The sequence below is a fragment of the Blautia luti genome, from assembly GCF_013304735.1.
Taxonomy (GTDB): Bacteria; Bacillota; Clostridia; order Lachnospirales; family Lachnospiraceae; genus Blautia_A.
Window position 1 is genome coordinate 1 of record NZ_JAAITI010000031.1, and the last position, 40423, is coordinate 40423.

Annotated in this window: 28 protein-coding genes, 1 tRNA gene and 1 pseudogene; 3 read left to right on the forward strand and 27 right to left on the reverse strand. The window is 45.5% G+C overall.

Translation table 11 applies throughout. The features are described from left to right. Positions 1-245: 245 nt before the first annotated feature. The 14 genes and pseudogenes from G5B06_RS14145 to purF all read right to left on the reverse strand — a co-directional run bounded on the left by G5B06_RS14145 (position 246) and on the right by purF (position 19156). Positions 246-330: transfer RNA gene (locus G5B06_RS14145), tRNA-Leu, on the reverse strand. Between the two features lie 272 nt (positions 331-602). After that, positions 603-929, reverse strand: coding sequence for a cupin domain-containing protein (locus G5B06_RS14150; protein ID WP_015525755.1), 327 nt, complete (start codon positions 927-929; stop codon positions 603-605). 209 nt (positions 930-1138) lie between these two features. Next, positions 1139-2362, reverse strand: a complete 1224-nt coding sequence (locus G5B06_RS14155; RefSeq protein WP_173772327.1) for an LL-diaminopimelate aminotransferase — start codon at positions 2360-2362, stop codon at positions 1139-1141. 6 nt (positions 2363-2368) lie between these two features. Continuing rightward, on the reverse strand, positions 2369-3808 hold the full coding sequence (gatB, locus tag G5B06_RS14160; RefSeq protein WP_092069315.1) for an Asp-tRNA(Asn)/Glu-tRNA(Gln) amidotransferase subunit GatB: 1440 nt from the start codon (positions 3806-3808) through the stop codon (positions 2369-2371). Further along, a complete protein-coding gene (gatA, locus tag G5B06_RS14165) occupies positions 3805-5277 on the reverse strand; it encodes an Asp-tRNA(Asn)/Glu-tRNA(Gln) amidotransferase subunit GatA (protein ID WP_173772329.1) in 1473 nt (490 codons plus the stop codon). The genes gatB and gatA overlap by 4 nt, the downstream gene beginning before the upstream one ends. A 15-nt stretch (positions 5278-5292) precedes the next feature. Continuing rightward, positions 5293-5586 (reverse strand): Asp-tRNA(Asn)/Glu-tRNA(Gln) amidotransferase subunit GatC, encoded by a 294-nt coding sequence (gene gatC, locus G5B06_RS14170; protein WP_021977857.1) that lies wholly within the window; start codon positions 5584-5586, stop codon positions 5293-5295. 14 nt (positions 5587-5600) lie between these two features. Next, positions 5601-6932, reverse strand: coding sequence for an aspartate--tRNA(Asn) ligase (gene aspS / locus G5B06_RS14175; protein WP_021977858.1), 1332 nt, complete (start codon positions 6930-6932; stop codon positions 5601-5603). Positions 6933-7100: 168 nt separating this feature from the next. After that, positions 7101-7654 (reverse strand): annotated as a pseudogene (locus G5B06_RS19650) (ANTAR domain-containing response regulator). 38 nt (positions 7655-7692) lie between these two features. Next, positions 7693-9015: a type I glutamate--ammonia ligase gene (gene glnA / locus G5B06_RS14185; RefSeq protein ID WP_118062616.1), complete on the reverse strand. Its 1323-nt coding sequence runs from the start codon at positions 9013-9015 to the stop codon at positions 7693-7695. 200 nt (positions 9016-9215) lie between these two features. Next, positions 9216-10703, reverse strand: coding sequence for a glutamate synthase subunit beta (locus G5B06_RS14190; protein ID WP_118062617.1), 1488 nt, complete (start codon positions 10701-10703; stop codon positions 9216-9218). Between the two features lie 13 nt (positions 10704-10716). After that, complete coding sequence (gene gltB / locus G5B06_RS14195) at positions 10717-15270, reverse strand: glutamate synthase large subunit (RefSeq protein WP_148447567.1); 4554 nt, start codon at positions 15268-15270, stop codon at positions 10717-10719. Continuing rightward, positions 15267-16895 (reverse strand): CTP synthase, encoded by a 1629-nt coding sequence (locus G5B06_RS14200; protein WP_021977863.1) that lies wholly within the window; start codon positions 16893-16895, stop codon positions 15267-15269. The genes gltB and G5B06_RS14200 overlap by 4 nt, the downstream gene beginning before the upstream one ends. 359 nt (positions 16896-17254) lie before the next feature. Further along, the gene (locus G5B06_RS14205) at positions 17255-17479 is read right to left on the reverse strand and encodes an HPr family phosphocarrier protein (protein WP_118071129.1); all 225 of its coding nucleotides are present in this window, start codon (positions 17477-17479) and stop codon (positions 17255-17257) included. Between the two features lie 282 nt (positions 17480-17761). Continuing rightward, on the reverse strand, positions 17762-19156 hold the full coding sequence (gene purF / locus G5B06_RS14210) for an amidophosphoribosyltransferase (RefSeq protein ID WP_148447565.1): 1395 nt from the start codon (positions 19154-19156) through the stop codon (positions 17762-17764). Between the two features lie 330 nt (positions 19157-19486). Here purF and G5B06_RS14215 point away from each other — a divergent pair, with 330 nt between their 5' ends. Both G5B06_RS14215 and G5B06_RS14220 read left to right on the forward strand, forming a co-directional pair. Continuing rightward, positions 19487-21589, forward strand: a complete 2103-nt coding sequence (locus tag G5B06_RS14215; protein ID WP_173772332.1) for a glutamine synthetase III — start codon at positions 19487-19489, stop codon at positions 21587-21589. 297 nt (positions 21590-21886) lie between these two features. Beyond that, entirely contained in the window at positions 21887-23611 is a 1725-nt protein-coding gene (locus tag G5B06_RS14220; protein ID WP_173772334.1) for an ammonium transporter, read from the forward strand. A gap of 117 nt (positions 23612-23728) precedes the next feature. Here the strand turns inward: G5B06_RS14220 and G5B06_RS14225 are convergent, their stop codons facing one another. The 11 genes from G5B06_RS14225 to G5B06_RS14275 all read right to left on the reverse strand — a co-directional run bounded on the left by G5B06_RS14225 (position 23729) and on the right by G5B06_RS14275 (position 36876). After that, positions 23729-24379 (reverse strand): trimeric intracellular cation channel family protein, encoded by a 651-nt coding sequence (locus G5B06_RS14225; RefSeq protein WP_173772336.1) that lies wholly within the window; start codon positions 24377-24379, stop codon positions 23729-23731. 200 nt (positions 24380-24579) lie between these two features. Next, a complete protein-coding gene (locus tag G5B06_RS14230) occupies positions 24580-25092 on the reverse strand; it encodes a transcription repressor NadR (RefSeq protein ID WP_118062624.1) in 513 nt (170 codons plus the stop codon). Positions 25093-25286: 194 nt separating this feature from the next. Continuing rightward, the gene (gene nadC, locus G5B06_RS14235; protein WP_021976263.1) at positions 25287-26141 is read right to left on the reverse strand and encodes a carboxylating nicotinate-nucleotide diphosphorylase; all 855 of its coding nucleotides are present in this window, start codon (positions 26139-26141) and stop codon (positions 25287-25289) included. 22 nt (positions 26142-26163) lie between these two features. Further along, complete coding sequence (locus G5B06_RS14240; RefSeq protein ID WP_173762589.1) at positions 26164-27423, reverse strand: FAD-binding protein; 1260 nt, start codon at positions 27421-27423, stop codon at positions 26164-26166. Positions 27424-27442: 19 nt separating this feature from the next. Beyond that, positions 27443-28348, reverse strand: a complete 906-nt coding sequence (nadA, locus tag G5B06_RS14245) for a quinolinate synthase NadA (RefSeq protein ID WP_021976265.1) — start codon at positions 28346-28348, stop codon at positions 27443-27445. Between the two features lie 416 nt (positions 28349-28764). Then, entirely contained in the window at positions 28765-29940 is a 1176-nt protein-coding gene (locus tag G5B06_RS14250; protein WP_173762588.1) for a MalY/PatB family protein, read from the reverse strand. 31 nt (positions 29941-29971) lie between these two features. Beyond that, entirely contained in the window at positions 29972-30871 is a 900-nt protein-coding gene (locus G5B06_RS14255) for a DUF3737 family protein (protein WP_173762587.1), read from the reverse strand. A 602-nt stretch (positions 30872-31473) separates the two neighbouring features. Continuing rightward, the gene (locus tag G5B06_RS14260) at positions 31474-32391 is read right to left on the reverse strand and encodes a sugar phosphate isomerase/epimerase family protein (RefSeq protein ID WP_021976268.1); all 918 of its coding nucleotides are present in this window, start codon (positions 32389-32391) and stop codon (positions 31474-31476) included. Next, positions 32388-34493 carry a cytidylate kinase family protein gene (locus G5B06_RS14265; protein ID WP_173762586.1) on the reverse strand — a complete coding sequence of 702 codons (2106 nt, stop codon included), beginning with the start codon at positions 34491-34493 and terminating at the stop codon, positions 32388-32390. Before G5B06_RS14265 ends, G5B06_RS14260 begins: the two co-directional genes overlap by 4 nt. 45 nt (positions 34494-34538) lie before the next feature. Further along, entirely contained in the window at positions 34539-35372 is an 834-nt protein-coding gene (locus G5B06_RS14270) for a sugar phosphate isomerase/epimerase family protein (RefSeq protein ID WP_118062631.1), read from the reverse strand. A 499-nt stretch (positions 35373-35871) separates the two neighbouring features. Continuing rightward, complete coding sequence (locus tag G5B06_RS14275; RefSeq protein ID WP_021976271.1) at positions 35872-36876, reverse strand: Gfo/Idh/MocA family protein; 1005 nt, start codon at positions 36874-36876, stop codon at positions 35872-35874. Between the two features lie 524 nt (positions 36877-37400). Here G5B06_RS14275 and G5B06_RS14280 point away from each other — a divergent pair. Further along, positions 37401-38684 carry an O-acetylhomoserine aminocarboxypropyltransferase/cysteine synthase family protein gene (locus G5B06_RS14280; RefSeq protein ID WP_173772338.1) on the forward strand — a complete coding sequence of 428 codons (1284 nt, stop codon included), beginning with the start codon at positions 37401-37403 and terminating at the stop codon, positions 38682-38684. A 173-nt stretch (positions 38685-38857) separates the two neighbouring features. Here the strand turns inward: G5B06_RS14280 and G5B06_RS14285 are convergent, their stop codons facing one another. Together G5B06_RS14285 and G5B06_RS14290 are read right to left on the reverse strand one after the other, a co-directional pair. Continuing rightward, complete coding sequence (locus tag G5B06_RS14285) at positions 38858-39622, reverse strand: N-acetylmuramoyl-L-alanine amidase (RefSeq protein ID WP_173772340.1); 765 nt, start codon at positions 39620-39622, stop codon at positions 38858-38860. Between the two features lie 41 nt (positions 39623-39663). After that, positions 39664-39957, reverse strand: a complete 294-nt coding sequence (locus G5B06_RS14290; protein WP_021976274.1) for a phage holin family protein — start codon at positions 39955-39957, stop codon at positions 39664-39666. Positions 39958-40423: the final 466 nt, after the last annotated feature.

Genomic DNA, 40423 nt, shown 5'->3' on the forward strand with positions numbered 1-40423 from the left:
CAATGCTCACAAGATCCTTAGTCTTGCTCGTCTGCCAGTTCCGACACTTCCGCATGACCGCATTTCCTTGGGATTTTTTATTTTCTCCCTCGCGACAAGTGATAGTATAACAAAGTGTTCCCTGTATGTCAACACTTTTTTTCAAAAGTTTTTTCTTTTTTTCGTCAGCGAAATCTGACTGATTTTCGCTTATAAAACCGCACAAAAAAAGCGGAACTGCAATTCACAGCTCCGCCTTACAGTCATGCGGAAGATGGGACTTGAACCCACACGAGCGCAATGCTCACAAGATCCTTAGTCTTGCTCGTCTGCCAGTTCCGACACTTCCGCATATCGCATTTCTCCGGGATTCTTTATCTTCTCCCTCGCGACAAGTGATAGTATAGCAAAGAGGTGTTTATATGTCAACACTTTTTTCTAAAAAAATCAAAAAATATTTTTTATTTATACAATTGGCACATTTTATTCAATAAAGGTCTGTAACAGGCATCCTCCCGCTCTATCATCTGCATTCCAACATATGTGTTATACTTCTGCCAAAAAAGAGCAGCCTTTCCAAAAAAGACTGCCCTTCATCTCTATTCTGTTTTCTTCTATATGGATCAGTCAAAAATGATCAGCGCCATAAATACAAGATCTGTATCTCCTGTATTTGTAAGGCCATGTCCTTTTCCATCTGGTGTGATGGTGATATCACCGGCTTTTACCGGACGTTTTACACCGTTATCATCGTACTCGCCTTCACCACTTAAGATATAGTAGGTTTCTGTCTCGCCATGATGCTCATGGTATCCAAGAGAACAGCCTTTCTCAATAGTAACCTGTGCGTAAAGTCCGCATTTTCCTTTCAGCTCATCTCCCTCAAGAATGTCTTTGATGATCACATGACCTTTACCGCCGCACATATTTTCTACTCTTCTGATGCCCATGATAAATTCCCCTTTCGTGATTGCGTAAATTTATGAATTTTTATGAAACCAGGCTCTCTGTGGTCTGCGCTTCACTTCCTGTACAATTATAAACGATATGATGAATTTTCGCAATCCTCATTATTATTTTCCTAAATTTACTTAAAAAATTCTTCCTTAGCAGAAAAGAAATCGGAACAGATCCCTGAAGACCCGCTCCGCCCTTTTTATTACAGATTTTTAATTCTCTCAATCGCTTCCAGTGTATTCTCATAGCTTCCGAATGCAGTCAGACGGAAGTATCCCTCACCGTGTGCACCAAAGCCTGAACCTGGGGTTCCTACGATATGTGCTTTCTCAAGGAGATAGTCGAAGAACTCCCAGGAAGTCATCTGATCCGGTGTTTTCAGCCAGATGTATGGCGCATTTTTTCCACCGGATACGGAAAATCCTGCTGCGGAAAGTCCGTCGAGGATTGTCTTTGCATTACGCATGTAGTAAGCGATCTGTTCTTTCAGCTGTGCTTTTCCCTCCGGAGAGTAAACAGCCTCGCCTGCTCTCTGCACGATATACGGAGCACCATTGAACTTGGTTCCGTGACGTCTTGCCCAGAGGCTGTGAAGCTCTACGCCGTCACGTACCAGTTCCTTCGGAACTACAGTAAAACCAAGACGAACGCCTGTGAAACCTGCATTCTTGGAAAAGCTTCGAAGCTCGATAGCACAGGTTCTCGCACCCTCACACTCATAAATGCTGTGCGGAACATCTTCCTCGGAAATATATGCCTCATATGCTGCGTCATAGATGATCACGCAACCGTTTTTGTTTGCGTAATCAACCCACTCCTGAAGAGCAGCCTTTGTGATGGCACCACCGGTCGGGTTGTTCGGGAAGCAGAGATAAATAAGATCCGGTACTTCATCTGCCGGGATCTCCGGAAGGAAACCGTTATCCTCTTTACATGGCATGTAGATCACACCGTCAAAGTTCTCACGCTCTTTGTTATAAAGACCTGTACGTCCGGCCATAACGTTGGTATCTACGTATACAGGATAAACCGGGTCACAAACTGCAACCTTGTTATCCAGTCCGAAGATCTCCTGGATGTTTCCGGAATCACTTTTTGCTCCATCGGAAACAAAGATCTCGTCTGCGCTGATGTCGCAGCCTCTGGACTGATAATCATTTTTTGCAATGGCACTTCTTAAGAATTCATATCCGAGATCCGGAGCATATCCGTGGAAGGTTTCTGCGTGTGCCATCTCGTCTACGGATTTATGAAGGGCATCGATGATCGCCGGTGCAAGAGGCTGTGTCACATCACCGATTCCAAGACTGATCACAGAATCCTTAAATTCCGGATTGGCCTCCTTATATGCGCTTACCTTCTTTGCGATATTGGAAAACAGATAGCTTCCCGGAAGTTTTAAATAATTCTGATTTACTGTCACCATAATATTTTATCTCCTTCTCTCAATTTCCTCTGCCAGTGCTTTTCTGACGCTGTCAGGATTTGCCTTGCCTTTCAGTTCTCTCATCAGCTGTCCTACAAAAAATCCCATAACCTTATCCTTGCCGCCCAGAAGCTCTGCCAGCGGTCCGGGGTTTGCATCTACGATCTTTTTCACAGTTTCGGTGAGAAGGCCTGTATCTTCTACGATCTTAAGGCCATTCTCTTCTATATATACAACCGGATCAATATCCTCGTCAAACACTTTTTCAAATACTTTCTTGGCATTCTGTGCGCTGACCTCTTTTTTCTCCACCATGGAAAGAAGGTCTGCCAGATGCTTCGGGGTAAAGCTTACCCTTTCCGGATCAAGGCCCTTGTCCTTTGTCAGGCGGAGAACCTCCACCATAAACCAGTTTGCCACCTTTTTCGGGTTTCCGAGAAGAACTGCTGTCTCCTCAAAAAGTCCTGCCAGATGTCTGGATTCGGTCAGGATCCCTGCATCATAAGCCGGAAGCTCATACTCCTTCTGATAACGCTCCATCTTGGCTTCACGAAGCTCCGGAATGGAAGTACGCAGCTCTTCGATCCATGCATCGGAAATGTGGATCGGCGGAAGATCCGGATCCGGGAAGTAACGGTAATCCTTTGCATCCTCCTTGGAACGCATAGCATGGGAAGACTCTTTGTTATCGTCCCATCTTCTTGTCTCCTGTACAACGGCTCTTCCTTCTTCCAGAAGCTCGATCTGACGTTCTCTCTCTCCTTCGATTGCTCTCGCAATGGCCTTGAAGGAGTTCAGGTTCTTCATCTCGGTTCTTGTTCCGAAGGTCTCGCTTCCCACCTCACGGACAGAAAGGTTGACGTCGGCACGCATGGAACCTTCCTGAAGTTTGCAGTCAGAAACTCCAAGATACTGCATGGTGCAGCGGAGCTTTTCCAGATATGCGATAACCTCCTCGGAGCTTCTCATATCCGGCTCGGATACGATCTCGATAAGTGGCACGCCACTTCGGTTGTAGTCAACCAGGGAGCAGTCTTCCCACTCATCATGGATCAGCTTACCGGCATCTTCCTCCATGTGCATCTCGTGGATACGTACGGTCTTTTTGCCTGCGGAAGTCTCGATCTCAACGGCTCCGTCGTAGCAGATTGGCAGATACAGCTGAGAGATCTGGTAGTTCTGGGGATTATCCGGGTAAAAATAGTTCTTACGGTCAAACTTGCAGTACTGATGGATATGGCAGTTTGCCGCAAGACCTGCCTTGATGGCAAACTCTACCACTTTTTTATTGAGGACCGGAAGAGATCCCGGCATACCGGTGCAGACCGGGCAGGTATGTGTATTTGGTGCACCTCCGAATTCTGTGGAGCATCCGCAGAAGATCTTTGTTTTTGTGGCAAGCTCCACGTGCACCTCAAGTCCTATGACTGTCTCATACTGTTTCATGCCTTTTCTCCCCCTTCCATTGCTGTTCCGAAATCACCGCGTTTTTTCTCATATGCGTGTGCCGCGCGGAACAGATTATTTTCTTTGAAGCAGTCACCAATCATCTGGATTCCGATCGGAAGTCCTGCTGCGTCTTTTCCACACGGAACTGTGATTCCGGGAAGTCCGCACAGGTTTACTGCTACCGTATAAATATCGCCAAGATACATGGCAAGCGGGTCTTTCAGGCTCTCTCCCAGCTTCGGTGCGGTAAACGGAGATGCCGGAGCAAGAAGGACATCATATTTGGAAAAGGCCTCGTCGAATTCTTTTTTGATGAGGGCTTTTGTGCGAAGTGCTTTCAGGTAGTAAGCATCGTAGTAACCGGAGCTTAATACGAAAGATCCCAGCATGATACGACGTTTTACTTCCTCGCCGAAACCTTCGGTTCTTGTCTTTTTGTACATATCATGAAGTCCCTCGTACTCTTTTGCACGGAAACCGTACTTCACGCCGTCAAAACGCTCCAGGTTGGAGCTGGCCTCTGCGCTGGCGATGATGTAGTAGGCAGGGATCATATATTCTGTTGTCTTCATGGAGAAAAATTCTACCACTGCACCCATCTCGGTAAGGCTTTTCAGTGTATTCATAAATGCCTCTTTTACCTCAGGGTTCAGGCCTTCGGAAAGATATTCCTTGGGCACACCGAATTTCATTCCCACGATCTTATCTGTCATGGAAGAGGAGAAATCAAGATCCTCTCTCTTCATGGAAGTGCTGTCTTTTGCATCGTGTCCGGCAATGATCTCAAGAAGTGCCGCACAGTCCGCAACGTCTTTTCCAACCGGTCCAATCTGGTCCAGAGAGGATGCATAGGCAACCAGTCCGTAACGAGATACGGTACCGTAGGTTGGCTTGATTCCGGTAACACCACAGTAGGAACTTGGCTGACGGATAGAACCGCCGGTATCAGAACCAAGTGCCAGGTAAGTTTCCCCTGCTGCCACTGCCGCACAGGAACCACCGGAAGATCCTCCCGGAACGTGTTCCAGATCCCACGGGTTTCTGGTCACGCCATAGGCAGAAGTCTCTGTAGTACTTCCCATGGCAAACTCATCCATATTTGTTTTTCCGATAATTACAAGTCCTGCTTCTTCCAGACGGTCAATGACTTCTGCATTGTACTGTGGAACGAAGTTTTCAAGGATCTTTGATGCACAGGTGGTTGTTTTTCCCTTGATGCAGATATTATCCTTGATAGCGATGGGTACACCGGCAAGAGGTCCGGTATAAGTTCCGTCCTCAATGCCTTTCTGTACTTCTTTTGCTCTTGCATAGGCTTCTTTTTTATAGGTATCAAGATAAGCGTGGACTTTGTCCTCTTTTGCCTCGATCTGATCAAATACGTATTTCACACCGTCCAGGACGCTTATCTGATGCTGTTTGATCTTTTCCGCAAGCTGTAATGCGGTTAATTTTCCCAAATCCATGTCCTGTCTCCTGTCTTATCCAATTGTTTTCGGAACCTGATACTGATCTTCTTTCTGCTTCGGCGCGTTGGCAAGCATTGCCTCATGGTTGTCGCCGTTTGTCACAACGTCTTCACGGAATACGTTTTCGTCCTCAAAAATATGGGACATAGGCTCTACGGAAGAAGTGTCAAGCTCGTCTAACTTATCTACATAGTCCAGCATCTTCTGCATATCCTCTTTTGCCTTTTCCTTCTCGTCCTCTGTCAGAGAAAGCTTCGCCAGGATGCAGACATTTTCCATTGTTTCATCATCGATTATCTTTGCCATCTTTTTTCTCCTTATTACGGCTCAAGTCTGTTCATATCACGTGGGAACAGGCAGGTCTCACGAACATTTTCCTCTCCCAGGATCTGCATGGTAAGACGTTCCAGTCCGATTCCAAGTCCTCCGTGAGGCGGCATTCCATGTTTGAACGTATCCAGGTACTGTTCCATACCTTCCTCGTCCATGCCACGGGCTGCGATCTTGTCTTTCAGCATCTGATAATCATGGATACGCTGTCCGCCTGTGGTGACCTCAAGTCCTTTGAACAGAAGGTCAAAGCTTAATGTAAATTTCTCATCTGCCGGATCATCCATTGCGTAGAACGGACGTTTCTTGGACGGATAATGTGTGACAAAAACAAAATCCGCATCGTATTCTTCTTTAAAATATCTTCCGATCAGCGCCTCTTCTTCCGGCTCCAGATCGTACGGGTTGCGGATCTTACGTTTATATTTCTCAGCCACCAGCTCTTTTGCTTTGTCAAAACGTACAGCCGGGATCTTGTCTACTTTCGGAAGTTCCACTTTCAGAATGGAAAGTTCATGAGCGTAGTCTTTCTTCAGAAGCTCCACCGCATACTGAAGGAATCCGGTTTCCATCTCCATGATATCCTCAAATCCGTTGATGTAGCCCATCTCAAAGTCAAGGCTTGTATATTCATTCAGATGACGTTTGGTGTTGTGTTTCTCTGCACGGAATACAGGGCCGGTCTCAAATACACGGTCAAAAACGCCTACCATCATCTGTTTGTAAAACTGCGGGCTCTGTGCCAGGACAGCCGGTTTGTGGAAGTAGCTCAGTTTGAACAGGTTTGCGCCACCCTCTGCGCCTCTGGCTCCGATCTTCGGTGTGTGGATCTCGGTAAATCCTTTTTCGTAGAGATAATCACGGAATGCACGCACCAGAGCTTCCTGGATCTTGAATTTTGCACGCTCCTGCACGTTACGCAGGGCGATAGGACGATAGTTCAGTTTTGCCTCCAGGGAAGTGTTCAGTTTCCATTTGTCGATTGCCAGAGGAAGGGGTTCTGCCGGTGAGGAAAGGATCTCCACATGGCTGATGCGAAGCTCTCTTCCGTGAGGAGCTCTTTCTTCCTCATGAAGAGTTCCTGTGAGGCGGACACACATTGCCTCTTTCAGATCATGAATGGAAACATTTGTCTTATCGTTCTCATATACGGTCTGAAAAAGTCCCTCTTTTTTTCGAAGTATCACAAATGCCACATCACCCATATTACGGATGCTGTGTATTGCTCCTTCCACTGTTGCTTCCTGGTCTTTCATGCTTTCAGAAAGAAGCACATCCCAGGCACATTCTCTAGTCTTACAGATTCCATCCATAAATTCCATTCCCTCATCCTCCAATTCCGGTGCAAAAAATATTCAGCATTCAGCCTTTTTTCTTTGCGCCTGTATTTTGATAAGCGGGTCTTACGAACCCGCTCTGCCACTTTTTTCTGTCAAATTCTGCTTTTTCTGGTGTATTTTTCTTTTATATTTTTCTTTTATATTTTTCTTTTATACAGAATCATATAAAAGCATCAGAACCATCTGAGCTGTCTCCACCATATTGGTCCCGGAATCCATACTGCATTTCTGAATATAACGGTATGCGTCTTCCTCACTCAGATGATTTCTTTCCATTAAAAGCATCTTTGCATTTGAAATATAATTCTGCTCTTTCCATGAACGCTGCTTCGGTTTTTTCTTATCTTTTTTCCAGCGCCTTTCGATCTGGGAAAGGATCATGCTTACTGTATTTACCAGATCTCCGGCTTTCAGAGGCATTCCCACACCAAAACAGAAGGTGGTGCTTCACTGATCACTCCCTGCGAAGCCATAAGCAGCATTTCAAAATAATCCGGCATATAGTCCAGAAGATCACGGTAATACATATCCTGAAGATGATAGCCGCAAAGCAGGACGCCACCATCAAGTTCCGAGATACTGGCAAGGGCATTTGCACCTGAATTACATACCGCCGCCACCGTGAATCCATATCGGTTAAGGACTGTGCGGATCTTTTTTGCATCTTCTATTTTCGGTAATGCAATCACGATACTCGTGTTCATAAGCCGCCACTCTCTTTCGTCCCATTATGCCTCAATCATCAGATTCGATACAGATACTCCTCGATCTCCCAGTCGGAAATCTCCTGGGAATAACGCAGCCATTCTTTTCTCTTGGCCTGCGCGTACTGTTTGCAGAAATCTTCTCCAAGGATCTCTTTCATCCAGTCACTTTCCTCAAACAGTGTGATCGCTTCCCGTAAATTCTCCGGTAAATTCTCGATACCCTGTTCCTTCTGGTCCGACTCGGAAAGAGAACGGTCAGAAGCTTTTGTCGGATAGATCTTCTTCTGGATTCCATCCAGGCCCGCTGCCAGGCATACCGCAAAAACAAGGTATGGGTTGGATGCAGCATCCGGGCTTCGAAGCTCGATTCTGGTATCATTACCATTGACTCTCGGGATCCTTACCAGTGAATTCTGGTTGTTTCTCGTCCAGGTCAGTTCTGTCGGTGCATCGAATCCAGGCACAAGGCGCTTGTAAGAGTTTACCAGCGGATTTGTGATAAGTGCCATCTCCCGGCTGTGTGCCAGAAGACCTCCGATAAAATAGCATGCCTCATTACTTAATTTGGACGGATCATCCGGATCCACAAAAATATTTCTTCCATTTTTAAACAGCGAAAAATGGATATGCATGGCTGAGCCGTTTACTTCCCGTCTTGGCTTCGGCATAAAGGTTGCATGAAGTCCATGGCGTTTGGCTACGGTCCTTACTGCCATCTTAAAGGTCATAACTGCGTCTGCCATCTCACGTGCTTCCCCGTAATGAAGGGCAATCTCATGCTGTGCAGGTGCTGTCTCATGATGAGAGGATTCCACCTCAAATCCCATATCCTCAAGAGTCAGTACCATGTCACGTCTTGCATTTTCACCCAAGTCCACCGGACTTACATCCAGATATCCGGCTTTTTCGTGAGAAACCGTTGTAGGCATTCCGTTGTCATCAATATGAAACAGGAAAAACTCGCATTCCGGGTCAACATAGCAGGTGTATCCTGCCTCTTCTGCTGCCTGCGCTGTTTTTTTCAGAATGTATCTGGAGCTCATCTCATGTTCAGATCCGTCTGCACGGCGCATATCACAGATCAGTCTTGCAACCTTTCCCTGCTGAGGACGCCATGGGAGAATTGAAAAAGTATCGTAATCCGGATACAGGATCAGATCCGGCTCCTTTTCTCCCACAATGCCCGCAATATGAGAGCCATATACAACGCACTGGTTATCCAGGGCTCTTGGAAGCTCTCTTGCTGTGATCGCAATATTTTTCAGAGTTCCAAACATATCTGTAAACTGGAGGCGGATGAACTCTACGTCTTCCTCCTCTGCCATTGCAAGAATCTCTTCTCTGGTATAATTCCCCATAGTATTCTCTCCTTTATTTCCTCATCACACAAAATAATTACCCTAAAAAATAGAAAAAGGGTGCACTTCAGAGAGCTTTCGCTCCTGAAGAACACCCTTGTTCATGGACGTAATTATAGCAATCGGTCAATTCTTTGTCAACTTTTTTTTAAAGGAAATTAGGGGCAAAAAGAACTTTGCCCCTGGTATTTTTAACTTTTTTACTGTAAATATGAATAACTCATCAGAGATTCATCCACTGCCTTCGCAGCCTCACGTCCCTCGTGGATCGCCCATACGACAAGTGACTGTCCACGGTGCATATCGCCTGCTGTGAATACACGGTCTACGCTTGTTGCGTACTGCTCCGGTTTTGTCTCCACGTTGGTTCTTGGTGTCAGTGCTACGTGGAAAGCATCGGTTACATATTTCTCGCTTCCGAGGAAACCTGCTGCAATCAGTACCACATCTGCAGGAATCACTTCCTCGCTGCCTTCGATAGGAACCATGTTGAATCTTCCGGTCTTTTCGTCTTTTACGCTTTTCAGTTTGACAATCTTTGCCTTGCAGACATTTCCTTTTTTATCTTTGATAAATTCGGTAACGGTTGTCTGATAGATTCGCGGGTCATGACCAAATACTGCAATAGCCTCTTCCTGGCCGTAATCGGTTTTCAAAACCTTCGGCCACTCCGGCCACGGGTTGGACGGTGTTCTTGTTACCGGAGGCTTTGGCATCATCTCAAGCTGTGTTACGGATTTTGCACCAAGACGGATGGAAGTTCCCACACAGTCATTTCCGGTATCACCACCGCCGATGACCAGAACATGTTTGCCTTTTGCAAGCTCATATGGGAATTTTGCAAAATCGGTATCCAGAAGGCTTTTTGTTACCTGTTTCAGGAAATCCACTGCAAAGTAGATTCCTTTTGCATCTCTTCCCGGAACCTTGATATCTCTCGGATGGGAAGCTCCGCAGCAGAGAAGGACACGGTCATAATCTTTCAGAAGCTGCTCCGCGGTAATGTCCACACCAACGTTGATGTTGGTGACAAACTTCACGCCTTCCTCTTCCATCAGTTTCAGTCTGCGGTCGATGACTTTTTTCTCCAGTTTCATATTCGGGATACCATAGCGGAGAAGTCCTCCGATACGGTCGTTTCTTTCAAATACGGTTACGCTGTGACCACGGCGGTTCAGCTGCTGTGCTGCTGCCAGTCCGGAAGGGCCGCTTCCGATGACTGCGATTGTCTTTCCTGTGCGGACAGGCGGGATCTGTGGTTTTACCCAGCCTTCTGCATAGGCAGTCTCGATAATGGCTTTCTCATTTTCCTTTGTGCTGACCGGATCTCCGTTCAGGTTGCAGGTACAGGCAGCTTCACAGAGTGCCGGGCATACTCTTGAAGTAAACTCCGGAAAACTGTGGGTCTTGTTCAGACGAAGAAATGCCTGTTTCCAGTTTCCTGTGTATACAAGATCGTTTGTCTCAGGAACCAGGTTGTGAAGCGGGCAGCCGGAAGCCATTCCGCCGATCATCATACCTGCCTGGCAGAAGGGAACGCCGCAGGCCATGCAGCGTGCTCCCTGAAGTTTCTGTTTTTCTTTATTTAACGGAATACGAAATTCGTTGAAATTCTGAATACGTTCTTTTGGCGGCAGAACTTTTGCCGTTTCTCTTTCATAATCTAAAAATCCAGTTGGCTTTCCCATTTCCTCATCCTCCTTAATGTTTCACGCCGATGCTCTCATAGAATGCTTCCATCTGTGCCTGCTGGCTGGTCAGACCTTTTTCTTCCAGCTTTGCACTTAATGTGATCATTCTCTTGTACTCATCCGGAATGAGTTTTTTGAAGTGAGGCAGATAGGAATCAAAATCAGCCAGCACCTTCTTACCGATCTCGGAGCCTGTTGCTTCTACATGAGCCTCGATGAGATCACGAAGCTCTTTTTTATCATATTTATTATCCACTTTTTCAATGGAGATCATTGCTTTGTTAAGGTTCTTGTAAAGAACGTTGTCCACATCAAGAACATAAGCGATACCGCCACTCATACCTGCCGCGAAGTTCTTTCCGGTTTTTCCGAGAACTACCACACGGCCACCGGTCATGTACTCGCATCCATGCTCACCAACACCCTCAACTACTGCCACTGCACCGGAGTTACGGACTGCAAAACGTTCACCTGCAACACCGTTGATAAATGCAGTTCCGCTTGTGGCACCATAGAGTGCTACGTTTCCGACAATGATGTTCTCTTCTGCTTTGTATCCGGCTTTTTCCGGAACTTTGACGATCAGTTTACCACCGGAAAGGCCTTTTCCAAAGTAGTCATTGCTGTCACCGGTCAATTTCAGTGTCAGTCCTTTCGGGATAAATGCACCGAAGCTCTGTCCGCCTGCACCTGTACAGTTTACAGTTACGGTATCTTCCGGAAGGCCCTCTTTATGGTTTCTCGTGATCTCAGATCCAAGGATGGTACCGAATGCACGGTCTGTGTTGGTAACATTTACATCTACAGAAACTTTCTCACCTTTCTGGATCGCCGGCGCACATTTCTTAACCAGAACTTTTTCATCCAGAGTTTTCTCAAGGTTGAAGTTGTATACCGCTTTCGGATCAAAAGTAACTTTGCCTTTTCCTGCATATGGGTTATTCAGGATCGCACTTAAGTCAACTTTGCCCTTATGTGGCTCCTGTACGCTGTCAGAAACGGTAAGAAGATCTGTACGGCCTACCATCTCGTCGATGGTTGCAACGCCAAGACGTGCCATGTACTCTCTCAGTTCCTGTGCGATAAATCTCATGAAGTTCTCCACATACTCCGGTTTTCCACGGAATCTCTTACGGAGTTCCGGATTCTGGGTAGCAACGCCAACCGGGCAGGTATCCAGGTTGCAGACTCTCATCATCACGCAGCCCATAGTTACAAGGGGAGCAGTTGCAAAACCGAATTCCTCTGCACCGAGAAGCGCTGCGATAGCAACGTCACGGCCGCTCATCAGCTTACCGTCTGTCTCGATACGTACACGGTTACGAAGTCCGTTCATGATCAGTGTCTGATGTGTCTCTGCAAGTCCAAGCTCCCACGGAAGTCCTGCATTGTGGATGGAACTTCTCGGTGCTGCTCCGGTACCTCCGTCGTATCCGGAGATCAGAACAGTCTGTGCTCCGGCTTTTGCAACACCGGCAGCGACTGTACCAACACCAGCCTCGGAAACCAGTTTTACGGAAATATCTGCATATTTGTTTGCATTTTTCAGGTCATAGATCAGCTCTGCCAGGTCCTCGATGGAGTAGATATCGTGGTGTGGTGGCGGAGAGATCAGGCTGACTCCTGGTGTGGAATGACGGGTCTTTGCGATCCACGGATATACTTTCTTTGCAGGAAGATGTCCACCTTCACCAGGTTTTGCACCCTGTGCCATCTTGATCTGAATTTCTCTTGCAGATACCAGATAACGGCTGGTAACGCCGAAACGTCCGCTGGCTACCTGTTTGATAGCGGAGCAACGGTCATTGTCTGTTCCTGCGGAATCCAGACGCTCATCACTCTCTCCACCCTCACCGGTATTGGATTTTCCATGGAGATGGTTCATGGCGATGGCCAGTGTCTCATGTGCTTCCTGGGAAATGGAACCGTAGGACATGGCACCTGTCTTAAATCGTTTTACAATGTCGTCAACACTCTCAACCTGATCGATGGGAAGAGGTTCTTTTGCAAACTTGAAGTCCAGAAGTCCTCTTAAGTTTCCATGGCCTTCTTCGTCTACCAGTTTTGTATACTCTTTGAACATCTCATAGCTGCCCTGCTTTGTAGACTGCTGAAGAAGATGGATGGTACGTGGATTGTATCTGTGCTCCTCGCCCTGACTTCTCATCTTGTGAGCACCTACGCTGTCTAAAGTAAGGTCTGTGGCAAGTCCCAGCGGGTCAAATGCCTCAGAGTGGAGTTTTTCTACGTTATCCTCGATATCTTCCAGTGTGATTCCGCCTACACGGCTTACTGTTCCTGTAAAGTAGCGGTCGATCACATCCTGGGAAATTCCGATTGCCTCAAAGATCTGAGATCCCTGATAGGACTGGATGGTGGAAATACCCATCTTGGAAGCGATCTTTACGATACCGCTGATAACCGCATGATTGTAATCATCAACCGCTGCATAGTAATCTTTGTCCAGCATATGGGTATCGATGAGTTCATGGATGGTATCCAGTGCCAGGTATGGATTGACAGCACTTGCGCCATAACCAAGAAGTGTTGCGAAATGATGTACTTCTCTCGGTTCACCGGACTCCAGGATCAGCGCAAGGGATGTACTCTTCTTTGTTTTTACAAGGTGCTGATGCACTGCGGAAACAGCAAGAAGAGACGGGATCGGCATATGGTTCTCATCTACGCCACGGTCAGAAAGGACCAGGATATTTGCGCCCTCACGGAAAGCCTTATCAACCTCTACGAACAGGCGGTCAATGGCACGTTCCAGTTTTGTACTCTTATAATACAAAGTAGAAATGGTCACAACCTTGAAGCCGTCCTTTTTCATGTTCTTGATCTTCAGCATATCGGTGTTTGTCAGGATCGGGTTGTTGATTTTAAGAACCTGGCAGTTCTCCGGATTCTGAACAAGAAGGTTTCCGTCTTTTCCTACGTATACACTTGTAGAAGTAACGATCTCCTCACGGATTGCATCGATCGGCGGGTTTGTTACCTGTGCAAAAAGCTGTTTGAAGTAATCGAACAGCGGATAATGTTCCTTGGAAAATACTGCAAGAGGAGTATCATGTCCCATAGCTCCAATGCTCTCTGAGCCGTTTAATGCCATGTTTCGGATAGAAGTACGGTACTGCTCATAAGTATATCCGAATGCTTTCTGGAGACGTGCTCTCTCCTCCGGTGTATACTCGATAACTCTCTGATTCGGGATCTTGATATCACGGAGCTGTACCAGATTGCTGTCCAGCCATTCGCCGTAGGGCTGTTTTTTCGCATATTTCTCTTTCAGTTCATCGTCATCGATGACACGGCCCTGAACCGTATCAACCAGGAGCATTTTTCCAGGATGGAGACGCTCTTTTAATACGATCTTCTCCTCATCTACCGGAAGGACACCAACCTCAGAGGAAAGAATCATGTATCCGTCAGAGGTAATATAATATCTGGATGGACGAAGGCCGTTTCTGTCAAGAACAGCTCCCATCACATCACCATCTGAGAACAGAATGGACGCAGGTCCGTCCCATGGCTCCATCATGGTTGCATAGTACTGATAGAAATCACGTTTCTCCTGGGAAATGGTATCATTGTTTGCCCATGGCTCCGGAATTGTGATCATCACTGCAAGCGGAAGATCCATTCCACTCATAACCAGGAATTCCAGGGTATTGTCAAGCATTGCAGAGTCAGAACCATTGCGGTTGACTACAGGAAGAACTTTGTGGAGCTCGTCTTTCAGATATGGAGACTCCATATTTTCCTCACGGGCAAGCATCTTATCTGCGTTGCCGCGGATGGTGTTGATCTCACCGTTATGTACGATGAAACGGTTCGGATGTGCTCTCTCCCAGCTCGGGTTTGTGTTGGTACTGAAACGGGAATGTACCACTGCAATGGCAGATTCGTAATCCTGGCTCTGAAGATCTCCGAAGAAAGTACGGAGCTGTCCTACCAGGAACATACCTTTGTATACAATGGTACGGCTGCTCATGGAAACTACGTAAGTATTATCATTACTCTGTTCAAACTCACGGCGGGCAATGTAAAGCATACGGTCAAAGGCAAGGCCTTTTTCCACGTCTTCCGGTTTCTTGATGAATGCCTGCATGATGCATGGCATACACTCTCTTGCCTTATGTCCAAGAACCTCCGGGAATACCGGCACTGTACGCCATCCAAGAAGCTCCAGGCCTTCTTTTTCCACGATGATCTCGAACATCTTCTTTGCCTGGGCACGTTTGATCTCATGCTGTGGGAAAAAGAGCTGGGCTACACCATATTCTCTCTCGCCTCCGATCTCAAAGCCCTCTTTCTTACAGACTTTTTTGAAGAATTTATGGGAGATCTGGAGAAGGATACCGACGCCATCGCCGGTTTTTCCTTCTGCATCTTTACCTGCACGATGCTCCAGATTCTCTACGATCTTAAGAGCATTTGCAACAGTATCATGTGTTTTCTTTCCTTTTATATTAACAACGGCTCCGATACCGCAGTTATCATGTTCGAATTCAGGGCGGTAGAGGCCCTGCTGCTGATTTCCTACTTCTCTCATTTTTCTCATCCTTTCATTGCAGCTTCTTCTGCCGTCTTTTTGTCAACTGCCGCCTGCACAAATCCACGGAACAGCGGATGTGCATGGTTCGGTCTGGACTTGAATTCCGGATGTCCCTGTGTTCCTACAAAGAACGGATGTCCGGCAATTTCGATCATCTCTACAATATGTGCATCCGGGGAAGTTCCTACGATGGACATTCCTTTTTCACTTAATTCTTTACGGAATGCATTGTTTACCTCATAACGATGTCTGTGACGCTCCTGGATCTCTTTCTTTCCAAAAAGCTCATAGGATTTGGAGCCTTCGGCCAGCACACACGGATAGCTTCCAAGACGAAGGGTTCCGCCAAGGTCTTCCACATCTTCCTGATCCGGCATCAAAGCAATGACCGGATGCGTGGTCTCCGGTGCCAGCTCAATGCTGTTGGCATCTTCATATCCAAGTACGTGGCGGGCAAATTCTACAATAGCCATCTGCATTCCAAGGCAGATGCCAAGGTACGGAATCTTATGAACTCTCGCATACTGTGCTGCAAGGATCATTCCTTCAGTACCACGGTTTCCGAATCCTCCCGGAACCAGAATTCCATCTACAGAATGAAGGGTCTGATCCAGGTTTTTCTCATTGAGCTCTTCAGAGTCTACCCAGACGATATCAACTTTTGCACGGCAGGAGATTCCACCATGTTTCAGGGCTTCCACAACACTTAAGTATGCATCATGAAGCTGTGTGTACTTACCAACCATGGCGATCTTCACGGTTTTGTCCGGGTGGCGGAGATTTTCTACCATATTCTCCCAGTCTGTAAGATCCGGTTTACGGTTCTCAAGTCTTAAGCTCTGCAGTACTACATCTGCCAGTTTTTCTCTTTCCATTGCAAGAGGAGCTTCATATAAATATTCTACATCCAGGTTCTGAAGTACGTGGCTTACCGGTACGTTACAGAACAGGGCGATCTTTCCACGAATATCATCAGTCAGAGGATACTCGCTTCTGCATACCAGAACATCCGGCTGGATTCCCATTCCCTGGAGTTCTTTTACGCTGGCCTGAGTCGGTTTGGTCTTCATCTCTCCGGAAGCACGAAGGTACGGGATCAGGGTAACATGAATAAGAATGGCATTGTCATGTCCCACATCATGCTGGAACTGACGGATGGATTCCAGGAACGGCTGACTCTCAATATCACCAACTGTACCGCCTACCTCGATGATGGCAATTCTGTCCTCATCCGCTGTTTTTGCTCTGTAAAAACGGCTCTTGATCTCGTTGGTGATATGCGGGATTACCTGTACAGTACCTCCGCCAAAATCACCGTGACGCTCTTTCTGAAGAACAGACCAGTAAATCTTACCGGTTGTCACATTGGAATTCTTGTCAAGGCTTTCATCAATGAAACGCTCATAATGTCCAAGGTCAAGGTCTGTCTCTGTACCGTCATCGGTTACAAAAACCTCTCCATGCTGAATGGGGTTCATAGTTCCCGGGTCAATATTGATGTACGGGTCAAACTTCTGCATGGTCACCTGATATCCTCTGGCTTTCAGAAGACGTCCCAGGGACGCTGCGGTAATTCCTTTTCCCAGACCGGAAACAACTCCGCCTGTTACAAAAACATACTTTACTGCCATCTTCGATTTCCTCCTCCATGTTGTGCTGCAAAAGAAAAGGCGCCGGGAACGGTGTTCAGAGGTGAGAATGCCCCTCTGGTATCCGTTCCTGACGCCTTTGTCAGTTATCTTTCTTATAAAATATGGTTTACTATAAACTATTTTTTTTTATTTGTCAATAACAGATTTTTTCTATATAATCTGATGGATTTCTTCCTATGATATAGTGATACGGATGCAAATAGTGCTGTAGATACAAAAAACAGACGCCTGCCAGGGACTCCCATATGATGTCCTCTCTCTGCAGTCACGTCTGTCTTTTTTTATATCTTTTCTTTTTATGTCTTTTACGCTTTATCTCCCTCTGTACTTCCTGCCCGTCACGCTACCGCAAACTTCTGAAGGAAACGGTTGAACTCGTGATCTTCTCCATGACAGGTTACAGTAAGAACCCTGGTCAGATCCATGCTGAGGATCCCAAGAATAGATTTCGCATCAATAATAACTCTGTTATATGAAATATCTACATCAAAGTCGCATTTGCTTGCAGCCTGTACAAACTCTTTCACATCTTCTGTTGCATTTAACCTGATTTTCTGAGACATAAATTTCATCCTCTCTTCTCTCGGTCTTAAAAAGGCCGGCAAACTGGTGACGTCAGATCTCTATCGTACGCTTTCGTCACTTCTCATCTGGTTGTCCCACATTATGTCTCATGTTGTCGAATTTGTCAAGTTGATGTTTTTTATCATTTTTAAAGGTTATCCTATAAAAACCAGAATTTTATATAACAAAATTGGGGGGTTACGCTTGTTTATTGTCTATTTTTCATATTTTAAATTTCAAAGTTACCAGCATTTACTGTGAGATTAATTCCACATAATCATTTAATCCTGCTTGATTTCTTCCGGTATCTCCATGGGATAATTGCCGTCAAAACATGCTTTGCAAAGCGGAAGTCCGCCTGCCATGCCTTCCAGATAGTCGATCTGCATGTAACCTAAAGAGTCTGCACCGATCATCTTACGGATCTCCTCTGTGCTGTGCTGAGCAGCAATGAGCTGGTCATTAGACGGCACATCGGTACCGAAATAGCAGGGATGTAAAAATGGCGGGGAACTGATACGTACATGGACTTCTTTTGCTCCAGCCTCTTTCAGCATATGAATCAGGTTTGCAATAGTAGTTCCGCGGACAATGGAGTCATCTACCAGAACGATTCTCTTACCCTTCACTACAGATTCCAGAACGCTCAGCTTCAGATGAACACTGGACTCTCTTTCCTGCTGGGTCGGTTTGATAAAAGTTCTTCCAATGTAACTGTTTTTATAGAACGCAAAACCAAACGGGATTCCGGATTCCTCAGAATAACCTTTGGCTGCCGGAAGTCCGGATTCCGGTACACCGGTTACCAGATCTGCTTCTACCGGATAGGATTTTGCGAGAGATTTTCCCCCACGGATTCTTGCATCATAGATCTTTACTCCATCCATGGTGCTGTCCAGTCTGGCAAAATAGATATATTCAAAGACACAATGGGCATGTTTTTTCTGAACGTCCAGTTTGCTGGATTTCAGGCCATCTTTGGTGATGGTGACGATCTCACCAGGCTCAATATCACGGATGAATTCTGCACCTACAGATGTGAGCGCACAGCTCTCGGACGCCAGAACATAGGCATTGTCTCTTTTTCCAAGACAAAGGGGTTTCAGTCCGTAAGGGTCACGGGCACCGATCAGTTTCCGGGGACTCATGATCACAAGGGCATATCCTCCGCGAATCTTCTCTACGGTTTTATGTACGGCTTCTTCTACAGTAGCAGAATGCACGCGCTCCCTTGCGATATGGAACGCAATAACCTCAGAGTCGGTAGTTGTATGGAAGATCGCTCCGGTCTGGATCAGTTCCCATTTCAGGGCTTCTGTATTGACCAGGTTTCCGTTATGTGCAAGTGCCAGACTTCCCTTGATATAAGAAAGTACCAGCGGCTGTGCATTCTCCGCAACAGATTCTCCGGTGGTGGAATAGCGAACATGTCCGATTCCGATGTCACCATTCATATTATGTACAACATCTTTTCGCAAAACTTCGCTTACCAGTCCGAGATCTTTATGAAACTGTACGTTTCCTCTCTCTCCGTCCGTCCTTGAAACGGCCATTCCGCAGGACTCCTGTCCCCTGTGCTGCAGCGAGGTAAGACCATAATAAATAGATGGTGCAATATTTCCTCCATCCAGATCATAAATCCCGAATACGCCACATTCTTCCTTTACTCCTGACATATTTCCCTCCATCTGTTTTTTCCATTGTCAAATTAATCATTAACTATGATATCAGATTATAATAAAAGGACAAGATTTGTCAACCCTGCCCATTTTCCGACACTCCCCTCTCCCGGGTCGATTTTTTAGATTTTTTCAAAAAAGCTCTTGACAATATTTTATTTTGGTGTATACTGCATCACATAAAGCAAAGGCGCTTTGGATACGACAAGTATCTGAAGCGCTTTTTTTGTTTTTCCGGTCTGTTTTTCTTATAAGAGAAACAGGACGGTCCTTATAAGATAATTAAAAATTATAATGAATGAGTGAAATCGAAAGGAGTGTACCTATATGGCACAGAGTATCCCGGAAATGTATGGCAGCCTTGTATTCAACGATAAAGTGATGCGTAGCAAACTGCCAAAGGACATGTACAAAGCATTAAAGAAAACAATTGAAAACGGAACACATCTGGAACTGGATGTTGCAAATTCCGTAGCAGTTGCAATGAAAGAATGGGCTACTGAAAACGGTGCGACACATTACACACACTGGTTCCAGCCAATGACAAACGTAACCGCCGAGAAACATGACAGTTTCATCTCCCCGACCGGCGACGGACAGGTGATCATGGATTTCTCCGGTAAAGAACTGGTAAAAGGTGAGCCGGATGCATCCAGCTTCCCGTCAGGCGGACTTCGTGCTACTTTCGAAGCAAGAGGATATACAGCATGGGATCCTACTTCACCGGCATTCATCAAAGATAAAACTCTTTACATTCCTACCGCATTCTGTTCCTACAGCGGAGAGGCACTGGATAAGAAAACTCCTCTTCTCCGTTCCATGGATGTTCTGAATAAAGAAGCGGTTCGTATTCTTCACATCCTGGGAAACAAAGAGGTCCGTCACATCAATACAACGGTAGGACCTGAGCAGGAATACTTCCTGGTTGACAAAGATCTCTATAAGAAGAGAAAAGACCTGATCTTCTGCGGACGTACACTTCTGGGAGCTTCCGCACCAAAAGGACAGGAAATGGAAGATCATTACTTCGGAGCCCTGAAACCACGTGTTGCCGCTTACATGCACGAACTTGACGAAGAGCTCTGGAAACTTGGTATTCCGGCCAAAACAAAACATAATGAGGTTGCTCCTGCACAGCACGAGCTGGCTCCTGTATTTGATACCACAAACGTTGCAGTTGACCACAACCAGCTGACCATGGAGATCATGAAGAAAGTTGCCGACAAGCACAACATGGTTTGCCTCCTTCATGAGAAACCATTTGAGGGAATCAACGGAAGCGGTAAACACAACAACTGGTCCATGAGCACAGACACAGGTGTAAACCTTCTTGACCCTGGAAAAACACCGGCAGAGAATACACAGTTCCTGGTATTTTTGGTAGCTGTTATCAAAGCCGTTGACGATTACGCAGATCTTCTCCGTGTATCTGTTGCAAGTGCAGGAAACGATCACCGTCTTGGAGCAAACGAGGCACCGCCAGCAATCGTATCCATCTTCCTTGGAGATGAGCTGACAGATATCCTCAAATCCATTGAGAATGATACCTTCTTTAACAACAAACATGCCGTACAGATGGATATCGGTGCAAAAGTACTTCCACACTTCACAAAAGATACCACCGACAGAAACCGTACTTCACCGTTTGCATTCACCGGAAACAAATTCGAATTCCGTATGCTTGGTTCCGCAGCATCCGTTGCAAACCCGAACATCGTACTGAACACTGCTGTTGCAGAAGTTCTCTCCGAGTTCAGCGCAGCTCTTAAAGATGTTCCGGAAGAAGAGATGGAAAGCGCAGTACATGCACTTCTCAAGAAAACCATCGAAGATCATAAACGAATCATCTTCAACGGCAACGGTTATACAGACGAGTGGGTTGAGGAAGCTGAAAAACGCGGTCTCTACAACCTGAAGACAACTCCGGATGCTCTTCCTCACTTCGTTGATGAGAAAAACATCGAGCTGTTCACAAAACATGGCATCTTTACAAAGGAAGAACTGTTCTCCCGTTATGAGATCTGGCTTGAGAACTATTACAAGACCATCAACATTGAGTCCAACACTCTGGCTGAGATGATCCAGAAGCAGGTAATTCCTTCCGTATTTACATATGTTGAAAAACTTGCTGACACTGCTGCTGTAAAGAAATCCGTAGTAGCTGATGTTTCTGTAGCAAGCGAAGCTGCTCTGATCTCCAAATTGAGCACACTTGCTGACACCATGACTAAAGATCTGGAGACACTAAAAGCTGACACAGCAAAAGCTCTCGCCGCTTCCGACGATGTACTTGCCTGCGCAAAAGCTTATCAGGAAACTGTTCTTGAAGACATGGATACTTTAAGAAAATCTGCAGATGAGGCAGAAGCTCTGATCCCGGATGAGTTACTTCCATATCCGACATACGACGAGCTGTTATTCTCCATCTGATACTTGATCAGATAAACAATTTCATACAGTAAATACAGGGGATATCCCTTATGAACTCTACTTCATAATTCATTATCGATTTCCTCATCCATTAATCACACGATACAGATATCCCCTGTTTTACATATATTAATTTTGTTTCGTAAAGGCGCGGAAGGGAATTTCCTCTCTCCCGCGCTTTTTCGTTATACTGATACTGGATAAATTCTATCTGTTTTATGATCCGGTATTGTAAAAATCCTTCCTGTATATGCCTTATATAATAGGAAGAAAAAAATTGGGAAAGGGAGTGTTACTATGTATTCTTCAGTAAACACAATCTGGGTCCTCGTCGGTGCGGCACTGGTCTTCTTCATGCAGGCCGGATTCGCAATGGTCGAAACAGGATTCACAAGAGCAAAAAACGCAGGTAACATCATTATGAAAAACCTGATGGACTTCTGTATCGGTACCCCGGTCTTCTGGCTGGTTGGTTTCGGTATCATGTTCGGTGCAGGAAACGGGTTCTTCGGTAAGATCGGAGGAATCGCCTCAGAGGCAAACTATGGAAATGCAATGCTTCCGGATGGCGTTCCTTTCTGGGCATTCCTCATCTTCCAGACTGTATTCTGTGCTACCTCTGCTACCATCGTCTCCGGTGCCATGGCAGAACGTACCAAGTTCATCTCCTACTGTATCTACAGTCTTCTGATCAGTCTTGTTGTTTATCCGGTATCCGGTCACTGGATCTGGGGCGGCGGCTTTATCAGCCAGATGGGATTTCATGATTTCGCAGGTTCCTGTGCCGTTCATATGGTCGGTGGTGTTGCCGCGCTGATCGGTGCCATCATACTTGGACCTCGTATCGGAAAGTATTCCAAATCCGGTAAATCCAGAGCCATTCCTGGCCACAACCTTACTGTCGGCGCACTTGGTGTATTTATCCTCTGGTTCTGCTGGTTCGGTTTCAACGGTGCATCTACCGTCAGCATGGAAGGCGATGCCATCGTAAGCGCAGGAAAAATCTTCGTGACAACCAACCTTGCTGCTGCTGTTGCAACTGTAACCGTTATGCTGATCACATGGATCCGCTACAAAAAACCAGATGTTTCCATGTCCCTCAATGGTTCCCTTGCAGGACTGGTAGCGATCACAGCAGGCTGCGATACCGTATCTCCTACCTCTGCAGCTATCATCGGAATCATTTCCGGATTTATCGTAGTATTTGGTATTGAGTTTATTGACAAATTTCTCAAAATTGATGACCCGGTTGGTGCTGTCGGTGTACATGGCCTTAACGGTGCTTTCGGAACACTGGCTGTAGGACTTTTCTCAGACGGTGCAGGTACAGAATGGAAAGGACTTCTCACAGGCGGCGGTTTCCACGGCTTCGGTGTTCAGTTCATCGGTATGGCAATCACCATCGCATGGGTAGCTGTTACAATGACAATTATCTTCCAGGTGATCAAACACACCATCGGCCTTCGTGTTTCCGCTGAGGAAGAGATCGCAGGTCTGGATATGAAAGAGCACGGTCTTGCAAGTGCATACGACGGATTCTTTGTACAGGATACCATGACAAAAGCTCCGGCTCCGATGGGAACTTCCGTGAAAGATCCGGTTATCAAACACGCACCTTCTGCTCCTGCTGAATCTGTTCCTGAGATTCCTGCTGACGGCGTACACAAACTGACAAAAGTTGTTATCATCACACGTCAGAACAAGCTGGACGAATTTATGCAGGCCATGAACGAGATCGGGGTAACTGGTATCACAATTACAAACGTTATGGGATGTGGTGTTCAGAAAGGTGCTCCAACCTACTATCGTGGTGTTGAAGTTGACATGAACCTCCGCCCGAAGGTTAAGATCGAGATCGTTGTAAGCCTTGTACCGGTTCAGAAAGTTATTGACACTGCAAAAGCAGTTCTTCATACCGGCCAGATCGGTGATGGTAAAGTCTTCGTTTACGACATCGAAAACGTTGTCAAGATCCGTACCGGCGAGGAAGGCTTCCTGGCTCTGCAGGATACAGACGCATGATCTTTTTATAAGAAAAACATATAAAATCTTTCTACGCAATATAAACCAAATGAAAGCCAGAAAAGATCCGGAACATTATCTTTCAAATGTTCCGGATCTTTTCCTGTATTACTACTCTTATTCTCTCCGAAGCCTCGGCAGGTTCCACCGGTAATGAGCCGCCAGATACCGGATCAGTATCACCACCACAGTTCCGATCACCATAGCAGGGACGCCTCCCCACAGACGGTATACCCACACGCAGGCAATGGCTCCTACAATGGACGCGCAAGCATAAATATGACGCACAAAAATATACGGCGGCACGCCTGCCATCATATCACGGATCAGTCCGCCGCCAACGCCTGTAACCGTTCCAAGGAATACAAGAAAAAACGTCCTTCCCATATATCCTTCCGTGATCCCTTTATCCACTCCCATAACTGTAAACACACCCAGGCCCACGGAGTCCATCACCAGCATTATCTTATCATAGACCAGCCGGTTCTCTCCTTCCAGCAGTTCCTGTTTCCAGTACATTATGGCGAACACAATACAGGATGTCACCGTTGCCACAATGGTATATATGGGATTCTGAAACATCCCCGGCGGCACGATTCCCAGAATGATATCTCTGGTCGCTCCACCTCCCACGGCTGTCACCACGCCCAGAACACAGATCCCAAAAATATCCATTCCTCTCTGCACTCCTACCATTGCTCCGGAAGCAGCGAATGCAATCGTTCCCGCCATTTCCAGAATAAATGTAAATAAACTCTGATAATCCATTTCCCCTCCATACATATCCGGCTGCTGTTCTTTCTCGTCCCATATTTGCAGCCTGTTTTCCCCCACCTGTGCATTTTTTACAGGGTGCAAGAAGGAACCCTGTTCACACAGGATTCCTTCTCTTATCTTTCATTTCACTTTTTCTATTCTAACAGAATTTCCCTATTCTGTACATCTTTTCTTTTTGTATCCGATTTCTATTATTCTGCTTCGATCAGAAAGCCTCGTCTTTTCAGCATATCCTGGATCATGTCCAGAATTTCCTCTGATTCTGCCTCTACTTTATGGTAATGGTAATCTGATGTGATATTCTTCAGAGGACTGGATTTTCCGTTTCGAATGTCCTCCATAAAATTCTCCACCTGGCGCCTGGAACCGATATTCAATTCTGCCTCGATGTGTCCGTAAACTCTGTGATTGACCATTACGTTGATCACTTTTCCGCCAAGATCCACAATTCCGCAGAGTTCATTCTCCAGATCCGCATCTGTATGATGCACCTTAAAGATCCGGCTCACTGTATGCGGGGCGTTGAGGATATATCCCCGGTTGGTGGAGATCACATTATTCCCCTCTGCACGTATCAGTGCAATATCCTGCACGATCACCTGTCTACTGACCTGAAATGTTTTGGCCAGAGCGCTTCCCGAGACCGGCCGGTCACTGTTTTTAATTTGATCCATGATCGCTGTCCTGCGTTCTGAACCAGTCATTTAAGCTTCCCCTTTCCTGGCTGTGCCTGTACTTTTGGTCCTGATATCTGTTTTCCTCATTCCTGCGATATCCCCCACCCGTTTCAGATACTGTCAATTATGTTTCTGTGTTCGGCACAATACGTACTTCTGTTTTTCTGATGTTCCGGGTATTTCTGTCACAGCACTCGGTATTCTGTAAAATTCCGTGATCTTCAGAAAAGCGGATGAAGGTTCTTCAGGGAAATATCAAGGATCGGTGCAGAATGTGTTAATGCACCACTTGATACATAGTCTACACCAACATCCCTGATCTTTGCAATATTTTCTTTTGTAACATTTCCGGAACACTCGGTTTTGGCTCTTCCGTCGATCAGCTGTACGGCTTCTTTCATCATTTCCGGAGTCATATTATCAAGCATGATGATATCTGCGCCTGCTTCAACTGCCTCTTTTACCTGGGCAAGGCTCTCTACTTCCACTTCGATCTTACGGACAAAAGGAGCATACTCCTGTGCCATTTTTACAGCTTTCGCAACGCTTCCTGCTGCTCCGATGTGGTTGTCTTTCAGAAGGACTCCGTCAGAAAGATTATATCTGTGGTTCTGGCCGCCGCCTACACGTACTGCATATTTTTCAAAAATACGCATGTTCGGTGTGGTTTTTCTTGTATCCAGAAGAGTGATGCCGGTTCCTTCAAGAAGGGATGCAACGGAATGGGTATAAGTTGCAATTCCGCTCATTCTCTGAAGATAATTGAGGGCTACACGCTCACCGGAGAGAAGTACACGGATATCACCGGTAACTTTTCCCATCTTCTGGCCTTTTTTTACTTCGTCGCCATCCTTGCAGAATAATTCTACTTTTGTGTCAGCATCCAGAAGTGTAAATACACGGCTGAAAATTTCCAGTCCGGCAATGATTCCGTCCTCTTTGCAGATCAGATCTACTTCTCCCGGAACCGCCTCTTTCATAACGGAATTGGTTGTAACGTCTTCACTTGAAATATCTTCTTTTAAAGCCTCCAGGATCAGGTGGTCTACCTGGAGTGTCATTGTGATCTTATTCATTATACAGTACCTTCTCTTTCTTTCACGCTGCTCCTGCAGCACTTTTCTTTTCAGTGGAGATTGCTTTTGCGGCACGTTTGGCAAATACAAGACTTTCCAGCAGGGAATTGCTTGCCAGGCGGTTGGCTCCATGTACCCCATTGCAGCTGGTTTCGCCTACTGCATACAGCTGGTCCATACTGGTCTTGCTGTCAGAATCAACCCAGATACCGCCCATAAAATAATGCTGGGCAGGAACTACCGGGATACATTCTTTTGTTACATCGTAGCCTTCCTCCAGGCATCTTTCGTAAATATGCGGAAAATGATGAAGGATGGTATCTTTGTCAATGTTTTCCATAGAAAGCCATACATGGTCGGTTCCTTCTTTTTTCATCTCTTCCTGGATTGCCTTTGTTACCACATCTCTTGGGAGCAGTTCGTTGACAAAGCGTTCTTTTTTGCTGTTATAAAGCACTGCCCCCTCTCCGCGAACAGACTCAGAAATCAGAAATCTGCGGCCAGGTTTCTTGGAATACAAAGTCGTAGGATGAATCTGTACATAGTCCAGATGTTCCAGACGTACATTGTGTTTTTTCGCAATATCCAGGGCATCACCGGTAAGGTGTGGATAGTTGGTGGAATGCTGATATCTTCCGCCGATTCCGCCACTTGCAAGGATAGTGTCTTCCGCATAGATTTCTACCGGAAGCTCTCCGCCTGGCTGGATTTCTTCCTGGATTTTTACCTTTTCTCCTGCTTCCATTGCTTCCAGACGTGTTTTGTTTGCTTCTGCGGAAACTGCCTTCAATCCGATGCATTTGCCGTTTTTTACAAGGATGTCCTGCATGGAAGTATATTCCAGAACAGTTACATTTTCAAGTTTCAGGACCTGTCCCAGAAGTTTTTCGGAGATTTCCTTTCCTGTGATATCTTCATGATAAAGGATCCTCGGTTTGGAATGTGCACCTTCTCTTGTGTAGGCAAAATCATCTCCATCCATTTTGAAGTCCACGCCGTAACCTACCAGGTCATTGATCACATCTCTGGATCCCCGGATCATAATGTCTACGGATTCTTTTCTGTTTTCGTAATGTCCTGCTTTCATGGTGTCTTCAAAATAGCTGTCATAATCATTTTCATCACGGAGTACACAGATCCCGCCCTGTGCCAGGAAGGAATCGCTGCTTCGCATATCTTCTTTTGTGATGATCACGATTTTTTTGTCTCTTGGAAGTTTCAGTGCGCTGAACATTCCCGCAACACCTGTTCCTACGATTACTACGTCTGTCTTGATTTTCATTGTTTTCGCCTCTCTGTCTCTATTTTGCAAGTTCCAGCATCCGCTCCAGCGGTTTCTTTGCTTTTTCTCTTGTTTCATCAGTTACATGGACTTCATTTTCTCCGGTTTTCAGAACATGGAGCACTTTTTCCAGAAATACTTTTTTCATGTTTTTGCAGACTGGTACGGTTTCTGTGAAGTAGAATTTTTTGTCCGGGCAGGTGGTTTCCAGTTTGTACTGTACGCCACATTCTGTGCAGATGATGAATTCTTTGTTGTTGCTGTCCTGAGCGTATTTGATGATCCCGGATGTGCTTCCGATATAATCTGCCTGTTTCAGGACTGTCTGAGGACATTCCGGATGGGCCAGCACAAGTGCTTCCGGATGGGCTTCTTTTGCTTCTTTTACTTCTTCGGGATCCATAAATTCGTGAACGATGCAGAAGCCTTCGTTATAGATGAAGTGTTTTTCCGGTACCTGTTCTGCGATAAAGTGGGCCAGGTTTCTGTCCGGGATGAAGAAGATATTTTTATTTGGGAGTGCTTTTACGATCTTTACGGCGTTTGCGGAGGTTACGCAGACATCGGAGAGTTCTTTTAAGGCTGCTGTGGAGTTGATGTAACAGACAACTGCTACGTCGTCGTATTCTTCTCTTACTTTTCGGATTCCTTCTTCAGTTGCCATGTGTGCCATGGGGCAGTCTGCGTCCATTGCGGGCATGAGTACAGTTTTGTCGGGGCTTAAGATCTTGGCGCTTTCTCCCATGAAGCCTACGCCGCAGAATACGATGGTTTTTTCTTTTGCGCTGGCTGCGATTTTGCTGAGGTAAAAGGAATCTCCTATATAGTCTGCTACGTCCTGTACTTCGGGGCGCACGTAGTAGTGTGCCAGGATGATGGCGTCTTTTTCTTTTTTTAATTTCTGGATTTCTTCTGCTACTGTCATTATTTTCACCTTTCCTGCAGGGGGTTTTCTTTTATTCCTGCTTTTGTTTTGTGGTTTTTTCAAAATATCTTACACATAATACCATAGTTCTTTACATGTGACAAGACAGTTGTTTGATTTGTTGTAAAGTTTTTGTTAAGGAATGGATGGATTGGTTGCAGACGGACGGGGATGGATGGCGAAGGGGTGTTCAAATTTTAAATAAAATGAATTCGTGTGTGTATTTATTTTTGGTTAATTAATTACTTGATATTTTTTTACCTGGTAAATTTAGTGATTAACATTTTTTTGAATAAAAAAGGCCTGGTGTTTACAACAATTACCAGGAATGTATATTCCGGGAAATTACTGTAAGCTCCAGGTCTCTTGATTTTTTAGTTAGATGGGGTTATTGGAATTTGCTTCTGTTTTGTTATCTATTCAGCTTTGTTTTTCTGTTCCAGATATGCCTGGGTACTGTCTTTCAGGCGGTTGAGGCCGTCTATTACTGTATCTTTAGGGCAGGCGAGGTTTACGCGTAAGAAGCTTTGTCCATTTCGATATTCATTGCCGTCGCATACGTAGAGTCCGCTGTGCTGGCGGACGAAGGCATAGAATCTGGTTGCATCGTCGGTTACTTCGCGGCAGTCCAGCCAGAGCAGGTATGTGGCTTCTCCTCTGACTGCGTGGATTCCTTTTATTTCTTTTGTGATAAATTCTTCTGCATATCGTCTGTTTTCCCAGAGATATTCTCTTAAGCTGTCCAGCCATTCTGCTCCGTGGTTAAAGGCAGCTACCGGTGCGATAGCTGCAAATACGTTTGGTTCTGCCACTTCGTCTGTATTTAATCCGCGGTTGACCCGATGCCGCAGTACGGGGTTTGGAACGATCACTGCTGCCGTCTGTAGTCCTGCCAGGTTAAAGGTTTTTGTAGGTGCCACGCAGGTGATGCTGTTTTCTCTGCAGGTCTCAGATACTGAAGCAAAAGGTACGTAGTCTTTTCCTGGTTTTGTCAGGTCGCAGTGGATCTCGTCAGATAATACCAGTACGTGATGTTTTGCACATAATTCGCCAATCTTTGCCAGTGTTCCTCTGTCCCAGATCTTTCCTATGGGGTTGTGCGGGTTACAGAGAATCAGCAGGGATGCCTGTGGGTCTGAAAGTTTTTCCTCAAGGTCTGCGAAATCAATTTCATAGGCACCATTTTCGTAATGCAGCGGGCTTTCCAGGATGAACCGGCCGTTGTTGATGATGGAGTTAAAGAAAATATTGTATACCGGAGTCATGACCACAACTTTTTCTGCTGTGGTTGTCATCTTACGCACAATGCTGGAGATTGCAGGTACAACACCTGTGCAGAAGATCAGCCATTCCTTTTCGATGGACCATTCATGGCGTGTTTTCCACCAGTTCTGATAGGCATCATACCATTCATCTTCGATCAGGGTATAGCCAAATACCCCGTGCTGTGCTCTTTTTATAATGGCTTCTGTTATCTGTGGAGCTGTCTGAAAGTCCATGTCAGCCACCCACATGGGCAGTTCTTTTTCTGTTACATCCCATTTCATAGAGCCAGTATGCCGGCGGTCTGTTTTTTCATCAAATATGCTCATCTCTTTTTCCTTTCTTTATCTGTCAGCGCTTTTATGCCTCCGGTGCTTTATCCAGCTTTTCCAGAACTGTAGGACAGATAATTTCGGTTTCAGCCGGATCGATCTTTTCCGGGTCCAGGATCAGGGTTTCGATCTCATCTGCCTGGATCCTGCCTTCTGACGGATTCATGACACTTTTGATCCTGCCGTTGATCTGTGCATCAATCCCTTTCGAATACTCAAAAGCCAGAGTTGTATTCAAAAGGGTGCAGTTGATCATTTTCAGGTTTTCAATATAACACAGTCCCTGCAGACTTTCTATGGTACAGTTGATAAATGTAAGATTTTTTGAATTCCAGCCCAGATACTCTCCATGAATCACAGAATCATATACCGTAACATTTTCGCTGTTCCAGAAAGCATCTTTTGACAACATTCTGGCATTATGGACTTCCATATTTTTTGCACCGTCAAAAGCATAGTTGCCAACAAGTTTGAAATCATCGATGGTGATATTTGTGCTGTTCATGCCAAAATAATCACCCCTGGCCTGTACATGTGCAAGTTTTATACCCTCACAGTTCCAGAACGTCTCTGCCGCATTGGCAAGATACACATTATCAAGAGTCACATCATGACAGCGGCGGAAATTTTTCGGCGCCTCAATCAACGTATCCTCGATCCGGATATGATCCGTATACCACACCCCAGAACGCGCCATCTCCAGCCAGGTACAATCCCTCGCCTCTATATTTTTGCTGTACCAGAGCGGATATTTCCATTGAAACGAACTGTTCTCCAATACAATATCCCGACTCTCCTTAAGCGGAGACTCCCCATCATTAAAAATCGTCTGTTCAATATGCAACTTCTTCCCATGAAACAAAGGCCGCTCCCCTGTAAGATACGCACCCTTTAATTCTTTATCTGTTTTTATATTCTCTACACTCATTTTCTATCCTCTCTACATTCCTGTCATTCACACGTTACTTTTTATATTTTAACATCTAAAGTTTACTTTAGGTCAAGTATCTAATTGTTATTATCACGTTAAATGTAAAGGTAACTTCCTGATTATAAGACTTAATTCCGGGTAGCTGACGTTAGGGGGACGGACATCGCCTCTTCATATAAACAATCGTTATCATTATACCCCACACATCATCTCACATACAAACTAAGCCATTGCAGCCGTCCAGCGAAGCGCCCGACGGCCCACCACCCACCGAGCAGCCACTCAACTTATCATCCTCAACAACCCTATACCTCCGCCCACACCGTCACACAGCCCCGGGCAGCGGAATGGATCTGCTGGCCTTTGCAGGAGCCGTAGTACTGCTTAGCGCCTGGAAGATTGCGTTATTCAGAAAAATGTCAGCTGTCTGAGCGCAGCGAGTTCTGCATTTTTCTGAATGCTTTTAGCAATCTTTCAGACGCTTAGCAGCACTAGACTCCGAAACAGCCGCAGATCCATTCCGCTGCCCGGGGCGTCCGTTTTACTAATCAAAAAAGAAAAAATCCGCCGCACCCAGCACGACAGATTTTTCCCCACCACTATTTTAATAATTCCCGTTCAATCCTCTCCCGAGCCTCCGGTGCCTGCCTATCCATCTTCTCCGGAAAACCAAACATCGAAACACAGGCAATATTATCACCACCAGCCTTCGGTGCATCCGCCCTCAGCTGTTTATTCGCAAAATCCATATCTCTTAAGGTTTCAAAAATACCATCAAAATCCACATCGCCCTCACCCATAGCAAGATGCTGATGTACCGTCACATCCGCTTTTCCACGGCCATTCAGCCACGGCGGATTTAAAATATACCGGCAGTCCATAGTCTGATTAAAAGTATCTGCAAACAATACATGTGTCAGCTCGTCTCCCGCATACTTCAGCATGGACCGCACATCTCCTTTGCCCTCATCATAGAAAAATCCATGAGGAGAAGAATACACATAACCAAGGTTCGGAGACCGGAAAGATTTTACCATATCACAGGTCTCATTATTCAGCTCGCAGAAATCATAAGGATGAGACTGGATCTCCACGCGGATACCTTCACGCTCGATCAGCGGAAGCAGCTCCTCCATGGATTTGAACCACATTCCATTGCAGATTTCCTGCTGGTTGGGATCACCGGAAAGCTCTGTATTAATAACCTTTACGCCCATATCTCCCGCAATCTGGATCATCCGTTTCCAGTTGGCAACTGCAAACTGTCTCTGTTCCTCTGTGGGGCCGGACCAGCGGTATACGACGATAAAGGAAGAAATCTCCACGCCGGTTTCCCGCAAAGCCTGTCTGTATTCCTGTTCACACTCCTTGGAAAACAGCGGATGTTTATAGAACGGATTGATCCTCGGATGTGGAGACTGCTCGATATATTTATATCCCCAGTCTGCCACCTGATGGACCATACGATTGATATCCATCTGTTTTGCAAGCACATCTACATCAAATGCGATCTTCATGACGCATTCCCTCCTTTTTCTTCTTTATTTTTGATATAATCCAGGATCAGACCGGCCGCTCCGGCTGCACCTGTTTTGGAAACATTGATCACCATATCATAATAATGGGGATCGTCTCTGCGGATTCCGGTAAATTTTTCATAATATTCATTTCGGATCTGGTCACGCTTCTTCAGCTCGTCAAGAGACTGGCCTTTATAATATTCCCGGCCTTCTTTTTCCCGGTAATCATCATCTGCATATACGAAAAAGCTGTATGTATGCGGTTCTCCACGAAGCACATAGTTGGCACATCTTCCCAGGAATACACCAGGACGCCTTTCTGAAAGTTCACGGATGATCCGGCTCTGCACCTCAAACATCTGGGCACCTGTATAATCTGCTGCCGCACCTGCCGATGAATGTCCGTACGGGGAAAACGTAAGCTCGGAATCTTCGTAATTGTAGGAATCCAGATACTGTCTCACACTTTCCAGATCTGCTTTTTCCATGCCGAATTTTTCTGCCATGAGACAGATGATCTGACGGTCATAAACCCTGCAGTCCAGCGCTTTTGCAACATCCTCCGCGATTTTTCTTCCGCTGCTGCCGTACAGTCTTCCAATCGCTACATTGATCCTGTTTCCGGAAACTGCCGGTGCTGGCATGGACTGGATCTCTCCCGGTACAGAAACGTTTCCTTCTCCGGATTCTCTCTGGATCAGTTCCCGCATCATCTTGTCATAGACTTTATCCAGCTGATAGCAGGCCGCGATCACAAACATCACTACCCAGATTGCTACCGGAACATACAGATAAAAACCTTTGATCACACGGATAGCTTCTGCAGACTGCTCTGCTGCGGTTGCCTTGGTGCCATCAAAATATGCAGCGGAAAGGATTCCACCCATGATAGCGGAAGTCAGTCCGGAACCGGCTTTCTGGCCCATGCTCATAGATGAGAACATCAGACCTTCCACACGTTTGCCTGTTTTCCACTGGCCATACTCAATGGCATCACTTGGAAGAGAATACTGCACGCCATAGAACGGTGCGATTCCGATTCCTCTCATGATACAGGTCACAACACCAAGAGAAACACTGGTAATATTCATCAGGAACAGAAGCTGTCCCGCAACACCCAGGATGCAGCCTGCACAGATGAGATTTCTTTTTCCATAGCGGGGAAGCACCTTTGGCAGGAGGGCAATTCCTGCCACAGTTGCCAGTTTCTCCGCTGCTGAAAGAGGCATAACAAGGTCTACATTTCCAAGTACATACTGACAATAATAGGTAAGGTCCGTTCCAATGATGATCTGATATGCAGTATAAAAGATCATCAGCCCCAGGGCGATAAGGAAATACCGGTTGGTAACGGTTGCTTTAAAAGCTTCCACAAAAGGAATATCTTCTTTTTCCTGTTTTGCCGCAGAAACACGCTCTGTACAGACCATGTAAGTGTTCACGAGCACGCCGACGGAAATGATCGCATAACCTGCTGTTACCAGGATCCAGGCCATCTGCTGGTTGCCGGTAACATTTGCCACGATATTGATCAGCGGCAGCGTGAACGCGGTAATGATCATACTTGCCGTGATAGACAATACCATACGGATGTTACAGATCACATCACGCTCACGGCGGTCACGGCTCATCAGAGATCCCAGTGCGTGGAACGGCTGGCTGATGGCAGTGTATACAACCGTGTTCATAATGTTATAGGTCACAAAAGCATAGATGATCTTTCCCATGTTTCCAAGCGGCGGCATGGTAAAAAGAAGCACCGCTGCCAGCGCATAGGGAACCGCAAGTCTTAAGATCCAGATCCTGGCTTTTCCATATTTGGAATGAGTCCTGTCGATAATGGTTCCCATCAACACATCGGAAAATCCATCAAAAATGCGGGACAAAAGCATGATCATTCCAACAGCTCCTGCTGAAATTCCAACAACATTGGTATAAAAATAGATCAGCAGAGTTGTTGTCATGGTATACATCAGAGTCAGCGCCGGATCGCCAAAACAGTACGCAAGTTTTTCTGACACCGGAACCTTGATGAATTCATTCAAGTCTTTACCCTTCTGCTTATAATTCAACAATTCGGGGATTCCCTTACCAGCCATAGTATCTACCTCCTATCGGTTTAAGGTCGAACCTTTCTGAATGAATTATCCGAAATATTTCTGTACAAAATCTCTGGTAACTTCTGCTGCTTTTTTCACATTGTCCTCGTGGCTCATTGCATAGTACTCCGGACGGAACTCTTCGATGGTGCATACACCGTCAAATCCGATCTCTTTCAGTGCTGCCGCGATTCCAGCATGATCTACCACGCCTTCTCCCGGCCAGAGTCTCTTGTCGTCTCCGCAGGAGCCAAGTGGAAGATCCTCACAATCGTTTAAGTGGTATGCAAAAATCTTCTTACCGTCTGCTGCTTTCAGGTCTTCCAGACGGGAACACATCTCATGGAAATGGAAAGTGTCCACGGTAACGCCAACATTGTCTCTGTCTACTGCTTTTACTACATCGTATGCTGTTCCAAACTGGTTGATAGAGCAGTTCGGTGCACCGCAGAACTCCAGGGAGATCTTCATATCTGCGCCCACTTTGTCAGAAAGATAGCGAAGGCGTGCAACTGCTTCTTCTTTGATCTCGCTGACAGATTTGTCTTTTACATCAAAACTTGGAACTGTTATCAGCATTTTCATTCCGATCGCTTTGGAAACTTTCAGGATAAAATCTACTTCTTCATCGATTTCTTTTTCCCCTGCCTCATCTCTCTGGTTGAAAAAGATCAGGGTGTTGTATGCCCACGGTTTCAGGTGATGATTCTTAAACCAGTCTGCCAGTTCTTCCAGTGTATGTTCTTTGAGATAGTCTTTTACGCAGTCAAAACGGATCTCAATGTAATCAAAGCCATATTTTTCACACATCTCCAGATCTGCCATAAGAGACTGTCCTTTGCATTCCAGTGCAGTTGCTTCATTAAATCCTAATTTCATCTTCGATACCCTCCATATGTCCGAAACCGGTGTACTTTGTCTGGATTTCTATGTCCTGTTTTCTGCGCACAGGGGAACCGCCCCTGTTTCTGTTGGATCATGCAGACTTTACCGATTCTTATTTTCTTTTTTATTTTTCTGTTGCTTTGTGTTTGTGCTATTTTGTATTTTTGTTATCCGTATTTTCGATTTGCCAGCATGCAGGCATTTCTTTTCAGCCTGATCTTTCTGGTTACTCTCACCGGCAGATTTCCCGCTGCAGTTTCGATAAAACCGTATCGGAATCGGACTCTGCCGGTGAATGCCGCCACAGGCTCATTGGGAAAGCCTGCGACAATAAGCTGGTATGATAACTCACACTTGATGAGGTGGAGTTCTGTAAAATTATTGGATCAAGCGGATAAAGTCAATCGCATTCGCTGCTTATTTCTTTGTATGTCCCTGCCTGGGATCTTACTTGATCCTGTTTAAAGGTGGGGTTTACTTATCTGTAATATACTTATTTATAGAATTCCGGTTTCTCAACTGCTGTAACGATTTTCTCGATCTGTCCGGTTTCCTGTGCTTTTACAAGAGCGTCCGCTGTGATCGCTGCCAGGTATCCGTCCCATGCGTTCGGTCCTGTGATCACGCCTGCTTCTGCGTTGTCAACCCAGTCCTGAACCTCTTTATCGTAAGCATCTTTAAATCTTACGAAGCAGTCTGTGTCAATGGCACTGGATACAGCTGCGTTTTTGCGGATGGACGGGTAAGCCGGCTGTGCCATTTTCAGTGCACCATCCTCACATACCACTTCACAGTTGATGTCATATCCGAACTTGCAGTTTACAAATACTTCCACATCAATGCACACGCCTTTTTTGGTGCGGAGCATCATGATCTGCGGATCTTTCAGCTCAGAATGAGAATATTTGGTCACTCTTGGCATTACAACCTGTGCAGATTCATACTCGTCATCTACCAGCCAGTGAAGAACATCGATCTCATGGATTGCGGTATCGTGCACAGCCATTGGAGTATTATAATTGGTTCCTACTTCCGGGTTTCTATGTGTACAGTGAAGAATCAGCGGCTCGCCGTACTCTCCGGTTGCAAGGGCTTCCTTGATCTGCTGGTAGCCTTTGTCATAACGTCTCATAAATCCAAGCTGGATGAGATGTTTGCCTGCTGCTTCCTCTGCTTTCACTACTTTCAGGCAGTCCTCAGCAGTGGTACATAATGGTTTCTCACAGAAAATCCTCTTGCCGGCTTCAATTGCCTGGAGAAGGGAATCTACATGTGCGAAGCCCGGAGATACGATAAATACTGCATCTACGTCCTCTGCGTTGATCAGTTCCCTGCTGTCTGTGTAAACTTTTGCGCCGCAGATCTCGGCTGCTTTCTTTGCACTTTCCTCAAATACATCTGAAACAGCTACTACTTCTGCTCCCTGGATCTTCTCGGTCAGTCTTCTGATATGATCTCTTCCCATTCCGCCGCATCCGATAATTCCTACTCTTAACATTTTAAATTCCTCCGTTCATTTTTTAACCGAATCAACTGTGAAGCAGTTATTCGGTTATGAGCAAGTAGCGAAGCGGATTGCGAATATCCGCTTGACTCCTTTTATTGTTTTCTGTTTTCGTGTTCTTTTTGATGATGTTATATTATCATTTTGTGCACGTGAACGCAATATCTTTTTTATACAAATTTTCCATTTTGTTTTTATGCGTTTTTCACGATTTGTTACTTTATTCACAAGTTTTTATTGATTTTACAGCGTTTATGCGTGATTTCTATTCATTTTGGATATGTGTTTCCAGTACGTTTTCTGTTTTTTAATCTGTTAATTTTCTAACATTTTATGTGTGCACCAGAACGCAATGTTTTATTTCCCGTATACTCCGGTAAGGTTTATGGAGAATATTGTTGTATTTTCACACACAAAGAGTTATAATTACATATGGTTTTATATAAAGTATATAAATATATTCTCTTATCTGTATCCAAAACTTCTATACAAAAACACAACAGAAAGGATTTTTAAATATGAACGATTACAGCTTAGAAACCAAATGTATCCATTCCGGATACACTCCTTCCAAAGGCGAGCCCTGTGCGCTTCCAATCTGCCAGAGCACCACTTACAAATATGACACCACCGATGAAATGGGCCAGTTATTTGATCTGAAAGCAGATGGATATTTTTACACCCGTCTCCAGAACCCGACCAATGATGCCGTTGCAGCAAAAATTGCAGATCTGGAGGCCGGTGTTGCGGCAATCCTGACTTCTTCCGGACAGGCAGCCAACTTCTATGCAGTATTTAATATCTGTGAAGCAGGGGACCATGTTGTTGCTGCTTCTACGATCTACGGAGGAACCTTTAATCTTCTTGCCGTTACTTTCAAAAAACTTGGCATTGACTGTACCTTTGTTGATACCGACGCAACAGAGGAAGAGATTGCTGCTGCATTTAAACCGAACACAAAAGTTCTCTTTGCGGAGACCATCGCCAATCCAGCACTGGTTGTCCTGGACATTGAGAAATTTGCACGGGTTGCACACAAAAATGGCGTGCCTCTTATTGTGGATAACACCTTTGCCACACCGGTAAACTGCCGCCCGTTCGAGTGGGGTGCAGATATCGTCACTCACTCTACCACCAAATATATGGATGGACATGCCGTTCAGGTAGGCGGCGCCATTGTTGACAGCGGCAACTTTGACTGGGATGCTTACGGCCATAAGTATCACGGCCTGACCGAGCCGGATGAATCCTACCACGGCGTGATCTACACCAAACAGTTTGGCAAAAAAGCCTACATCACCAAGGCTACATCTCAGCTGATGCGTGATCTGGGTTCTATTCCGTCTCCAATGAACTGTTTTCTTCTGAATCTTGGACTGGAGACACTTCCGCTGCGTGTTGAACGCCACTGCTCCAACGCCCAGAAGATCGCCGAATACCTAAATGCACACGAAAAAGTTTCTCACGTAAATTATGCCGGACTTCCGGATGATAAATATCATGCACTGGCTCAGAAATATATGAAGGACGGCCGTACCTGCGGTGTTATCTCCTTTGAACTGACCGGCGGTCGTGATGCGGCAGTCCGCTTTATGGACAGTCTGAAACTTGCAACCATCGCCACGCACGTTGCTGCTTCCATTACCATGGTTCTTCATCCGGCCAGCCATACACACCGCCAGATGAACGATGAACAGCTGGTTGAAGCAGGAGTTTCTCCTGGAATGATCCGTCTCTCCATTGGTATTGAAAACGTGGACGATATTATCAAAGATCTGGATCAGGCACTGAAAAATGCGTAGATAAAAATCAGTAAGGGAAAATCCATGAAATAATCTATGGATTTTGCCTTTGATTTTTTTGTAAAATGAGTTAAGCGGATATTCGCAATCCCACAGGAAATTTATTTGGAATTATTTTAGTTGGTTAAAATCCATTGCCCAATATTTCCAAAACAGAGTTCATTTATAATACTTCAGCGGTTTGCATTCATGTGTTCAGCCACTTTCTTCCAGGTTTCTGCTCCGCAGATTCCATCGACTGTGATCTTTACATTTTTCTGAAATGCTTTCAGTGAAGTTTCTGTCTGTGTTCCAAAGATTCCGTCCACTTTTACCTGCAGCATTGCCTGTAACATGGAAACAGCAGACCCGGTACTGTTTTTTCTGATGATCGGAAGCTGTACATTCAGCTTCTCTGTTGTATCTGGTTTTTTCGTACCTTTACTTTCTGCTGTTTCATTTTTATTTTGTGAGTTTTTGTTTTTCATATATAATTCTGTTTTTTTCACAAATTCCGGCCACTTTTCTTCATCCATGAGGCGTCTCGGGCAGTGTTTTCTTGACGCATCGTAATGTCTTTTCAGCCGGTCTGTCCCCCATCCGTACTGTTTCAGCAAAAGAGCCGCCAGCTGTTCTGTCTTGTCTACCGCCGTATAATAATCTGTTTCCGGATTCACACAGATTTCGATATTGATAGAATTCCGGTTCGTGATTCCATACTTTCCTTTTCCGTCCCCTACTGCCCAGGCCCCGTCGCTGTGGTCCAACGTCTGATATACGGATTTTGAATCTACATAATAATGCACGGTACCAGCCAGATTGCCATTCTTCATTGCATTGGCATGAGCTTTGGCATCTGCCCCCTTACTCCAGTTATCCGTTTCATGGATTACAATATATGCCGGCCGGTTCTGGCCGATATAACAATTCTTTTTGCTGATCAATTTTATGATATTCATAAAAAATTTCCTGTTTTTTGTCTTCTCTTTATTCTATGCAGCTATTCATCTTTTTCCAGCTGTTTGATCAGCTGATTTACATATGTAGAAAGCCCCGCCACCAGAACTCCCTGTGTCATGGAAGTAAATACAGCCATTGCGATATCCTGTGCCGTATTACAGGAACAGGTTGCAAAAACATAGATCCCGCATACAAGGATCCCCACACCTCCCAGTATCAGTGGAATATATTTATCCTTCACAGCCTGGGCTTCCTTCAGCGCAATTCCCATAAAATACAAAGCAACTGCTGTGATCAGCAGTTCCGGTTTAATATAATTCACAAGCGCTTCCATAAACCTTCTCCCCCTTGCAGCTTTGTTTTATTTTATGAACTGCTCCGAAATTTGTTTCACAGATTCTTCAAAATTGCATCACGATTTGCTCACATTTTTTCGATATATTATTACCTGTAAACAGCAAGCAAGTAAATGCAACTGCTAAACAACTTTTTCTTTTTCATACTTTTAACCGGGAGTGTTAAAACTCCCGGTCTCCTTCCTTTTTAAATATAATTGTAATACAAAGCGGTCTTTCCCATTCCGCTTTACACTTCAAAAAGGATACCGTAAACTCATCAAGACTGATGACCTTACGGTATCTTTTTTATATTTTAAAAGTATTAACTACGAGTGTTCGCTACGTGTTAGATATATGTTAGCTATTCCTGTTTTTTCGCACTTTTTGAGAACATTTTATTTCCACTCAGTCAAGACCACCCGCTTAGCGGGTGGCTTGCTCTGTCCCTATAAGGGACTATTC

Excerpts from the sequence above, each read along its gene's own strand:
- gatC (WP_021977857.1), bottom strand. The coding sequence starts at position 5,586 with ATGGCAAAGATAATCGATGATGAAACAATGGAAAATGTCTGCATCCTG.
- G5B06_RS14225 (WP_173772336.1), bottom strand. The coding sequence starts at position 24,379 with ATGGATTATCAGAGTTTATTTACATTTATTCTGGAAATGGCGGGAACG.
- G5B06_RS14220 (WP_173772334.1), top strand. The coding sequence starts at position 21,887 with ATGTATTCTTCAGTAAACACAATCTGGGTCCTCGTCGGTGCGGCACTG.
- aspS (WP_021977858.1), bottom strand. The coding sequence starts at position 6,932 with ATGGAATTTATGGATGGAATCTGTAAGACTAGAGAATGTGCCTGGGAT.
- nadC (WP_021976263.1), bottom strand. The coding sequence starts at position 26,141 with ATGAATAAGATCACAATGACACTCCAGGTAGACCACCTGATCCTGGAG.
- G5B06_RS14190 (WP_118062617.1), bottom strand. The coding sequence starts at position 10,703 with ATGGGAAAGCCAACTGGATTTTTAGATTATGAAAGAGAAACGGCAAAA.
- G5B06_RS14265 (WP_173762586.1), bottom strand. The coding sequence starts at position 34,493 with ATGGCTGGTAAGGGAATCCCCGAATTGTTGAATTATAAGCAGAAGGGT.
- G5B06_RS14255 (WP_173762587.1), bottom strand. The coding sequence starts at position 30,871 with ATGAGTGTAGAGAATATAAAAACAGATAAAGAATTAAAGGGTGCGTAT.
- G5B06_RS14270 (WP_118062631.1), bottom strand. The coding sequence starts at position 35,372 with ATGAAATTAGGATTTAATGAAGCAACTGCACTGGAATGCAAAGGACAG.
- nadA (WP_021976265.1), bottom strand. The coding sequence starts at position 28,348 with ATGACAGTAGCAGAAGAAATCCAGAAATTAAAAAAAGAAAAAGACGCC.
- glnA (WP_118062616.1), bottom strand. The coding sequence starts at position 9,015 with ATGGGGAATTATACCAGAGAAGAGATTCTTGCAATGGCAGAGGAGGAA.
- gatA (WP_173772329.1), bottom strand. The coding sequence starts at position 5,277 with ATGGATTTGGGAAAATTAACCGCATTACAGCTTGCGGAAAAGATCAAA.
- purF (WP_148447565.1), bottom strand. The coding sequence starts at position 19,156 with ATGTCAGGAGTAAAGGAAGAATGTGGCGTATTCGGGATTTATGATCTG.
- G5B06_RS14150 (WP_015525755.1), bottom strand. The coding sequence starts at position 929 with ATGGGCATCAGAAGAGTAGAAAATATGTGCGGCGGTAAAGGTCATGTG.
- G5B06_RS14205 (WP_118071129.1), bottom strand. The coding sequence starts at position 17,479 with ATGTCTCAGAAAATCAGGTTAAATGCAACAGAAGATGTGAAAGAGTTT.
- G5B06_RS14240 (WP_173762589.1), bottom strand. The coding sequence starts at position 27,423 with ATGAAAATCAAGACAGACGTAGTAATCGTAGGAACAGGTGTTGCGGGA.
- G5B06_RS14230 (WP_118062624.1), bottom strand. The coding sequence starts at position 25,092 with ATGACTGGTTCAGAACGCAGGACAGCGATCATGGATCAAATTAAAAAC.
- gltB (WP_148447567.1), bottom strand. The coding sequence starts at position 15,270 with ATGAGAAAAATGAGAGAAGTAGGAAATCAGCAGCAGGGCCTCTACCGC.
- G5B06_RS14250 (WP_173762588.1), bottom strand. The coding sequence starts at position 29,940 with ATGAGCATATTTGATGAAAAAACAGACCGCCGGCATACTGGCTCTATG.
- G5B06_RS14215 (WP_173772332.1), top strand. The coding sequence starts at position 19,487 with ATGGCACAGAGTATCCCGGAAATGTATGGCAGCCTTGTATTCAACGAT.
- G5B06_RS14200 (WP_021977863.1), bottom strand. The coding sequence starts at position 16,895 with ATGGCAGTAAAGTATGTTTTTGTAACAGGCGGAGTTGTTTCCGGTCTG.
- G5B06_RS14155 (WP_173772327.1), bottom strand. The coding sequence starts at position 2,362 with ATGGTGACAGTAAATCAGAATTATTTAAAACTTCCGGGAAGCTATCTG.
- gatB (WP_092069315.1), bottom strand. The coding sequence starts at position 3,808 with ATGAAACAGTATGAGACAGTCATAGGACTTGAGGTGCACGTGGAGCTT.
- G5B06_RS14285 (WP_173772340.1), bottom strand. The coding sequence starts at position 39,622 with ATGAATATCATAAAATTGATCAGCAAAAAGAATTGTTATATCGGCCAG.
- G5B06_RS14290 (WP_021976274.1), bottom strand. The coding sequence starts at position 39,957 with ATGGAAGCGCTTGTGAATTATATTAAACCGGAACTGCTGATCACAGCA.
- G5B06_RS14280 (WP_173772338.1), top strand. The coding sequence starts at position 37,401 with ATGAACGATTACAGCTTAGAAACCAAATGTATCCATTCCGGATACACT.
- G5B06_RS14260 (WP_021976268.1), bottom strand. The coding sequence starts at position 32,391 with ATGAAGATCGCATTTGATGTAGATGTGCTTGCAAAACAGATGGATATC.
- G5B06_RS14275 (WP_021976271.1), bottom strand. The coding sequence starts at position 36,876 with ATGTTAAGAGTAGGAATTATCGGATGCGGCGGAATGGGAAGAGATCAT.